Origin of the sequence: Tranquillimonas alkanivorans (genome assembly GCF_900115595.1) — a bacterium.
Lineage (GTDB): Bacteria > Pseudomonadota > Alphaproteobacteria > Rhodobacterales > Rhodobacteraceae > Tranquillimonas > Tranquillimonas alkanivorans.
Genome location: NZ_FOXA01000011.1, coordinates 56,013 through 111,736, shown reverse-complemented (window position 1 = coordinate 111,736; position 55,724 = coordinate 56,013). Strand labels below are relative to the sequence as shown.

Annotated in this window: 54 protein-coding genes (2 of these 54 cut by a window edge); 30 read left to right on the top strand and 24 right to left on the bottom strand. The window is 69.1% G+C overall.

Annotated features, from left to right (window positions below):
• From hydA to BM162_RS13920, 5 genes are all read left to right on the top strand, one after another.
• Positions 1–1,014, top strand: partial view of a dihydropyrimidinase gene (gene hydA / locus BM162_RS13940; RefSeq protein ID WP_093423110.1) — the 3' portion only. It extends 441 nt beyond the left edge of the window; 1,014 of the gene's 1,455 nt are visible here — the last part of the coding sequence; its start codon lies off the left edge, out of view; its stop codon occupies positions 1,012–1,014.
• Positions 1,014–1,832 (top strand): ABC transporter ATP-binding protein, encoded by an 819-nt coding sequence (locus tag BM162_RS13935; protein WP_093423108.1) that lies wholly within the window; start codon positions 1,014–1,016, stop codon positions 1,830–1,832. Before hydA ends, BM162_RS13935 begins: the two co-directional genes overlap by 1 nt.
• Positions 1,833–1,865: 33 nt before the next feature.
• On the top strand, positions 1,866–2,804 hold the full coding sequence (locus tag BM162_RS13930) for an ABC transporter permease (RefSeq protein ID WP_093423105.1): 939 nt from the start codon (positions 1,866–1,868) through the stop codon (positions 2,802–2,804).
• Positions 2,805–3,009: 205 nt separating this feature from the next.
• A complete protein-coding gene (locus BM162_RS13925) occupies positions 3,010–3,852 on the top strand; it encodes an ABC transporter permease (RefSeq protein WP_439332837.1) in 843 nt (280 codons plus the stop codon).
• A 20-nt stretch (positions 3,853–3,872) separates the two neighbouring features.
• Positions 3,873–4,862: an ABC transporter substrate-binding protein gene (locus tag BM162_RS13920; protein WP_093423102.1), complete on the top strand. Its 990-nt coding sequence runs from the start codon at positions 3,873–3,875 to the stop codon at positions 4,860–4,862.
• 156 nt (positions 4,863–5,018) lie between these two features.
• Here BM162_RS13920 and BM162_RS13915 read toward each other — a convergent pair whose 3' ends face one another.
• The 9 genes from BM162_RS13915 to BM162_RS13875 all read right to left on the bottom strand — a co-directional run bounded on the left by BM162_RS13915 (position 5,019) and on the right by BM162_RS13875 (position 14,944).
• Positions 5,019–5,507, bottom strand: coding sequence for a GFA family protein (locus tag BM162_RS13915; RefSeq protein WP_093423100.1), 489 nt, complete (start codon positions 5,505–5,507; stop codon positions 5,019–5,021).
• A 47-nt stretch (positions 5,508–5,554) separates the two neighbouring features.
• Positions 5,555–5,896, bottom strand: a complete 342-nt coding sequence (locus BM162_RS13910; RefSeq protein WP_093423097.1) for a hypothetical protein — start codon at positions 5,894–5,896, stop codon at positions 5,555–5,557.
• A 75-nt stretch (positions 5,897–5,971) separates the two neighbouring features.
• Entirely contained in the window at positions 5,972–7,369 is a 1,398-nt protein-coding gene (locus BM162_RS13905) for a PRC-barrel domain-containing protein (RefSeq protein WP_093423095.1), read from the bottom strand.
• A gap of 229 nt (positions 7,370–7,598) precedes the next feature.
• Positions 7,599–9,557: an acetate--CoA ligase gene (gene acs, locus BM162_RS13900; protein ID WP_093423092.1), complete on the bottom strand. Its 1,959-nt coding sequence runs from the start codon at positions 9,555–9,557 to the stop codon at positions 7,599–7,601.
• Positions 9,558–9,633: 76 nt separating this feature from the next.
• Positions 9,634–10,398: an ABC transporter ATP-binding protein gene (locus BM162_RS13895; protein ID WP_093423090.1), complete on the bottom strand. Its 765-nt coding sequence runs from the start codon at positions 10,396–10,398 to the stop codon at positions 9,634–9,636.
• 70 nt (positions 10,399–10,468) lie between these two features.
• On the bottom strand, positions 10,469–11,224 hold the full coding sequence (locus BM162_RS13890) for an ABC transporter ATP-binding protein (RefSeq protein ID WP_093423087.1): 756 nt from the start codon (positions 11,222–11,224) through the stop codon (positions 10,469–10,471).
• A gap of 12 nt (positions 11,225–11,236) precedes the next feature.
• Positions 11,237–12,448 carry a branched-chain amino acid ABC transporter permease gene (locus BM162_RS13885; RefSeq protein WP_093423084.1) on the bottom strand — a complete coding sequence of 404 codons (1,212 nt, stop codon included), beginning with the start codon at positions 12,446–12,448 and terminating at the stop codon, positions 11,237–11,239.
• Positions 12,449–12,451: 3 nt separating this feature from the next.
• Entirely contained in the window at positions 12,452–13,483 is a 1,032-nt protein-coding gene (locus BM162_RS13880) for a branched-chain amino acid ABC transporter permease (protein WP_093423081.1), read from the bottom strand.
• A gap of 111 nt (positions 13,484–13,594) precedes the next feature.
• Positions 13,595–14,944: a substrate-binding protein gene (locus tag BM162_RS13875; protein ID WP_093423079.1), complete on the bottom strand. Its 1,350-nt coding sequence runs from the start codon at positions 14,942–14,944 to the stop codon at positions 13,595–13,597.
• 224 nt (positions 14,945–15,168) lie between these two features.
• Here BM162_RS13875 and BM162_RS13870 point away from each other — a divergent pair, with 224 nt between their 5' ends.
• From BM162_RS13870 to BM162_RS13850, 5 genes are all read left to right on the top strand, one after another.
• Entirely contained in the window at positions 15,169–16,473 is a 1,305-nt protein-coding gene (locus tag BM162_RS13870) for a helix-turn-helix transcriptional regulator (RefSeq protein WP_093423076.1), read from the top strand.
• A 174-nt stretch (positions 16,474–16,647) separates the two neighbouring features.
• Complete coding sequence (locus BM162_RS13865) at positions 16,648–17,016, top strand: response regulator transcription factor (RefSeq protein ID WP_093423074.1); 369 nt, start codon at positions 16,648–16,650, stop codon at positions 17,014–17,016.
• Positions 17,013–17,282, top strand: coding sequence for a hypothetical protein (locus BM162_RS13860; protein ID WP_093423071.1), 270 nt, complete (start codon positions 17,013–17,015; stop codon positions 17,280–17,282). Before BM162_RS13865 ends, BM162_RS13860 begins: the two co-directional genes overlap by 4 nt.
• Before the next feature lie 4 nt (positions 17,283–17,286).
• Positions 17,287–19,983, top strand: coding sequence for an ATP-binding protein (locus BM162_RS13855; RefSeq protein ID WP_093423069.1), 2,697 nt, complete (start codon positions 17,287–17,289; stop codon positions 19,981–19,983).
• Positions 19,984–20,044: 61 nt separating this feature from the next.
• Entirely contained in the window at positions 20,045–20,965 is a 921-nt protein-coding gene (locus BM162_RS13850) for a FliM/FliN family flagellar motor switch protein (RefSeq protein ID WP_093423066.1), read from the top strand.
• Between the two features lie 4 nt (positions 20,966–20,969).
• Here the strand turns inward: BM162_RS13850 and BM162_RS13845 are convergent, their stop codons facing one another.
• Both BM162_RS13845 and BM162_RS13840 read right to left on the bottom strand, forming a co-directional pair.
• A complete protein-coding gene (locus tag BM162_RS13845; RefSeq protein WP_093423063.1) occupies positions 20,970–22,256 on the bottom strand; it encodes a homoserine dehydrogenase in 1,287 nt (428 codons plus the stop codon).
• Positions 22,257–22,331: 75 nt separating this feature from the next.
• Complete coding sequence (locus BM162_RS13840; RefSeq protein ID WP_093423060.1) at positions 22,332–22,634, bottom strand: hypothetical protein; 303 nt, start codon at positions 22,632–22,634, stop codon at positions 22,332–22,334.
• Positions 22,635–22,739: 105 nt separating this feature from the next.
• Here BM162_RS13840 and BM162_RS13835 point away from each other — a divergent pair, with 105 nt between their 5' ends.
• From BM162_RS13835 to BM162_RS13815, 5 genes are all read left to right on the top strand, one after another.
• Entirely contained in the window at positions 22,740–23,210 is a 471-nt protein-coding gene (locus BM162_RS13835) for a hypothetical protein (protein ID WP_177215163.1), read from the top strand.
• Between the two features lie 101 nt (positions 23,211–23,311).
• Complete coding sequence (locus tag BM162_RS13830) at positions 23,312–24,751, top strand: Glu/Leu/Phe/Val family dehydrogenase (RefSeq protein ID WP_093423054.1); 1,440 nt, start codon at positions 23,312–23,314, stop codon at positions 24,749–24,751.
• A gap of 461 nt (positions 24,752–25,212) precedes the next feature.
• Entirely contained in the window at positions 25,213–27,174 is a 1,962-nt protein-coding gene (gene dnaG, locus BM162_RS13825) for a DNA primase (protein WP_093423052.1), read from the top strand.
• Between the two features lie 111 nt (positions 27,175–27,285).
• Positions 27,286–29,298 (top strand): RNA polymerase sigma factor RpoD, encoded by a 2,013-nt coding sequence (gene rpoD / locus BM162_RS13820; protein WP_093423049.1) that lies wholly within the window; start codon positions 27,286–27,288, stop codon positions 29,296–29,298.
• A gap of 53 nt (positions 29,299–29,351) precedes the next feature.
• Positions 29,352–29,723 (top strand): hypothetical protein, encoded by a 372-nt coding sequence (locus BM162_RS13815; RefSeq protein WP_093423046.1) that lies wholly within the window; start codon positions 29,352–29,354, stop codon positions 29,721–29,723.
• Here the strand turns inward: BM162_RS13815 and BM162_RS13810 are convergent.
• Positions 29,720–30,736: an AI-2E family transporter gene (locus BM162_RS13810; RefSeq protein WP_093423044.1), complete on the bottom strand. Its 1,017-nt coding sequence runs from the start codon at positions 30,734–30,736 to the stop codon at positions 29,720–29,722. The two genes, BM162_RS13815 and BM162_RS13810, sit on opposite strands and share 4 nt — an antisense overlap.
• A 77-nt stretch (positions 30,737–30,813) precedes the next feature.
• Here BM162_RS13810 and BM162_RS13805 point away from each other — a divergent pair, with 77 nt between their 5' ends.
• The gene (locus tag BM162_RS13805; protein WP_093423042.1) at positions 30,814–31,230 is read left to right on the top strand and encodes a secondary thiamine-phosphate synthase enzyme YjbQ; all 417 of its coding nucleotides are present in this window, start codon (positions 30,814–30,816) and stop codon (positions 31,228–31,230) included.
• Positions 31,231–31,608: 378 nt separating this feature from the next.
• Here the strand turns inward: BM162_RS13805 and BM162_RS13800 are convergent, their stop codons facing one another.
• Together BM162_RS13800 and BM162_RS13795 are read right to left on the bottom strand one after the other, a co-directional pair.
• On the bottom strand, positions 31,609–31,812 hold the full coding sequence (locus tag BM162_RS13800; protein WP_093423039.1) for a dodecin family protein: 204 nt from the start codon (positions 31,810–31,812) through the stop codon (positions 31,609–31,611).
• A gap of 75 nt (positions 31,813–31,887) precedes the next feature.
• Positions 31,888–32,559, bottom strand: a complete 672-nt coding sequence (locus BM162_RS13795; protein WP_093423037.1) for an SDR family oxidoreductase — start codon at positions 32,557–32,559, stop codon at positions 31,888–31,890.
• A gap of 171 nt (positions 32,560–32,730) precedes the next feature.
• Here BM162_RS13795 and nrdR point away from each other — a divergent pair, with 171 nt between their 5' ends.
• Together nrdR and ribD are read left to right on the top strand one after the other, a co-directional pair.
• Complete coding sequence (gene nrdR, locus BM162_RS13790) at positions 32,731–33,198, top strand: transcriptional regulator NrdR (protein WP_093423034.1); 468 nt, start codon at positions 32,731–32,733, stop codon at positions 33,196–33,198.
• A complete protein-coding gene (gene ribD, locus BM162_RS13785) occupies positions 33,195–34,301 on the top strand; it encodes a bifunctional diaminohydroxyphosphoribosylaminopyrimidine deaminase/5-amino-6-(5-phosphoribosylamino)uracil reductase RibD (RefSeq protein WP_245759272.1) in 1,107 nt (368 codons plus the stop codon). Before nrdR ends, ribD begins: the two co-directional genes overlap by 4 nt.
• A gap of 266 nt (positions 34,302–34,567) precedes the next feature.
• On the opposite strand, the gene BM162_RS13780 is transcribed toward ribD, so the two are convergent.
• From BM162_RS13780 to BM162_RS13770, 3 genes are all read right to left on the bottom strand, one after another.
• Positions 34,568–36,646, bottom strand: coding sequence for a capsule polysaccharide biogenesis protein (locus BM162_RS13780; RefSeq protein ID WP_093423032.1), 2,079 nt, complete (start codon positions 36,644–36,646; stop codon positions 34,568–34,570).
• A gap of 7 nt (positions 36,647–36,653) precedes the next feature.
• Complete coding sequence (locus BM162_RS13775; RefSeq protein ID WP_500691298.1) at positions 36,654–37,781, bottom strand: polysaccharide biosynthesis/export family protein; 1,128 nt, start codon at positions 37,779–37,781, stop codon at positions 36,654–36,656.
• Positions 37,782–37,866: 85 nt separating this feature from the next.
• A complete protein-coding gene (locus BM162_RS13770) occupies positions 37,867–39,162 on the bottom strand; it encodes a capsule polysaccharide biogenesis protein (protein WP_093423027.1) in 1,296 nt (431 codons plus the stop codon).
• A 154-nt stretch (positions 39,163–39,316) separates the two neighbouring features.
• On the opposite strand from BM162_RS13770, the gene BM162_RS13765 reads away from it, so the two are divergent.
• The 4 genes from BM162_RS13765 to BM162_RS13750 all read left to right on the top strand — a co-directional run bounded on the left by BM162_RS13765 (position 39,317) and on the right by BM162_RS13750 (position 43,730).
• Positions 39,317–39,919, top strand: coding sequence for a riboflavin synthase (locus BM162_RS13765; protein WP_093423024.1), 603 nt, complete (start codon positions 39,317–39,319; stop codon positions 39,917–39,919).
• 193 nt (positions 39,920–40,112) lie between these two features.
• Positions 40,113–41,555, top strand: coding sequence for a phospholipase D-like domain-containing protein (locus tag BM162_RS13760; protein WP_093423022.1), 1,443 nt, complete (start codon positions 40,113–40,115; stop codon positions 41,553–41,555).
• Between the two features lie 71 nt (positions 41,556–41,626).
• Complete coding sequence (egtB, locus tag BM162_RS13755) at positions 41,627–42,892, top strand: ergothioneine biosynthesis protein EgtB (protein ID WP_093423019.1); 1,266 nt, start codon at positions 41,627–41,629, stop codon at positions 42,890–42,892.
• 112 nt (positions 42,893–43,004) lie between these two features.
• Entirely contained in the window at positions 43,005–43,730 is a 726-nt protein-coding gene (locus BM162_RS13750) for a proteasome-type protease (RefSeq protein WP_093423016.1), read from the top strand.
• A 1-nt stretch (position 43,731) separates the two neighbouring features.
• Here the strand turns inward: BM162_RS13750 and BM162_RS13745 are convergent, their stop codons facing one another.
• Positions 43,732–44,679: an alpha/beta fold hydrolase gene (locus tag BM162_RS13745; protein WP_093423014.1), complete on the bottom strand. Its 948-nt coding sequence runs from the start codon at positions 44,677–44,679 to the stop codon at positions 43,732–43,734.
• 1 nt (position 44,680) lies between these two features.
• The gene (locus tag BM162_RS13740) at positions 44,681–44,968 is read right to left on the bottom strand and encodes an SCP2 sterol-binding domain-containing protein (RefSeq protein WP_093423011.1); all 288 of its coding nucleotides are present in this window, start codon (positions 44,966–44,968) and stop codon (positions 44,681–44,683) included.
• Between the two features lie 82 nt (positions 44,969–45,050).
• Here BM162_RS13740 and BM162_RS13735 point away from each other — a divergent pair, with 82 nt between their 5' ends.
• The 6 genes from BM162_RS13735 to BM162_RS13710 all read left to right on the top strand — a co-directional run bounded on the left by BM162_RS13735 (position 45,051) and on the right by BM162_RS13710 (position 50,995).
• A complete protein-coding gene (locus tag BM162_RS13735; RefSeq protein ID WP_245759271.1) occupies positions 45,051–45,593 on the top strand; it encodes a tetratricopeptide repeat protein in 543 nt (180 codons plus the stop codon).
• Between the two features lie 3 nt (positions 45,594–45,596).
• Positions 45,597–46,514 (top strand): alpha/beta hydrolase, encoded by a 918-nt coding sequence (locus BM162_RS13730; RefSeq protein ID WP_093423009.1) that lies wholly within the window; start codon positions 45,597–45,599, stop codon positions 46,512–46,514.
• 62 nt (positions 46,515–46,576) lie between these two features.
• On the top strand, positions 46,577–49,462 hold the full coding sequence (locus tag BM162_RS13725; RefSeq protein WP_093423006.1) for a helicase-related protein: 2,886 nt from the start codon (positions 46,577–46,579) through the stop codon (positions 49,460–49,462).
• A 1-nt stretch (position 49,463) separates the two neighbouring features.
• Positions 49,464–49,838 carry an RNA-binding S4 domain-containing protein gene (locus BM162_RS13720; protein ID WP_093423003.1) on the top strand — a complete coding sequence of 125 codons (375 nt, stop codon included), beginning with the start codon at positions 49,464–49,466 and terminating at the stop codon, positions 49,836–49,838.
• A 49-nt stretch (positions 49,839–49,887) separates the two neighbouring features.
• Positions 49,888–50,226, top strand: coding sequence for a ferredoxin FdxA (gene fdxA / locus BM162_RS13715; RefSeq protein ID WP_093423001.1), 339 nt, complete (start codon positions 49,888–49,890; stop codon positions 50,224–50,226).
• A gap of 259 nt (positions 50,227–50,485) precedes the next feature.
• Positions 50,486–50,995 carry a CarD family transcriptional regulator gene (locus BM162_RS13710; RefSeq protein ID WP_093422998.1) on the top strand — a complete coding sequence of 170 codons (510 nt, stop codon included), beginning with the start codon at positions 50,486–50,488 and terminating at the stop codon, positions 50,993–50,995.
• 72 nt (positions 50,996–51,067) lie between these two features.
• On the opposite strand, the gene cobS is transcribed toward BM162_RS13710, so the two are convergent.
• Positions 51,068–51,820, bottom strand: coding sequence for an adenosylcobinamide-GDP ribazoletransferase (gene cobS / locus BM162_RS13705; RefSeq protein ID WP_093422995.1), 753 nt, complete (start codon positions 51,818–51,820; stop codon positions 51,068–51,070).
• Positions 51,821–51,898: 78 nt separating this feature from the next.
• Here cobS and cobT point away from each other — a divergent pair, with 78 nt between their 5' ends.
• Positions 51,899–52,912 carry a nicotinate-nucleotide--dimethylbenzimidazole phosphoribosyltransferase gene (cobT, locus tag BM162_RS13700; protein ID WP_093422993.1) on the top strand — a complete coding sequence of 338 codons (1,014 nt, stop codon included), beginning with the start codon at positions 51,899–51,901 and terminating at the stop codon, positions 52,910–52,912.
• A gap of 57 nt (positions 52,913–52,969) precedes the next feature.
• Here cobT and BM162_RS13695 read toward each other — a convergent pair whose 3' ends face one another.
• From BM162_RS13695 to hisA, 3 genes are read right to left on the bottom strand one after another with little or no spacing between them, the layout of a single operon-like run.
• Positions 52,970–53,278, bottom strand: coding sequence for a phosphoribosyl-ATP diphosphatase (locus BM162_RS13695; protein WP_093422990.1), 309 nt, complete (start codon positions 53,276–53,278; stop codon positions 52,970–52,972).
• The gene (hisF, locus tag BM162_RS13690) at positions 53,275–54,036 is read right to left on the bottom strand and encodes an imidazole glycerol phosphate synthase subunit HisF (RefSeq protein WP_093422987.1); all 762 of its coding nucleotides are present in this window, start codon (positions 54,034–54,036) and stop codon (positions 53,275–53,277) included. Before hisF ends, BM162_RS13695 begins: the two co-directional genes overlap by 4 nt.
• A gap of 41 nt (positions 54,037–54,077) precedes the next feature.
• Positions 54,078–54,797 carry a 1-(5-phosphoribosyl)-5-[(5-phosphoribosylamino)methylideneamino]imidazole-4-carboxamide isomerase gene (hisA, locus tag BM162_RS13685; RefSeq protein ID WP_093422984.1) on the bottom strand — a complete coding sequence of 240 codons (720 nt, stop codon included), beginning with the start codon at positions 54,795–54,797 and terminating at the stop codon, positions 54,078–54,080.
• Positions 54,798–54,937: 140 nt separating this feature from the next.
• On the opposite strand from hisA, the gene BM162_RS13680 reads away from it, so the two are divergent.
• The gene (locus tag BM162_RS13680) at positions 54,938–55,327 is read left to right on the top strand and encodes a DUF2147 domain-containing protein (protein ID WP_093422982.1); all 390 of its coding nucleotides are present in this window, start codon (positions 54,938–54,940) and stop codon (positions 55,325–55,327) included.
• A 64-nt stretch (positions 55,328–55,391) separates the two neighbouring features.
• Here the strand turns inward: BM162_RS13680 and hisH are convergent, their stop codons facing one another.
• A protein-coding gene (hisH, locus tag BM162_RS13675; protein WP_093422979.1) for an imidazole glycerol phosphate synthase subunit HisH crosses the window boundary here: on the bottom strand, positions 55,392–55,724 show its 3' portion. It continues 309 nt past the right edge of the window; the window shows 333 of its 642 coding nt (coding positions 310–642); its start codon lies beyond the right edge, outside the window; its stop codon occupies positions 55,392–55,394.

Here is a 55,724-nt window from a genome sequence, read left to right as displayed (position 1 = left end):
CACTTCATGGCCTACAAGGGCGCCATGATGGTCAATGACGACGAGCTTTTCGCGTCGTTCCAGCGCTGCGCCGAGCTGGGAGCGCTGCCGCTGGTCCACGCCGAGAACGGCGACGTGGTTGCCGACCTTCAGCAGAAGTTCCTGGCCGAGGGCAACGACGGCCCCGAGGCGCACGCTTATTCCCGCCCTCCGGCTGTCGAGGGGGAGGCGACGAACCGCGCGATAATGATCGCCGATATGGCGGGCGTGCCGCTCTATGTCGTGCATACCTCGTGCGAAGAAAGCCACGAGGCCATCCGCCGCGCGCGTCAGCAGGGCAAGCGCGTCTATGGCGAGCCGCTGATCCAGCACCTGACGCTGGACGAAAGCGAGTATGCGCATCCCGACTGGGATCATGCGGCGCGCCGCGTGATGTCGCCGCCGTTCCGCAACAAGCAGCACCAGGACTCGCTCTGGGCCGGACTCGCCTCGGGGTCGCTGTCGGTGGTGGCGACCGATCACTGCGCCTTCACGACCGATCAGAAGCGCTATGGCGTGGGCGACTTCACCAAGATCCCCAACGGCACCGGCGGGCTCGAGGACCGGATGCCGATGCTGTGGACCTATGGCGTCGAGACCGGGCGGATCACGCCGAACGAGTTCGTGGCCGTCACCTCCACCAACATCGCCAAGATCCTGAACATCTATCCGAAGAAGGGCGCGATCATGAAAGGCGCCGACGCCGATCTGGTGGTCTGGGACCCGGCGAAGGAGAAGACGATCAGCGCATCCAGCCAGCAAAGCGCCATCGACTACAACGTGTTCGAGGGCAAGCACGTGAAAGGCTTGCCGCGCTATACCCTGACTCGCGGCCGCGTCGCGGTGCATGACGGCGATTTCAAGGGGCAGGAGGGCCACGGCGAGTTCGTCAGCCGCGAGCCGTTCCAGGCGGTGAACAAGGCGCTGTCCACGTGGAAGGAGCTGACCGCGCCGCGCAAGGTCGAGCGGACCGGCATCCCCGCGAGCGGTGTGTGATGGCGCTCGCCCAGGAGAAGCCCCAGGTGAGCCTCGCGCCGCAACCCTCGGTCGTCACGGCGAATGGTCTGGACCTGACGTTCCAGACCGCCGACGGCCCGGTTCACGCCCTCAAGGGCGTGGACCTCGACATCGGAAAGGGTGAATTCGTCAGCTTCATCGGCCCCTCGGGCTGCGGCAAGACCACGTTCCTGCGGGTGGTCGCCGCGCTGGAGGAGCCGACCTCGGGCGAGATCACCGTGAACGGAATGAGCCCGGAAGAGGCGCGCAAGGCCCGCGCCTATGGCTATGTCTTCCAAGCGGCGGGGCTGTATCCCTGGCGCACCATCGGCAAGAACGTGAAGCTGCCGCTCGAGATCATGGGGTATTCCCGCGACGAGCAGGAGCGCAGGATGAGAAGCGTCCTGGAACTCGTCGACCTGAAGGGGTTCGAGAAGAAGTATCCCTGGCAGCTTTCGGGCGGCATGCAGCAGCGCGCGTCGATCGCGCGGGCCTTGGCCTTCGACGCCGACATCCTGCTGATGGACGAACCCTTCGGCGCGCTGGACGAGATCGTGCGCGACCACCTGAACGAGCAGCTCTTGCAGCTTTGGGCGCGGACGGAAAAGACCTGCCTCTTCGTCACGCACTCGATCCCGGAAGCGGTCTACCTTTCGACCAAGATCGTGGTGATGAGCCCGCGGCCGGGGCGGATCACCGACGTGATCGACAGCCCGCTGCCGAGGGAGCGGCCGCTGGACATCCGCGACAGCCAGGCCTTCATCGACGTCGCCCACCGCGTGCGCGAGGGGCTTCGGGCGGGGATGGACGATGTCTGAGGCTGGCGAAGGGCACACCCCGAGGAGGTCGGCATGAACATCCCCCTCGCAGCCCCGGGCGCGGGAGCCGGGCGGTCGGGCCGCGTGGGCCTGTGGCTGCGCGGCGTGGCGGACAAGGCGCTGCCGGTGCTCGCCGTCGTCGCCGCGATTTTCGTGATCTGGTACGCCGCCGCCGTCTGGATGAATTCACAGTGGACGCTCGACCAGGCGGCGCGGGCCGGGCAGGAGGTGACGTTCTCCGAGATCGTCGCCGACACGCTGACCCAGGACCGGCCCAAGCTGCCCGCCCCGCACCAGGTGGCGGTGGAGCTTTACGACACGGTCATCGACAAGGAGATCACGTCGCGCCGCAGCCTCGTCTTCCATGCCTGGATCACGCTATCGGCGACGCTTCTGGGCTTCGGCTTCGGTACCGTTCTGGGCATCCTGCTGGCGGTGGGTATCGTGCACAACCGGGCCATGGACATGAGCGTGATGCCCTGGGCGATCGCCTCGCAGACCATCCCGATCCTCGCCATCGCGCCGATGATCATCGTGGTTCTGAACTCGGTCGGCGTGCAGGGGCTGGTGCCCAAGGCCATCATCTCGGCGTACCTGTCGTTCTTCCCGGTTGTCGTCGGCATGGTGTCGGGCCTGCGCTCGCCGCAGGGGATGCAGATGGACCTGCTGCGGACCTACAACGCCTCGACCGCCGAGGTGTTCTGGAAGCTGCGCCTGCCCGCGTCGATGCCGTATCTCTTCGCCTCGTTGAAGGTGGGGATCGCGGCGTCGCTCGTCGGGGCGATCGTGGGCGAGCTGCCCACCGGCGCGGTGCGGGGTCTTGGCGCGCGGCTGCTGTCGGGCAGCTATTACGGGCAGACGGTCCAGATCTGGTCGGCGCTGATCATGGCCGCCGTCTGCGCGGCGCTGCTCGTCGGCATCGTGGGGGCGGTGCAGAAGATCGTGCTCAAGCGCATGGGGATGAGCGCGTGAGCGCGGCGCGTGTGTCTCGGGGGAAGGAGGGGGCTGTCTGCCCCCTCTGCGCCTCCGGCGCATTCACCCCCGAGGATATTTCCGGACCAAAGATGGGGATCGACCAGTGACGGATCAGGCAGTGCCGTTCGCGAAAGGGTGGCTCGGGCCCGGAAGCGTGAAGTTCTTCGGGGCGCTGGCGGTGGTGCTGGTCGTGGCGCTGGTGCTGTCGCCGGGGCTGTTGCCGCTGCTGGCGGTCTGGGGCTTCTCCTGGTGGCTGAACGCGCGGATCGCGGCGCTGCCGAAGTCGCGGGCGACGAAGCTGGCGGTGCCGGTGATCTTCGGACTGACCATCCTCGTGCTGTGGCAGCTGGTGGTGCGCATCTACGACGTGCCCGGGGTCATCCTGCCCGCGCCGACCGACATCTGGGCGCGGCTGACGGCCGAGGTGCCGACGCTGTGGGAGGATTTCGTCCAGACCTTCGTGAAGGGCGCGCTGTCGGGCTATGTCATGGGCTGCGCGGCGGCCTTCGTCACGGCCGTGCTGATCGACCGCTCGCCGTTCCTGCAGAAGGGTCTGCTGCCGGTGGGCAACTTCATCGCGGCGCTGCCGATCATCGGCACCGCGCCGATCCTGGTGATGTGGTTCGGCTTCGACTGGGAGTCGAAGGCGGCGGTGGTCGTCGTGATGGTGTTCTTCCCGATGCTGGTGAACACCGTCGCGGGGCTGTCGGCCACCGAGTCGATGCAGCGCGACCTGATGAAAACCTATGCGGCGAGCTATTGGCAGACGCTTTTCCGTCTGCGCCTGCCCGCCGCGATGCCTTTTGTCTTCAATGGTTTGAAGATTTGTACCACCTTGGCACTGATCGGTGCGATCGTGGCGGAGTTCTTCGGCTCGCCGATCAAGGGGATGGGGTTCCGGATCTCGACCGAGGTCGGACGGCTCGGGCTCGACATGGTCTGGGCCGAGATCACCGTCGCCGCGCTGGCAGGCTCGGCCTTCTATGGCGCGGTTGCGGTGGCCGAGCGGGCGGTGACCTTCTGGCACCCCTCGCAGAGAAAATGACAACAAGGAGGTAAACGACAATGAAAAGAATGATCGGAGGCGCGCTGGCGCTGATGATGGGCGCGGGCGTCGCGCACGCGCAGGAGGACGAGCTGACGCTGCAGCTCAAGTGGGTCACGCAGGGCCAGTTCGCAGGCTACTACGTCGCCAAGGAGAAGGGCTTCTACGAAGACGCGGGGCTCGACGTCACGATCAAGCCGGGCGGGCCGGACATCGCGCCGACGCAGGTGATCGCGGGCGGCGGCGCCGATGTGGTGGTCGAGTGGATGCCCGCAGCGCTGGCCGCGCGGGAGCGGGGCCTGCCGCTGGTCAACATCGCGCAGCCCTTCAAGAAGTCGGGCATGATGCTGACCTGCCTGAAGGAGACCGGCGTCGAGGGCCCCGAGGACTTCCCCGGCCGCACGCTGGGCGTCTGGTTCTTCGGCAACGAGTACCCGTTCCTGTCGTGGATGAGCCACCTGGAGATCCCGACGGAAGGTGGCGAAGAGGGTGTCGAGGTCCTCAAGCAGGGCTTCAACGTCGATCCGCTGTTGCAGAAGCAGGCCGACTGCATCTCGACCATGACCTACAACGAGTACTGGCAGGTGATCGACGCCGGCATCCCCGAGGACCAGTTGATCACCTTCAAGTACGAGGACCAGGGCGTGGCGACGCTCGAGGACGGTCTTTACGTGCTTGAAGAGCGCCTGGAGGATCCGGAATTCAAGGATGCGCTGGCGCGGTTCGTGGCGGCCTCGATGCGGGGCTGGGAGTACGCGGCCGAGAACCCGGACGAGGCGGCGGACATCGTGCTGGAGTACGACGAGACCGGTGCGCAGACCGAGAAACACCAGCAGCGCATGGTGCGCGAGATCTCGAAGTTGACCGAGGGCTCGAACGGCACGCTGGACCCGGCGGACTTCCAGCGCACGGTCGACACGCTGCTGGCGGGCGGCTCGGACCCGGTGATCACCGAGGACCCGGGCGACGCGGCCTGGACGCACGAGATCACGGACATGGCGTTCGAGTGAGCTCGCGAGCGAGGGCGGCTCCGGCCGGGGCCGCCTTCTTCTCTGACTGATGGGGAGCGGGCCGGGCGGCCCGCTCTTCTCGTTTCAGACGTTCGCATCTTTCGCCCGGCGTCCAGCCGGAGGCGCCGGGCGAGGCTTGGAGAGTGGGGGAGGCCCTTACGGGCGCGCGACCACCTTCGGCGCGTCGAAGACCATGGCTTCTTCGGGCGTGCCGTCATTGGTGGTGGCGTGGCGCGGGTAGGTGGGGATGCCGGCGGGCAGCACGGTGCCGTGCAGCGCGGTTTCGAGGAAGATGTGCTTGGAATTGCCGCCGTGCCACTCCAGCCATTGCGGGTCGTCGAAGGTGCCGCCGAAGATGCCCAGCAGGCCCGGGAAGCGTTCGAACGTGTAGACGAGCTTCGTCCCGCAGGTGTCACAGAAATGGACATGGATCATCTTGCCGCTGCCCTCGGAGCGGTGATGGTAAAGCTTGGGCGTGCCGCCTGTGAAGGCGAAATCCGGCTCCTCGAAGATCGGCTCCATGAAGTACGGCGCGCCGGTCGCGCGTTGGCAGAAGCGGCAGTGGCAGAAGGTGACGCGCACCGGCTCGGCCGTCACCTGGTAACGCAGGGCGCCGCAAAGGCAGCCTCCGGACTGGGGGTGCATGGGCAGGTCCTCCTCTCGAGGGAGAGTAGCATGGGCCGGGCTGCGCGTCATGCGCGGCCCCGTGCCTGCTCATCGGGCGAGAGCCCGGACCACCAATTGGCGTAGCTGGAGGTCCAGGGCGCGCGGCCGCCTTCGTCGGGGGCGCCGTCGTCCCACCAGACGGGGCCGCGCTCGCCGAGGCGGCGCTTGGCGGTATCGACGGCGGCGCGGGCGTCGGACAATGCGGCGTCGTCGGGCGCGTCGCGGACGGCGAGGCGGGCCTGCATCAGCGCCTTGACGGCGGCACGACGCTCGGGCTCGGGCAGCCGCGGGTCGGTGCGGCGCCACAGGCGGCCCTTCGCGACGAAGTAGCGGCCGTCGGGCGTTTCGGGATGCGTCTTGCGGGGCATGGCACCAGTCTGCAAACGAAAAGCGGGGCGCCGCAAGGGCGCCCCGCCAGTGGGGAAGTCATGCCGGTGCGGCGATTATTGCACCGCGGGCATGTCTTCGAGCTCTTCCTCGGTCGCGGTGACGTAGACGCGCATCATGTCACCGGTCTCGGAGCGCTGGACCGACATCTGGTCGAGGTCCATGGCCACGGACTTCTCGCCCAGACCCAGGAAGCCGCCGACATCGACAATGGCCTGTTCGATGTTGCCGCTGTCGCCGACGACCAGCTCGGACACTTCGCCCACGCGCTCGTCGTCTTCACCGTAGACGCCGACGCCGGTCAGGTCGGTCGGCGACAGGTCGATCGGGTCGATGACCACGAAGCCCACGCGCGGCTCGATATCGGCCACGGCGACGGCCACCTCGGGTTGCTCGGCGGTCGCCTGCGCGGTCTCTTGCTCTTCGACCAGATTCACCTCGGCTTCCGACTGCTCGACGGCGACCTGCGCGCCCTCGGCGGGCTCGACGTTCACCTCGGCTTCGGCCTGCTCGATCGCGACGTCGGCTTCGCCGGCGGTCTGCATGTCGACCTGCGGTTCGCCCTGATCGATGGCGACCTGCGCCTGCTCGGCGGTGGTCACGTCGACCTGCGCCTCGGCTTCGCTGACCTGCACCTCGGCCTCGGCTTCCTCGATCACGATGCGCGGCTCGGGACGCACGAAGCGCACGACCGGCTCGGGCTGCTGCACCTGTACGTCAGGCTGCTGCGTGGCCACGTTCACGTCCGGCTCGGGCATGCGAATGGTGACGACCGGCTCGGGGATGTCGACGGTGACGGTCGGTTGCGCCTGCTCGACGGTGACGGTCGGCGCCTGCTGCTCGACCATCACGTTCGGCTTGGACTGCGTCACGGTGATGGTGGGCTCGGGCTGCTCGACGGTCACCTCGGGGGCGTTCTGCTGGACCGAGACCTGCGGGTCCGGCACGTCGACGTCGACCTGCGGGTCGGCCTGTTCGACGATGAACTGGCCGCTGGCGGTCTGCACGGTCTGGGTGCTGGCCTCCTGGCCGCTGGCGAGTGCACCGCGGCGCTCGACCTCGAGGAAGGCCATCTCGATCGTGGCCTCGTCGGCGATGCGCTGCATCGAGGTGGTGTCGGCTTCCTCCATCATGGCGATGTCGTCGGTCGCCACGTCGGCGATGAACTGGTCGTTCTCGAAGCTGACTTCGGTCATCGGGACCGGGATCTCGCGGCCCTCGGGGTCGAGGATAACGACGTAGAACTCGTCGTCCATCAGCCCGAAGTACTCGATCTGACCGAGTTCGTCGCCCTCGGCGGACAGCAGCGGCGAGCCGGAGGCTTCGCTCATCTGCATCTCGGTGGCGTCGTTGAACGTGCTCTCCCAGTCGAATGCTTCCTGGGCGAGGCCCGGCGTGGTGAGAAGTGCCAGCGCAGCGGCGCTGCCCAGCAGCTTGGCCTTGATGTCGAACATCACGTAATCTCCTGTGTCGCGGGCCGGGTGGCCCGTTGCTATGCCTGCTTGACGAAAGACAGCCCTTTCAGTTCCCCAAAATTGTTCGTGAACTGAGGGAACCCGGACCTTCGGCCGCCGCCGGAGCCAGCAAGTGCGGGCTGTTAGCGCGCAGCAGCGGGTGCAAAAAAATAATCGGGCCGGTGCGCGTGCACCGGCCCGTGAAGACGTGACGTATGTCGGCCGACGTTCAGCCGCGGTTCATCCGGTTCTCGATCAGGTCGTCCACCACCTGCGGCTCGGCCAGGGTCGAGGTGTCGCCCAGGCTGTCGGGGTCGTTCTCGGCGATCTTGCGCAGGATGCGGCGCATGATCTTGCCCGACCGCGTCTTGGGCAGGCCGGGGGCCCACTGGATGAGGTCGGGCTTGGCGATCGGCCCGATCTCGTGACGGACCCAGTCCGACAGCTCCTTGCGCAACGCATCCGACGGTTCGACCCCGCCCATCAGGGTCACGTAGGCATAGATGCCCTGGCCCTTGATCTCGTGCGGGTAGCCCACGACCGCGGCCTCGGCGACCTTCGCGTGGGCGACGAGCGCACTTTCCACCTCGGCCGTGCCCATGCGGTGGCCCGAGACGTTGATCACGTCGTCCACGCGGCCGGTGATCCAGTAATAGCCGTCCTTGTCCCGCCGGCAGCCGTCGCCCGAGAAGTAGTAGCCCTTGTACTGCTGGAAGTAGGTATCCATGAACCGCTGGTGGTCGCCCCAGACGGTGCGCATCTGCCCTGGCCAGCTGTCGGCCAGGCACAGGACGCCCTCGGCCTCGGTCTCCTCGATCTCCTTGCCGCTTTCGGCCTCGAGCACCACTGGCTGAACACCGAAGAAGGGCAGGGTGGCGCTGCCGGGCTTGGTGGCCGTGGCGCCGGGCAGGGGGGTCAGCAGGTGGCCGCCCGTCTCGGTCTGCCACCAGGTGTCGACGATGGGGCATCTCTCCTTGCCGACGACTTCGTTGTACCAGTTCCAGGCCTCGGGGTTGATCGGCTCGCCCACCGTGCCCAGCACCTTGAGCGACGACAGGTCGTACTTCTCGACCGGCTCATTGCCCTTGCCCATCAGCGCGCGGATGGCGGTGGGGGCCGTGTAGAACTGGTTGACCTTGTGCTTCTCGCATACCTGCCAGAAGCGGCCGGCGTCGGGATAGGTCGGCACGCCCTCGAACATCAGCGTCGTGGCGCCGTTGGCGAGCGGGCCGTAGACGATGTAGCTGTGGCCGGTCACCCAGCCCACGTCGGCGGTGCACCAGAAGATGTCCCCGTCGTGGTAGTCGAACGTGTACTGGTGCGTCATCGCCGCATAGACGAGGTAGCCGCCCGAGGTGTGCACCACGCCCTTGGGCTTCCCGGTCGAGCCGGAGGTGTAGAGGATGAACAGCGGGTCCTCGGCGCCGATCTCCTCGGGCTCGCACTGGTCCGAGACGTCCTGCTCCATCTCGTGCAGCCAGTGGTCGCGCCCGTCGACCCAAGCGATCTGCTGACCCGTCCGCTTGACGACCAGCACCTGCGGGTCCTCGGCGGCGTGGTTGATCGCTTGGTTCACGTTGTCCTTGAGGTTCGTCACCCGCCCGCCGCGCGGCGCGCCGTCCGACGTGATCACGACCTTCGCGCGGCAATCGTCGATGCGGTTGGCCAGCGCGTCGGGCGAGAAGCCGGCGAAGACGATCGAGTGCACCGCGCCGATGCGTGCGCAGGCCAGCATGGCATAGGCCGCCTGCGGGATCATCGGCAGATAGATCACCACCCGGTCGCCCTTTTCCACGCCCATGGACTTCAGGACGTTGGCGAACTTGCAGACATGCGCGTGCAGCTGCTGATAGGTGATGTGCTGCGCGTCTTCACCGTCCTCATCCGGCTCCCAGATGATCGCGGTCTGGGTCCCGCGGTCCTTCAGGTGCCGATCGATGCAGTTGGCGGCGACGTTCAGGGTGCCGTCCTCGAACCACTTGATCGAGACGTCGCCGTAGTCGAAGTTGACGTCCTTCACCTTGGTGAACGGCTTGATCCAGTCGATGCGCTTGCCGTGTTCGGCCCAGAAGCCTTCGGTGTCGTTGACCGAGGCGGCGTACATCTCGTCGTAGGTCGCCTTGTCGATATGGGCGGTCCCGGCGAAGGCGTCCGACGGCGGGTAGGTCTTTTCGGATTCGTCCAGCATTTCGTCTCCTCCCGGATATCATGTTTGTCGGCCGGTCCCGGCTGGGACGGGCGGATGATCGGGTGCGGCGGGCCGCTCAGATGGCGAGGTACTCGGCGCGCAGCTTCTCGTCGTCGAGCACCTCCTGCGCCGATCCGTCGTAGACGACCGATCCTATGTCGAGGATGACCGCCCTGTCGGCGAGCTTCAAGGCGGCGACGGCGTTCTGTTCGACGATCACGGTCGTGATGCCCTGGTCGCGGATCACGTTCAGCGTCTTGGCGATCTCCTGCACGATGACGGGGGCGAGGCCCTCGTAGGGTTCGTCCAGCAGCAGCACCTTGATGTCGCGGGCGAGCGCGCGCGCGATGGCCAGCATCTGCTGCTCGCCGCCCGAAAGCGTCACGCCCTCCTGCCGGCGGCGCTCGCCCAGGCGCGGGAACAGGTCGTAGAGCCGGTCGAGCGACCACCCCACGGGCGGCGCGATTTGCGCCAGTTGCAGGTTCTCCTCGACCGTGAGGCCGGGGATGATGCGCCGGTCCTCGGGCACCAGCGCGATGCCGTTGGCGGCGGCCTCGTGGCTGGCCATATTGTGCAGCGGCTGGTGGTCGAGCCAGATCTCGCCGCGCTTGAGCTCGGGATTGCCGAGGCGCGCGATGGTGCGCAGCGTCGAGGTCTTGCCGGCGCCGTTACGGCCCAGGAGCGCGAGGATCTCGCCCTCGTGGATGTTGAAGCTCACGTCCTGGACGATGTAGCTCTCGCCGTAATAGGCTTCTAGGTTCCAGACGCTCAGGAAGGCGGGCGCCGTCGCCGCGTGGTTGGCGTTCGGGTTCCAGTCCTTGCTGGTTCGGGGGGCGTTCATTGCTGTCCTCCGTGGCAGAGGCAATTCTTCGCCGAAGAATTGCCGGTCGCGATTTTTCGACGAAAAATCGCTAGTGCGCTTCTCCGAGATAGGCTTCCCGAACCTTCGGATGCCCCTTGATGTTGGCTGGCGTGTCCTCGACCAGCGGCGTGCCCTGGGCGAGCACGGTGATCCGCTCGGCCAGCGAGAACACGACGTGCATGTCGTGTTCGATGATCGCCATGGTGATGTTGCGCTTTGCCTTGATCTCTTTCAGCAGGTCGATCGTGTTGTTGGTGTCCGCCCGCGCCATGCCGGCCGTGGGCTCGTCCAGCAGCAGCAGCTTGGGCTCCTGGCTCAGGCACATCGCCATCTCGAGCCGCCGCTTGTCGCCGCGGCTCAGCGACGAGGCCTGCACGTGCCGCTTGTCGAGCATGTTGACGTCCTCGAGCATCCTCTCGGCCGCCTCGGTGATGTCGCGCTCGTTCGACACGCTTTCATAGGCGTGCATCCGGAACGCGCCGTCGCGCTTGGCGAAGATCGGGATCATCACGTTTTCGAACACCGTGAGGTCGCCGAAGATCTCGGGCGTCTGGAACACCCGTGAGATGCCCATCTGGTTGATCTCGTGCGGCTTGCGTCCCAGTACCGACTGGCCGTCGAACATGACGCTGCCGGTGTCGGGGATCAGCTTGCCGATCAGGCAGTTGAGCAGCGTGGACTTGCCCGCCCCGTTGGGCCCGATGATGGCGTGAACGGTATTCTCCTTCACGCTGAGGTTGACGTTGCCGAGGGCCTGCAGACCGCCGAAGCGCTTGCCCACGTTCTTGACTTCAAGGACACCCATTCGAGTCTCTCCTCATTCCGCGGGTTGCTTGGCGGCGCCTTCGGCCTCGGCGCCCTCGGCCTTCTTGTTGCGGCGGCGGAAGGCGAAGCGCCCGACCCGCTGTCCGCCCTCGACCAGCCCGCCGGGCAGGAAGATGACGACGAGCATGAACAGGATGCCCAGCGTCAGGTGCCAGCCCTTGCCGATGAAGGGATGCACGAGCGCGACCATCGCGTTCTCCAGCCCGTCTGGCAGAAAGGCGAACCAGCCGTGCAGGATCTGGTCGTTGATCTTCGAGAAGATGTTCTCGAAATACTTGATGAAGCCCGCGCCCAGCACCGGGCCGATCAGTGTGCCCGCGCCGCCGAGGATCGTCATGAGCACGACCTCGCCCGAGGCGGTCCACTGCATCCGCTCGGCCCCGGCCAGCGGGTCCATCGACACCATCAGGCCACCGGCTAGCCCGGCATACATCCCCGAGATCACGAAGGCGGCGAGCGTGTAGGGGCGCGAGTTCAGGCCCGTGTAGCTCATTCGCTGCTGGTTGGACTTCACCGCCCGCAGCATCATCCCGAATGGCGAGCGGAAGATGCGGATCGCCAGGTAGAAGGCGGCGATCATGATGATCGCGCAGACGTAGTAGCCCACGTTGAAGGTGAAGAGCCACGAGCCCAGCACCAGGTCGAAGCTGTCGCGCATTTCGAGCCCGAAGAGCGAGGGCACCGGCAGGTTGCCGCCCTCCGCGCCGCCGGTCAGGATGCGCGGGTCGTCAAGGCTCAGCTGAAGCCCGGTCTCGCCACCGGTGATCGGGGTCAGCACGGAATAGGCCAGCGCGAAGGACATCTGCGCGAAGGCCAGCGTCAGGATCGAGAAGTAGATCCCCGACCGCCGCAGCGAGATGTAGCCGATCAGCACCGAGAAGAGCCCCGCCACGATCACCGCGGCGACAATCGCCGGGATCACGTTCATGCTGAGCAGTTTCATCATCCACACCCCGGCGTACGAGCCCGCGCCAAGGAACGCGGCGTGCCCGAACGACAGGTAGCCGGTGAGTCCGAACAGGATGTTGAAGCCGATGGCGAAGATGCCGAAGATCACGAAGCGCTGCATCAGGTCGGGATAGCCCGCGTTGAACTGCGCCAGCTCGGATTCGACCGGGAAGGGGTTCAGAAGGAAGGGCGCGAACAAAGTCAGCCCGATGACGATCAGGAGCAACGTCCCGTCTTTCTTGTTCAGTCCGAGCATGGATCAGTCCTCCATCACGCCCTTGCGGCCCATCAGGCCACGGGGACGGGTGAGCAGAATGACGATGGCGACCAGGTAGATGATGATCTGGTTGATGCCGGGGATGAGGTCGATGACGGCCGACATCGAGGCGAAGCTTTCCAGGATGCCCAGCAGGAAGCCCGCGGCGACCGCGCCGGGCAGGCTGCCCATGCCGCCCACGACGACCACGACGAAGCTCAGGACCAGGAAGTCCATGCCCATGTGGTAGTTGGGCGCGTTGATCGGCCCGTACATCACGCCCGCCAGGCCCGCCACGGCCGCGGCGATGCCGAACATCATGGTGAAGCGCTTGTCGATGTCGATGCCCAGCAGGCCTACCGTCTCGCGGTCGGCCATGCCGGCGCGCACGACCATGCCGAACGTGGTGAATTGCAGGAAGGCGAAGACGCCCGCGATGATGATCGCGGCGAACAGAAAATACACCAGCCGCCAGTAGGGATAGATGATCTGGTTGGCTTCGAAGCCCAGCCATACGCCGAAGTCCAGGCTGCCGCGGAACGCTTCGGGCGCGGGGGTCTGGATCGGGTTGGCGCCGTAGAAGTACTTGATGATCTCCTGCAGCACGATTGCGAGGCCGAAGGTCACAAGGATCTGGTCGGCGTGGGGACGCTTGTAGAAGTGCTTGATCAGCCCGCGCTCCATTACGACGCCGATCAGGATCATGACGGGAATGGCGAACAGGATCGCCAGCGGCACCGACCAGTCGATGATCGCCGCGCCGGTGGATTCGCCGAAGATGTCCATGACGTAGGGCACGTCGACCTTGAGCGGGTTGCCCAGGAAGTCCGTGCGCTCGGGGTCGACGACCTCGTGGCTGAGGGTGAGCAGCCGCTGGACCGTCACCGCGCAGAAGGCGCCCAGCATGAAAAGCGCGCCGTGGGCGAAGTTGACCACGCCCAGCGTGCCGAAGATCAGGGTCAGGCCGAGGGCGATCAGCGCATAGGCCGAGCCCTTGTCCAGCCCGTTCAGGATTTGAAGGATGATCTGGTCCATGTGCCGAGATCCTCGTTGCGGGGCGGCGCACCGCCCGGGAGGCAGAGAGGGGGCGAGGGGCCGGAGTACCCGAGGGTCTCCGGCCCCGGCAGGCGCGTCAGCCTGCGCCGATCAGGCGCCCGGGTTGCAGGTGCCGAGCGCGCCGCCCGCGAATTGCGGGTGGTCCACCGGGTAGGTGACCTGCTCGACCGGCGTGATCTCGACGATCTCGAGAAGGTCGAACTCCGATTGCGGGTTCTCCTTGCCGCGCACCACGAGCACGTCCTTGAAGCACTGGTGGTCCTCGGCGCGGTAAAGCGTCGGGCCGTTGCCCAGACCGTCGAACTCGAAGCCCTCCAGCGCCTCGACCACGGCGCACGGGTTGAAGCTGCCCGCGCGCGACACGGCGTCTGCGTAAAGCAGCGTCTGCACGTAGCAGGTGTGGGCCGCCTGGCTGGGCGGGAAGCCGTACTTGGTGCCGAAGGACTGCACGAAGGCCTTGCTGCCCTCGTCGGGCAGCGACCAGTGCCAGTTGGTCGAGCCGTAGATGCCCTTCACGTTTTCGCCCGCGCCGCGCGCCATCAGGCGCGAGTAGAGCGGCACGACGATCTCGAAGTCCTTGCCGTTGGCCTGGGCCTCGCGCAGGCCGAACTGCACGGCGTTGGTCAGCGAGTTGACCATGTTGCCGCCGTAGTGGTTCAGCACCAGGACGTCCGCGCCCGAGTTCAGCACCGGCGCAATGTAGGACGAGAAGTCGGTCTGCGTGAGCGGGGTCTTTACGGCGTTCACCGTCTCCCAGCCCATCGCCTCGGTCGAGGCGCGGATCGCTTCTTCGGTGGTGTAGCCCCAGTTGTAGTCGGCGGTCAGGTGATACGCCTTGCGGTCGGTGCCATAGGCGTTGGCCAGCACCGGCGCGAGCGCCGCGCCCGACATGTACGAGTTGAAGAAGTGGCGGAAGCCGTTGGCCCGCTTGTCCTTGCCGGTGGTGTCGTTCGAGTGGGTGAGACCGGCCATGAAGATCACGCCCGCCTCCTGGCAGAGCGCCTGCACCGCCACGGCCACGCCCGAGGACGAGCCGCCGGTAATCATCACCGCGCCGTCCTTCTCGATCATCGACTTGGCGCTGGCGCGGGCGGCGTCCGACTTCGTCTGCGTGTCGCCGGTGACGTACTCGACCTTCTTGCCCAGGATGCCCGCCCCGTCCAGCGCCTGCGACGAGAACGTCTGCAACATGCCGCCGTCGCCTTCGCCGTTCAGATGCTCGACCGCCAGCTGGTAGGCACGCAGCTCGTCCGCACCTTCGTCGGCGTAGGGGCCCGTCTGCGGCACGTTGAAGCCGAGCGTGACGGTGCTGCCCGTCGGCTCGTTCGTGAATCCCTGCGACCAGGCGGCGCCCGAAAAGATCGTCGGCAGCGCAAGACCGGCGCCGGTGGCGGCACCGGTGCGCAGAACGCCACGCCGTGTGAAGTTCGAACTGGACATGTATATCCTCCCATTTTCACTGATTGCGCCGGTCCGCCTCCATTCGGACCGGCGCAGAGTCCCTTTACAGGACTGACGGAAGGATGTGTCCGTCGCGAAAACGAAGCAACAAGGCGCTGCGTGGGCAGGATTTTTCTGTAAAGCCTTACACAGATCGGTCAGACTGCCTGTAAACAAATTATCACGCAGGTGCAGAAAGTGACTGGAAGGAACGGGTTTTTCCGATGCCGCGGCCGGGACTGACGGGCAGCCGCATCCGGGCGCGGCGGCTGGATCTGGGGATCAAGCAGGCGGAACTGGCACGCAGGCTGAGCATTTCGTCCTCTTACCTCAACCTTATCGAGCACAACCGGCGGCGAATCGGCGGCAAACTGCTGGTCGAGCTTGCGCGCGCGCTCGAAACCGACCCCGCCACGCTGGCAGAGGGCGCCGAGGCCGCGCTGATCGAGGGGCTGCGGCTTGCCGCCGCCGCGCCCGAAGGGGCAGAGGCCGAGCTGTCCCGGATCGAGCAATTCGCCGGCACCTTTCCCGGCTGGGCCGGGCTGATCGTGGCGCAGGGCCGGCGCATCGCAGCGCTCGAACGGGTGGTCGAGACGCTGAACGACCGGCTGACCCACGACCCGTTCCTGTCGGCGTCGCTGCACGACGTGCTTTCGACCGTCACCGCCATCCGTTCGACCAGCGGCATCCTGCGCGACGACGACGGCATCGACCCAGAATGGCGCAAGCGGTTCCACCGCAACCTCTACGAGGACAGCCGCCGGCTTGCCGAAAGCGCGCAGGCGCTGGTCAGCTACCTCGATGCCGGCGGCAGCGCCGATCGCGACGTGGCCGCGCCGCAGGAAGAACTCGAGACCTGGCTGGCCGCGCGCGGCTGGCACTTGCCCGAATGTGAACGCGCGCTGCCGGCCTCGTTCGACCGGGTGGTGGAGGCGGCGGAAGAGCTGTCCTCCGCCTCGGGCCGTGCGCTCGCCCGCGCGCACCTGGAGCGCGCCCACCGCGAGGCGCAGGCGATGCCTCTGGCCGAGGTGCGCCGCCTCGTGGCCGAGCAGGGCGTTGATCCGGCGGCGCTGGCCGGCCGCTTCGGCACCGACCTCGTGTCGGCGTTCCGGCGGCTGGCGACGCTGCCTGAAGACGACCTGCCGTCAAGTGTCGGGCTGGTGACCTGCGACGGTTCGGGCACGCTGACGTTCCGCAAGCCGCTCGAGGGTTTCCCGCTGCCACGCTTCGGCGCGGCCTGCCCGCTCTGGCCACTCTACCAGGCGCTGTCGCGGCCGATGCAGCCCATTCGCGCCGAGCTTGAACAGGTCGGCCGGGTGCCGCAGCGCTTCACCGCCTTCGCCATAGGGCAGCCCAGCCACCCCGAGGGCTTCGGCGGCCCTCAGGTGACCGAGGCCGCTATGCTGATCCTGCCGCTCGACGGCCCCGCGACCGGCCCTGTGCAGCCTGTCGGCACGAGCTGCCGGATCTGCATGCGCGAGCCGTGCCCGGCGCGGCGCGAACCGTCGATCGTCGGCACATCCGCCTGAAGCTGCGCGAAAAACCTTCTGAAAGGTTTTTCGGAAGGTTTTTCTGAAAAGCCTTCGCCCGTGGCCGGTGTTTTGACAGGGCGGGCCGGTCGCGCCATAGTTTCGCGACTGCGCGCCGTGCCGGGTCCGGGGAGGGAGCCGTGGCGCGCACTTCTCTGGGGAGGGGAGCCCCGAATGGGCAAGCAGGTCCTTATCATCGAGGACGAACCGAACATCATCGAGGCGATCCGCTTCATCCTGTCGCGCGACGGATGGAACGTCGCCACGCATTCCGACGGCGCCACCGCGCTCGAGGCGGTGGCGCGGCGCAAGCCGGACATCGTCATCCTCGACGTGATGCTGCCCAACCGCTCGGGCTACGACGTGCTTCAGGACCTGCGCGCCGACCCGGCGACCGAGGGTCTGCCCGTGCTGATGCTGACCGCGCGCGGCCAGAGGAAGGACCGCGAGATGGCCGAGCGGCTGGGCGCCAGCCGCTTCATGACCAAGCCCTTCTCGAACGCCGACGTGCTGAACTCGGTGCGCGAGATGGTGGCGCCGTGAGACCGCCGCGCGAGCCGGTATTCCTCGAGCGGCAGACCTATCGCCGCCGCCGGCTGATGGACGCCGCGCGGCTTCTGCCGCTTCTGGGGGCCGTGCTGTTTGCCTTCCCGCTGGTGTGGGGCGAAGACGGCGGCTCGACCGCCGTGCGGGGGCTTTATGTCTTCGGCGTCTGGTTCTTCCTGATCCTGAGCGCCGGACTGATGGCGCGGCGGCTGGCCGACAGCGACGCGCCGCCCCCGCCCGAGGGCGGCGACGCGCCGGAGTGAGGCGATGCTGTCGTTCAACGTCCTCGTCGCGGTGTGCCTGGCCTACGTGGCGTTCCTGTTCATCGTGGCCTTCGTCGCCGAGAAGCGGGCCGAGGGCGGGCGGCTCGGCTGGCTGAGAAGCCCCTGGGTCTACACGCTGTCTCTGTCGATCTACTGCACGGCGTGGACGTTCTATGGTGCCGTGGGCTACGCCGCGCGCTCGGGGCTGGAGTTCGTCACGATCTACCTTGGCCCGACGCTGGTCATGGTCGGCTGGTGGGCGCTTCTGCGCAAGCTGGTGCGCATCGGGCGGACGCAGCGCATCACGTCGATCGCGGACCTGATCTCGTCCCGCTATGGCAAGTCCAACCTGCTGGGCGTCATGGTCACGCTGCTCGCGGTCGTGGGCACCACGCCGTACATCGCCCTGCAACTGCAATCCGTGACACTGAGCTTCGCGGTCTTCGCGCAGGACTCCCACGTGGTCACGCCGGAAAGCTGGGCCGTCACCGACCTGAACGCCACGGCACTTTGGGTGGCGGCGGGGCTCGCGCTGTTCACCATCGTCTTCGGCACGCGGAACCTCGATGTGAACGAACGCCACCACGGCGTGGTCACCGCCATCGCGCTTGAGGCGATCGTCAAGCTCGTGGCGCTGCTGCTCGTGGGGGCCTTCGTCGTCTGGGGCGTGGCCGGCGGCGCGCGCGAGATCTTCGCCATGACCGAGGCCTCGCCCATCGCCGCATGGGACATCGACGGCGGGCGCTGGGTGTCGCTGACCTTCCTCTCGGCCGCGGCGTTTCTCTGCCTGCCGCGCATGTTCCAGGTGCTGGTGGTCGAGAATGCGGACGAGCGTCACCTCGCCACGGCAAGCTGGGCCTTCCCCCTTTACCTGTTCCTGATGAGCCTGTTCGTCGTGCCCATCGCTGTCGTGGGCCTGGCCGTGCTGCCCGCCGACGCCAACCCCGACCTCTTCGTGCTGACCGTGCCGCTGGAATTCGACCGGGCGGGGCTGGCGATGCTTTCGTTCCTGGGCGGCTTCTCGTCGGCCACCTCTATGGTGATCGTCGCGACCATCGCGCTGTCGACGATGGTTTCGAACCACATCGTCATGCCCATCTGGCTGAGCGCCGGGCAGGGCGGGGCCACCGTTTCCGGCGACGTGCGCAACGTGGTGCTGCGCGCGCGCCGCATCTCGATCGCCGGGCTGCTGCTGCTGGGCTACCTGTACTTCCGCCTGTCGGGCGGCGGCGCGGCGCTGGCGGCGATCGGCCTGATCTCGTTCGTGGGGCTGGCGCAGGTGCTGCCGGCGCTCGTGGGCGGCATCTTCTGGCGCGGGGCGACGCGGCTGGGCGCGGCGGCGGGGCTGGGCATTGGCTTCGCCGTGTGGACCTATGCGCTGCTTCTGCCGAGCTTCGGAGAAAGCGGCGCGATGTCGGCTGCGATGCTGGCCGAGGGGCCGTGGGGCCTCGGCTGGCTCAGGCCGCAGGCGCTGTTCGGGATCGACGGGATGGACCCGGTCACCCATGCGCTGTTCTGGTCGATGGCGCTGAACACGCTGGCCTTCCTGGCCGGCTCGCTCGCCAGCTTCCCCGGCCCGGTGGAGCGGCTTCAGGGCGCGGATTTCGTCAACATCTTCCGCTTCGGCGCGGGCACCCGCGGCTGGTCGGCCCACATGGCCGAGGCCGAGGACCTGCTGATCATGGCGCAGCGTATCCTCGGCCCCGCCGAGGCGCAGGCGCTGTTCCAGGCGCAGGCCGCCGAGCAGGGGAAGGAGGGCTATCTGCCCGACACGACGCCCGAGTTCCTGGAGAAGCTCGAGCGCGAACTGTCGGGCTCCGTCGGGGCGGCGACGGCGCATGCCATGATGGGCCAGATCACCGGCGGTGCGGCGGTGTCGGTCGAGGAACTGATGCGCGTGGCCGACGAGACCGCGCAGATCATGGAATACTCCAGCCAGCTCGAGGCGAAGTCGGCCGAGCTGGGCCGCACCGCCCGGCAGCTGCGCGAGGCGAACGAGAAGCTGACCCAGCTGTCCATCCAGAAGGACGCCTTCCTCAGCCAGATCAGCCACGAACTTCGCACGCCAATGACCTCGATCCGGTCGTTTTCCGAGATCCTGCGCGACGGCGAGGAAATCGACGCCGGGGCGCGCACCCGCTACGCCGCGATCATCCACGACGAGGCGCTGCGCCTGACGCGGCTGCTCGACGACCTGCTCGATCTCAGCGTGCTCGAGAACGGGCAGGTGACGCTGAACGAGCGCCCCGCCAGCCTGCACGAGGTGATCGACCGCGCCGTGTCTGCCACGCAGTCACGGCTGGGCCGGCTGCGGATCGAACGCCAGGCGGCGGACGAGCGGGTGGTGCTGTTCACCGACACCGACCGGCTGGCGCAGGTCTTCATCAACCTGATCGCCAACGCCGAGAAGTACTGCGACGCCCCGCGCCCCGTCCTGCGTATCACCGTGCGGCAGGAGCCGGGCGCGGTGAGCGTGGACTTCGTCGACAACGGCTCGGGCATCCCGCGCGAAAGCCAGGGCGTCATCTTCGAGAAGTTCTCGCGCCTGTCGGACACCCGCGCGGCGGGCGGTGCGGGGCTGGGGCTGGCCATCTGCCGCGAGGTGATGGCGCGGCTGGGCGGGCGCATCGCCTACCTGCCGGGACAGGGCGGCGCGGCCTTTCGCGTGACGCTGCCGCGCGCGCGGGCCGAGGCCGCCTGACGTTCAGTCTTTGGTAACGGTGGCCTGCGACAAGGGCCCAGAGCCAGCCTGAAGGATGTGCATGAGCGGGGACGCCAGACCCTCGGCGCTGCGCCGCAAGCTGCGCGGCCCGCCACGGACCGAGACACCGGCGGATGACGGGCTGCGGGCCTGGCGGCTGGCGCTCGCCCGGGCGCTGTCCGAGACGGCGTCGCTGCCCGCCCGCGTTCGCGGCATCGCGCGGGACGAGGTCGCGCCAGACGCGTTCGAAGCGCTGCCCGGCGAGGGCGACCTGATCCTGCTGCTCGAAGCCGGGTCGGGCCGCTTCGGACTGGCGCTGGTCGACGCGGCGCTGCTGACCTCGGTGATCGAGGCGCAGACGATGGGCCGGGTCATGCCGCGCCCGGTGCCCGAGCGCGCGCCCACCGGGACCGACGCGGCGATGGTGGCCGATGCGCTGGACCGGATGCTGGTGCTGGCCGAGCGGGACGTGCCGGGCGCCGAGTGCACGGGCTTCCGGTACGCCACGCGGCTGCAGGGCGGCCCGGCGATCGTGCTGGCGCTCGCGGACGACACGCACTCGCTGATGGATGTCACCTTCGACCTTGGCAACGGCGCGCGGGAGGGGCGGTTGCGGCTGCTGTTCCCGCCCGTCCCGGCCCCCGAGGTCGAGACGCCGGACAAGCCGCACGCCGCCCCCTGGGCGGAGCGGCTGGAAAAGGCGGTGATGGGGGGCGAGGTGACGGTCGACGGCCGCCTGGGTCGTCTGCGCCTGACCGCCGAAGAGGTCATGGCCCTGCGCCCGGGCGCGACGCTGCCGTTCGACCGCAAGGACCTCTACCGCGTGCGGCTGATCACGCGCGACGGCACGACGGCCGCGCTGGCGCAACTGGGCCGCTCGGGCGGCTATCGCGCGCTCCGCCTGCTCCCCCGGGAAGAGGCGAAGGCCGCCCCGGACTGGGACGCGGCCCCGGAGCCGCCCCCGCTTCCGTCCGAGGAGTGAAGGCTCAGACCGACTCGATGCGCAGCGCCACCGGTTCGCCGACGATGACGCCGGTCTCGGCCATGCCCTGCAGGGCCGCGTCGAGCGCCGGGCGCGCCGTGCGGTGGGTGACGATCAGCACTGGCGCGGTCTTGTCCTCGTGCCCGTACTGGCGCATCCGGTCGATCGAGATGCCCTCGGCCCCCAGTGCCGTGGCGATCTTGGCCAGTGCGCCCGGTTTGTCTTCGAGCGTCATGCGCAGGTAATAGGGCGCGGGCGTCGAGGTGGTGGCCTTTTCCACCGGCGACAGGCTCGCCGCGGGCTTGCCGAAGGTCGAAAGCCGCGTGCCGCGCGCGATGTCCACGATGTCGGACATCACCGCGCTCGCGGTCGGTCCCTCGCCCGCGCCTGCGCCGCGCAGGACGATCTGGCCAACGCTGTCGCCCTCGAGTACGACCATGTTCATCGCGTCCTCAAGCTGGCCCAGCGGCGAATCCGCCGGCACCAGGCAGGGCGACATGCGCTGCATCAGCCCGCGCCCGGTCATCTGCGCCACGCCCAGCAGCTTGATCCGGTAGCCCATGTCGGCCGCCTGCCGAATGTCGTCGATGCTGATCCGCTCGATTCCCTCGAGCTTCATCGCGCCGAAATCGACCTGCGTGCCGAAGGCGATCGAGGCCAGCAGCGCCAGCTTGTGCCCGGCATCGATCCCGCCCACGTCGAGCGTCGGGTCGGCCTCGAGATACCCCAGCGCGCGCGCCTCCTCGAACACCTCGTCATAGGGCAGCTCGGCGTCTTCCATCCGGGTCAGGATGTAGTTGCAGGTGCCGTTCATCACGCCCATCACGCGCGTGATCTCGTTGCCCGCCAGCCCCTCGGTCAGCGCCTTGACCACCGGGATGCCGCCGGCGACGGCGGCCTCGAAGCGCAGCGCGGCGCCGCGCGCCTCGGCCTGCTCGGCCAGCGCCTGCCCGTGGATCGCCAGCATCGCCTTGTTCGCGGTCACCACGTCCTTGCCCAGGCCGAGCGCGGCCTCGACCGCCGCCTTCGCGGGGCCGTCCGAGCCGCCCATCAGCTCGACGAACACGTCGACGTCGTCGCGGCGGGCCAGGGCGACCGGGTCGTCCTCCCACTCGTAGCCCTGAAGCCGCACGCCCCGGTCCTTGTCGCGGGTGCGCGCCGAGACGGCCGAGATCGTGATCTCGCGCCCCGTGCGGCCGGCCAGCAGCGCGGCGTGGCGCTGGACGATGCGGACGACGCCGGTGCCGACGGTGCCGAGGCCCGCGATGCCAAGGCGGAGAGTGGTGGTCATGTGGCGCTCCCGTGATCAGGCGTGAAGGTCGGCGCGACCTCTAGCCCGTTTACCCGCGGGCGGCAACGGCGGCGCTCAGGCGTCGAGGTCGGCCGCGCGCAGTGCCTCGGCCCGTTCGCGCAGGCGCGCGGCGCGCTCGGCCAGGTCTCCGCTGGTGGCGCGGTCGATGCCGCCCAGGGCGGCCGCCCGGCGCTGCAGCGCCTCGGCCTCCGCGACCGTGATGCGCGGATCGCGTTCGGCCGCCGCAAGCAGCGTCTCAAGCGGGACGAGCTCGGGGTAGGGCGCGGCGAGCGCGCGTTCGGCGGCGGGCGTGTCCAGCCCGGGAACCTGGGCACAGGCGGCGAGGGAAAGGCAGGCCAGCAGGGGCAGGGCGCGCATGGAACCTCCGTTAGTGCGGGCGCACCATAGGGCGGCCGCGCCCGCTCGCCAAGCGGCGGGCGGCACGCTATAGCAGGCGCGCAACCGCAACCGAAAGAGCCGCCCGTGTCCGACGTCCTGGCCCGCCTCCGCCCCTCCGCCCCGCGCCGCGTCTTCGGGACCGGCGTGCTTGCCCTGCTGGGGGTACTCCTGGCCTGGCTGGCCCTGACGACCGACCCGGCGATGGGCTGGCGGATCGCGCTTCTGGCCATTTCTGCCGCGGCGCTGTGGCTGGCGGTGCGGCTGTGGCAGGCCACGGCCGGGGCGGTGGAGCTGACGGCGGAGGGGTTGCGCGACACCGACGGCACTCCCATCGCGCCGCTCGCCGCGATCGAGGGGCTCGACCGCGGCGCCTTCGCGTTCAAGCCGTCGAACGGCTTCCTGGTCCGGCTCGACACGCCGGGCCCGCGCGCCTGGGCGCCGGGGCTGTGGTGGCGGCTGGGCCGGCGCGTGGGCATCGGCGGCGTCACCTCGGCCTCCGAGGCCAAGTTCATGGCCGAGCTTCTGTCCGGCATGGTGGCCGACCGCCGCGAGTGACCGCATCGGCGGCAGGTTGATGCTTTTTCATGCGCCGGGGCGTTACCCTTGCGACGCACGCCCGGTCCCGGGCGATTCGCGGACCAAGCAGGGAGAGCCGTATGACCGACGCCAGAGCCGTGAGAGAGCCGACGTTCCGCGAGTCCGTCGACCTGATGTTCAACCGAGCCGTGGCGCTGACGGACCTCAGCCCGGGTCTGGAAGAGAAGATCCGCGTCTGCAACGCAACCTATGTCGTGCGCTTCGGCGTCCGGCTGCGCGGCGGCATCCAGACCTTCACCGGCTATCGCAGCGTGCACTCGGAACACATGGAACCGGTCAAGGGCGGCATCCGGTATTCGCCGCTGGTCAACCAGGACGAGGTCGAGGCGCTGGCCGCGCTGATGACCTATAAGTGCGCGCTGGTCGAGGCGCCCTTCGGCGGCTCGAAGGGCGGGCTGTGCATCGATCCGCGCGAGTACGAGGAAGACGAACTCGAGCGGATCACCCGCCGCTTCACCTATGAGCTGGCCAAGCGCGACCTGATCCATCCCAGCCAGAACGTGCCGGCCCCCGACATGGGCACCGGCGCGCGCGAGATGGCGTGGATCGCCGACCAGTACGCGCGGATGAACACCACCGACATCAACGCCAACGCCTGTGTCACCGGCAAGCCGCCCCATGCCGGCGGCATCGCAGGCCGGGTCGAGGCGACGGGTCGCGGCGTGCAGTACGCCCTGCGCGAATTCTTCCGCCATCCCGAGGACGTGGCCAAGGCGGGGCTTTCGGGCAAGCTCGACGGCAAGCGCGTGATCGTGCAGGGCCTGGGCAACGTGGGCTACCACGCCGCGAAGTTCCTGTCGGACGAGGACGGCGCCCGCGTCACCGGTATCATCGAGCGCGACGGGGCCCTGGTCAGCGACACCGGCATCGACGTCGACAAGGTGTATAACTGGATCCAGCGCCACGGCGGCGTCTACGGCTATCCCGACGCGACCTATGTCGAGGAAGGCGGCCCGGTGCTCGAGCACGAGTGCGATATCCTGATCCCCGCCGCGCTCGAAGGTGTGATCAACCTCACCAACGCCGAGCGCATCCGCGCTCCGCTGATTATCGAGGCGGCGAACGGTCCGATCACCGCCGGCGCCGACGAGATCCTGCGCCAGAGGGGCACGATCATCATCCCCGACCTCTATGCCAACGCGGGCGGCGTGACGGTCAGCTACTTCGAATGGGTCAAGAACCTCAGCCACATTCGCTTCGGCCGCATGCAGCGCCGGCAGGAGGAGGCCCGCCACGAGCTGATCGTGCGCGAGCTCGAGCGGCTGTCGGCCGATCACAACATCGGCTGGGAGCTGTCGCCGGACTTCAAGGAGAAGTACCTGCGCGGGGCGGACGAGCTGGAGCTCGTGCGCTCGGGCCTTGATGACACCATGCGCACCGCCTACCAGTCGATGCGCGAGGTCTGGCATGCCCGCGACGACGTGGTCGACCTGCGCACGGCCGGGTTCCTGGTGGCCATCGGCCGCGTTGCCGCCAGCTACCGCGCCAAGGGGCTCTGAGGGTCGCAAACCTTCGTCGAAGATTTGCGTGCCCGAATTTTCACCGAAAATTCGGGCACGGAGGCGCAGGCCGGTGCGGAACGACCCTGAGCCACTTGTTGAACAGCAACAACAGCAGCATCCCGCCGCGCGCGGGGTGCGAATACGTTGTTCGCGTAAACAGTTCAACCTTCGTGATGCGCGGAAGGTTCTTCCACTTCGGCGCATCGGACCGGTGGCCAAGGCCGCGGGGCTGGACGGCAAGCTCGACGCGGGTGCTTCACCCCGGGCGCGGGCAGCGACGCGGTGTCCTTCTTGAAAGGCTGCCGCGACCTGTGCTTCTGAAACCGGAGCGCGCAGCCTGATCCGAAGCGCCAAGATCGTTTTCACGATCTTGGCAAATTCCTTGCGAGGAATTTGCGCGCGCCTGTGACCTCGCGCCCCGCTGGACTCCGGCGGGGCGCTTTCCGATACTGCGCGCCATGAGTCTCCCCCCCGGATTTCTGGACGAACTGCGCAACCGCATCAGCCTGTCACAGGTGGTGGGGCGCAAGGTCATGTGGGACCAGCGCAAGTCGAACCAGGGCAAGGGCGACATGTGGGCGCCGTGCCCCTTCCACCACGAGAAGACCGCCAGCTTCCACGTCGACGACCGCAAGGGCTTTTACTACTGCTTCGGCTGCCACGCGAAGGGCGACGCCATCGGCTTCGTGAAGGACACCGAGAACGTGGGCTTCATGGAGGCGATCGAGATCCTGGCGCGCGAGGCCGGGATGCCGATGCCCGCCCCCGACCCGCAGGCGCAGAAGAAGGCCGACCGCCGCACGCAGCTGGCCGACGTGATGGAGCAGGCGGTGCAATGGTATCGCCTTCAGCTCAAGACCGGCGCGGCGGCGAATGCGCGCGCCTACCTGGCCAAGCGCGGCCTGAGCGAAGAAGCGCAGAAGCGCTGGGAAATCGGATTCGCTCCGCCGCGCGGGCTGTTCCAGCACCTCACCGGCAAGGGCGTCCCGGCGGATCTGGTGATCGACGCGGGTCTCGCGGCGCGGTCCGACCGGGGCGGTGAGCCCTATGACCGCTTCCGCGACCGCATCCTGTTTCCCATCCGCGACCCGCGCGGCCGCGCCATCGCGCTGGGCGGGCGGGCGATGTCGCCCGAGGCGCGTGCGAAGTATCTCAACTCGCCCGAGACCGAGCTCTTCGACAAGGGCCGCAGCCTCTATAACCACGCCAACGCCCGTTCGGCCGCCGGCCGGGGCCAGACGCTGATCGTGGCCGAGGGCTACATGGACGTGATCGCGCTGGCCGAGGCCGGGTTCGAGGCGACTGTCGCGCCGCTGGGCACCGCGATTACGCCGGATCAACTTCAGCTCATGTGGCGCATCCATCCCGAGCCGGTCATCGCGCTCGACGGTGACACCGCCGGCCTGCGCGCGGCCATGCGGGTGATCGACATCGCGCTGCCGCTGCTCGAGGCCGGCAAGTCCCTGCGCTTCTGCCTGATGCCCGAGGGGCAGGACCCCGACGACCTGATCCGGGCGGGCGGCGCGTCGGCCATGCAGGCCGCGCTGGACGAGGCGCAGCCGCTGGTGTCGCTCCTGTGGCGGCGCGAAACCGAAGGCCGGACCTTCGACAGCCCCGAGCGGAAGGCGGCGCTGGAAAAGACGTTGGGCGACGCGACGCGGAAGATCCAGGACCAGACGCTGCGGCGGCACTACGACGACGCGTTGAAACAGATGCGGTGGGAGCTGTTTCGCCCCCGCCGCCCGCAGCGTGACCGCAAGCCGTGGACGCCCAGGGGCCAGCAGGCGCCGGTGGCCGCGCATGCCGCGACCCGCTCGTCGCTTCTGGCGCGCGGGACCGGCGCGATCGAGGAGGAACTGCGCGAGGCGGTGATCCTGGCGACGCTGCTGGTCCACCCGACTCTGCTTTCGCGGTTCGAGGGCGAGGTCGAGCGGCTGGACCTTGCGACCGAGGATCATCGGGCGATCCGGGCCGCGCTTTTGCGCCACGCGGCCGAGCCGCCCGAGCGTTTGCGGCCCTGCGTCGAGGACATGGTCGGCCCGGCAGCCCTTGAAAAGCTCTTCGCGCCGCGCCATGTGGCAATCGCTCCTGCCATCCGCAACGCCGGGGACAGCGACATCGCCGGAATCTGCCTGGCCGAGGAACTTGCGAAGCTGACCGCCGCGCGCGGCGCGCGGCGCGAGCTGGACGAGGCGCTCGAGGATTGGGGCGACGTTGCCGACGAGGGGCTGACATGGCGTCTGGGCCAGGCGGCCGAGGCGCGCAACCGCGCTCAGCGAAGCGAGACAGAGGACCGGACCGAGTACGACATCGGCGCCAACGGGGCGCGCATCCGGCGCGAGGAGCGGGACGCGCTTGACGCGCTGCTCGAGCGCATCACGTACGCCAAGGGCGGATCCGAAGGGCGCGAGGGACCGTGACTCGTGGTGAGTAAACGGTAAAGGAAAACGGGGTTAAACGGGTGTGCGAATCGTTGATTCGCGCTGTAGATTCGAAAGCTGCGAATCGCCCGCGCATGGAAGGAGTGCCGTATGGCCGCCAAGGACACCGACGACCGCAAGCCGGACGACCAGGACGGGGAAGTCATGCTCGACATGAGCCAGGCGGCGGTCAAGAAGATGATCGCCGAGGCCAAGGAGCGCGGCTACATCACGTATGATCAGCTCAACCAGGTCCTGCCGCCCGAGCAGGTCAGTTCCGAGCAGATCGAGGACGTGATGTCGATGCTCTCCGAGATGGGCATCAACGTCATCGAGGACGAGGAAGCCGACGAGGACGACGGCAAGGGCGGCGAGGTGGTCGAAACCTCGACCTCGCGCGAGGTCGCGGTCGCGCAGACCGAAGGCGGCGAGAAGCTCGACCGCACCGACGATCCGGTGCGCATGTACCTGCGCGAAATGGGGTCGGTCGAACTGCTCAGCCGCGAGGGCGAGATCGCCATCGCCAAGCGGATCGAGGCCGGGCGCAATTGCATGATCGCGGGCCTGTGCGAAAGCCCGCTGACCTTCCAGGCGATCACCATCTGGCGCGACGAGCTTCTTAACGAAGACATTCTGCTGCGCGACGTCATCGACCTCGATGCCACCTTCGGCCGCTCCATGGCCGGGGAGGAAGACGAGGACGAGGGCGACGAGCCGGTGGTCGAGGGGCTCGATGTCGCCCAGCCCGACCAGGCGGCCCAGCCCAAGAAGAAGAGCAACGAGCCCGAGTACGACGCCGACGGCAACCCGATCGCGAAGTCCGACGACGACGACGAGGAGGAAGAGCAGGCCAACATGTCGCTCGCCGCGATGGAGGCCGCGCTCAAGCCCCGCGTGCTCGAGACGCTCGACATCATCGCGCGCGACTACACCCGCCTGTCCGAGATGCAGGACCTGCGGATGTCGGCCACCCTGAACGAGGACGGGTCGTTCACCAAGCAGGCCGAAGCCGAGTACCAGAAGCTGCGCTCGGAAATCGTGCTGCTGGTCAACGAGCTGCACCTGCACAACAACCGCATCGAGGCGCTGATCGACCAGCTTTACGGCATCAACCGCCGAATCATGTCGATCGACAGCTCCATGGTGAAGCTTGCCGACCAGGCGCGCATCAACCGCCGGGAATTCATCGACGCCTATCGCGGGCGCGAACTGGACCCGACCTGGCTTGACCAGATGGCGCAGAAGTCCGGGCGCGGCTGGCAGGCGTTCATCGAACGCTCCACTCCGAAGATCGAGGAACTGCGCGCCGAGATGGCCCAGGTCGGCCAGTATGTCGGCGTCGACATCAGCGAATTCCGCCGCATCGTGCAGCAGGTCCAGAAGGGCGAGAAGGAAGCCCGCGCGGCCAAGAAGGAAATGGTCGAGGCCAACCTCCGCCTCGTGATCTCCATCGCCAAGAAGTACACGAACCGCGGTCTGCAATTCCTGGACCTCATCCAGGAAGGCAACATCGGCCTGATGAAGGCCGTCGACAAGTTCGAGTATCGCCGCGGCTACAAGTTCTCGACCTACGCGACATGGTGGATCCGGCAAGCCATAACGCGCAGCATCGCCGACCAGGCCCGCACCATCCGCATCCCGGTCCACATGATCGAGACGATCAACAAGCTGGTCCGGACCGGCCGCCAGATGCTGCACGAGATCGGCCGCGAGCCGACGCCGGAAGAGCTGGCCGAGAAGCTGCAGATGCCGCTCGAGAAGGTTCGCAAGGTGATGAAGATCGCCAAGGAGCCGATCTCGCTCGAGACGCCCATCGGCGACGAGGAAGACAGCCAGCTCGGGGATTTCATCGAGGACAAGAACGCCGTCCTGCCGCTCGACTCGGCCATTCAGGAGAACCTGAAAGAGACCACGACGCGGGTTCTGGCATCGCTCACCCCGCGCGAGGAACGGGTCCTGCGCATGCGCTTCGGCATCGGCATGAACACCGACCACACGCTGGAAGAGGTCGGCCAGCAATTCTCGGTCACCCGCGAACGTATTCGCCAGATCGAGGCCAAGGCGCTGCGCAAGCTCAAGCACCCCAGCCGCTCGCGCAAGCTGCGGTCGTTCCTGGACCAGTGATTTTCAAGCGGCGGCCCTCGGGCCGCCGTTTTCGAATGGCAAGGAGGTTGCCGATGAAACGCCTCGTCCCCTTCGTTCTCGCCGCGCTTATGGCCACGCCCGCCTCGGCCTTCATCGCCACCAACGGCATGGTGGTCGAGCGGACGGGGCCGACCGAGTTCTTCGTACCCTATCGCGGGCAGTCGGCGCCGCAGGCGTTCTGGTGCGCCGCCGGGCAGTACGCCTGGCAGGAGCTTGGGATGAACACGGGCCGCATCTGGCGGCTGTCCCCGCCTCGCCGCCGCTCGGGCGAGGGTATCCTGTTTTCGCTGCGGCTCGAGGGGGCGGCCCGCGATACCGGGCTTCTGCTGATCGGCGGCGACCGGGGCAGCCTTTCGGTCACGCTGGCGCGCAAGCTGTGCGAGCGTCCGGAGGACCGGCGTTAACCGGTCTGGCGCGGTTTCACGTAGAACTCGCGCACGAGGACGTAGATCGTCACCGTCAGCGGGGCGCTGAGGATCACGCCGATCACGCCGAAGAGCGTGCCGATGGCGACCAGCGCCAGCAGGAACACGGCGGGCGGTACATCCGCGACGCTGCGCTCGACCATGGGCAGGATGAAGTTCGACTCCACCTGCTCGATCCCGAGGTAAAGCAGCGCCGTCCACAGCGCCATCGCCGGGCTCATCGTCAGGGCGAGGATCATCGCCGGCACCGCGCCGAGGATGGGGCCGACGATGGGCACGAACTCCAGCAATCCCGCGATCAGCCCCAACGCCAGCGGCGTCGGCAGCCCGATGGCCCAGGTGCCCACGCCCACGCACACGCCGACCACGGTCATCGCCACGAGCTGCCCGCGCAGCCACGCGCTCAGCCCCTCGCCGGCGCAGGTCAGGCCGCGGCGGATGTCCTCCTGCCGCTTGCGGGGAAAGAGGGCGACCAGCCCGTCGCGGTACATCCCGGGCGCGGCGGCCAGGAAGATGCCGGCGACGACGACCAGCACGAAGGCCGTGGCCGCCCCGGCGAGGGCGAGCGACCAGCTGGTGATGCGCCCGGCCAGCGTCTCGACGATGCCGGCGCCGGAGACCATGCTTTCAATGGGAATGCGGTCGCTGATGCCCTGCTCGATCTCCTGCGCCGCGGCCGGCAGGTCGGTGGCAAGCTGACTCGCCTGGTCCAGCAGGTTGGGTGCGACGAACCACACGATCAGCGACACGCCCGCGATCAGCAGCACCGCCGCCACGCCCACCGCGGCGCGGTGAGGCAGCCCCGTGCGGCGCTTGAGCGGCCCCGCCACGTTGAGCAGCACGGTCGCGGCGATGACACCGGCGAAGGTCAGAAGCAGCGTGTCGCGCACCGTCCAGACCAAAAGCGCCGCGGCCGCGACGGCGGCCACGACGAGCACGCGGTTCAGAAACCCCCTGAGCGGGTCGAGGTGCGGCTGTTCGTCCTGCGACATGGAACGGGAACCTGCGCCTCTTCGGCGGGGTTCCCGGGCACTTGCATGCCGCTGCGTCCGGCCGCAGGATCGGGCCCATGCAGACACGGTTCGAGATCGCGACGGCGGGGCAGGGACTCCACGAGTTCACGGACGAGGTGCGCGACTGGCTGGCGGGGGTCGGTGACGGTCTCCTGACGCTCTTCGTCCGCCATACCTCGTGCTCGCTGCTGATACAGGAGAACGCCGACCCGGACGTGCAGCGCGATCTGCACGCCTTCTTCACCCGGCTGGTGCCGCCTTCGGACGACCCGTCGATGTCGTACCTGCGGCACACGATGGAGGGCCCCGACGACATGCCGGCGCACATCAAGGCCGCGATGATGCCGGTCAGCCTGTCGATCCCGGTGAAGGCCGGCCGCCCCGTGCTCGGCACCTGGCAGGGCCTATACCTGTTCGAGCACCGCGACCGCCCCCACCGCCGCACCGTCGCGGCACAATTCATGGCCGGGTGAGGGGACGTGCGCCCGAGGTCGGCACCGTCCTCTCGTAACGGCTGTCTTCGCTGAGCCCGGCAAAGTCGCTCCCGCTGACCGCATCCCCAGCCCGGGCCATCGGCCCGGGCAGCGCCCGACCGCCCCCAGGGCGGGCACTGCCCTCGTGTCGGTGCGAAACGGGTGAGGGTCTGCGCGGTGAAAATGTGCACAGCCGCTCCGCAACTTGTCACTCCCGCTGACAAACAAGCCAAGCCCGGCCCCGTGGCCCGGGCAGCGCCCGACCGCCCCCCAAGGCGGGCGCTGCCCTCGCGTCGGTACGAAGCGGATGCGGGTGTCCGTGGTGGAGGCCGGGCCAAACGCGCGCCGTCTGCCCCGGCTCGCTCCGAGTGCCCGCGCTCAGTCGTCGAGCACGAAGGTGATCTGCATGTTCACCTGGTAATACTCGATCTCGCCGTTGGACACCTTCACCCGGTTCTCCTTGACCCAGGCGCCGGTGATGTTGCGGATGGTCTTGCTGGCCCGGTCGATGCCCTGCTTGACGGCGTCGTCGAAGCTGGTGGGCGAGGTGGCGGAAATTTCGGTGACGCGTGCGATGCTCATAATGACTCTCCTCCAAATGATGACGCAGGGTAACCCGAGTCGGAGGAGAGCCAAAGCCGCACGCGCCGCCCGGCGTCAGTATTGCGGCATCAGGAAAATCTCGCGCACCGACGCGCGCGGATCGGCCTGGATGGCGTGCAGCACCGCATCAGCCACGTCCTCGGGGTGCAGCTTGTCGGGCTTCTCCTCGTCGAAGAAGTCGGTGTTGACCATGCCCGGCGCGATCAGGGTACAGCGCCCGCCCCACTCGCGCATCGCCTCGGCCATGTTGCCGGCATAGCCGTGCACGAACCACTTGGTCGCGCCGTAGATCGAGCCCGAGATATGCGTGCGCCCCGCGGCCGAGCCGGTCAGCACCAGCGTCCCCTTCGTCTTCTTCAACTCGGGCAGGACCACGCGCGTCGTCCACAGCACGCCCATCACGTTCAGATCGACCATCGCGCGCCAGTCGTCCGGGTCGCCCTCTGGTCCGCTCGACGTGCTCAGCCCGCGCCCGGCATTGGCGAAGGCGGCGTCGATGCCGCCGAAGCGCTCGACCGTCTGCGCCACCGCCTCGCCCAGCCGGCCGAGGTCGGTCGCGTCGCCGCTCAGGGCCAGCGCCCGGTCGCCCAGCTCGCCCGCCAGCGCCTCGAGCCGGTCGGTTCGGCGCGCGATCAGCGCCACGTTCCAGCCCGCCGCGTGTGCGGCCCGCGCGGTTGCCTCGCCGATGCCAGACGATGCGCCTGTGATGAACAGCGTTTTCGCCATCGTTCGTCCCCGTTTCCTTGGAATACGGCCCCCAACGCATGAAGACGTGCCGCGGGTTCATGTTGCCCGCGGGTCGCTGCATCTAGGGGCTGTGAATAACATCTACCCAAGCCCTTGACGGTTCCCTATACTCATCGCGGAGTTCCGGGGCTGATCACCGAGGGGAAGGCCATGCGCTGCCCGTTTTGCGGCAACATCGACACGCAGGTGAAGGATTCGCGTCCCGCCGAGGACCACGTAGCCATCCGGAGGCGACGGTTCTGCCCGGCCTGCGGCGGCCGCTTCACCACCTACGAAAGGGTACAGCTGCGCGACCTCGTGGTGATCAAGACCAACGGCCGGCGCGAGGATTTCGACCGCGACAAGCTTGAACGCTCGATCCGGATCGCGCTTCAGAAACGCCCCGTCGAGCCCGAGCGCGTGGACCAGATGATCAGCGGCATCGTGCGGCGGCTCGAAAGCATGGGCGAGACGGACATCCCGTCGAAGACGATCGGCGAGATCGTGATGGAAAGTCTCGCCCGGATCGACACCGTGGCCTATGTGCGCTTCGCGAGCGTCTACAAGAATTTCCAGGAAGCCGACGACTTCGACCGCTTCGTCAGCGAGCTGCGGCCGCCCGTCAAAGCGGACGAGTGACCGGGGACGACACCCGCTTCATGGCGCTGGCCCTGTCGCTGGGGCGGCGCGGGGCCGGGCGGTGCTGGCCGAACCCGGCGGTGGGCTGCGTCGTGGTGCGAAACGGCCGCGTGGCCGGGCGCGGCTGGACGCAGCCGGGCGGACGGCCCCATGCCGAGACGGTGGCGCTGGCGCAGGCGGGCGAGGCGGCGCGCGGCGCGACGGCCTATGTCACGCTGGAACCCTGTGCCCATCACGGCAAGACCCCGCCCTGCGCCGAGGCGCTGGTGGCCGCCGGCGTCGCCCGCGTCGTCACTGCCTTCGTCGATCCGGACCCGCGCGTGGCCGGGGGCGGACACGCCATCCTGCGGCAGGCGGGGGTCGAGGTGACGACCGGTGTGCTGGAGGCGCAGGCGCGGCGGCACCATGCCGGGTTCCTCAGCCGCGTGGTGCAGGGGCGCCCGGCGCTGACGCTGAAGCTCGCCACCAGCTTCGACGGCCGCATTGCCACCGCCACCGGCGAGAGCCGTTGGATCACGGGGCCGGAGGCGCGGCGGCTGGTTCATGCCGAGCGCCTGCGCCACGACGCGGTTCTGGTGGGCGGCGGCACGGCGCGGGCGGACGATCCGCAACTCACGGTGCGCGACATGGGCGCGGCCTGGCAGCCCGTGCGGGTGATCGCGGCGCGCCACCTGACCCTTCCGCGCCAGGGCCGGCTTTGGGACAGCGTGCCCGATGCGCCGCTATGGCTGCTGCACGGCGCGCGGGAGGGCGACGTGAAGCCCGAGGCGGTCGAGGCCTGGCAGGCGCAGGGCGCACGCACGCTACCGGTCGAGGTCGCGCCCTCGGGACAGCTCGACTCGGCGGCGTTGCTGTCGGCGCTGGGGCAGGCGGGCCTGACGCGGGTCTTCTGCGAAGGCGGCGGAGCGCTGGCGGCGTCGCTGTTGCAGGCGGGGCTGGTGGACCGTCTGGTGGGCTTCACCGCCGGTCTTGCGCTGGGGGCCGAGGGGCAGCCGTCGATCGGCGCGATGGGCCTCGACCGACTGGCCGAGGCGCCACGCTTCCGGCTGTCCTCGGTGCGGCAGGTGGGTGCGGACGTGATGCACGAGTGGGAGCGGGCGTAGGAGGCTTTTTCAGCGGGGGCAAGAGGCTCTTCCGTCCGGGCCGGCGGCCCGGACAGCGCCCGGCCGCCCCCATGGGCGGGCGCTTCGCCCCGCCCGCGGTCGGGCACTGTCCTCCGGCGAGTGCTCTGCCGTTCGGCCTGCATACCACCTGTCACCCCCGCGCAAGCAGGAGTCTCTTGCCGATATCGCAGCGATCAACGTGAGAGCTAACGGTGGGAGGTCCCCGCTTTCGCGGGGATGACAAGGGGGCGGCGCTCAGCCGTCGTTCATCGCCACCAGTCCGCCCGGCTTGCCAGCGCGCCCTGGGCCTTCGACAGCAGGCGGTTGGCTGGCCCCAGCCGCGGCGGCGCGCCCTCGGCCAAGCGGTCGACGATGACCTCTACCGGGCAGGGCAGGCCCGTCGTCGGGTCGTGATACCGGGGATAGCCGATGAGGGTGGCGTGGGCGAGGCCAGTGAGGGTGGGGCGGGCGGCGCGGCGGGCGGGGACGCGGCCGAGGTCGCGGGTCAGGCCCCAACCGGCGTAGAAGGGTGTGCCGAGGCAGGTCACGGCGCGGTCGCGGATCAGCGCCTCGAACCCGGTGAGGGAGGTGAGGGTCCAGACCTCGTCCGATGCCTCGATCAGGTCGATGATGTCGGCGCCGACCGGGACCTCGTCGGCGTGGGCCCGAGCCTCGGCGTCGGACAGGGCGCCGGGGCGCAGGCCCGCCTCCACGTCCGGATGCGGCTTGTAGACGATGAAAGCCTCGGGGTTCTCCTCGCGCGTGCGGCGGAGGAGGTCGCGGTTACTGCGCACTGCGTCGCAGCCCAGGCGGATCGAAGCGTCGTCCTCGACCTGGCCGGGGACAAGGATGCGTGTTCCGGAATGTTTCGCGCGCGAAACAATCTTGGGTTGTGAATATGTTGGCGCGCCGGGGGCCGGCAGGTTGTACTTCGACAGGCCCCGTTTCCTCAGCATCGCGATCAGTGCCTCGGCGCGGCGCAGTTCGGCGGCGGGCAGGCGGCCCGAGGCGGCGATCAGGTGTTCGAGGTCGCTGGGCCGCGCCGGGTCGTAGTAAATGCCGCTGGCGTCGGTGACGAGCGACAGGGGCGGGACCAGCTCCGCGCCCAACCCCCGGGAGCGCAGGAAACCGTCCTCGACCCGCACGATCCGCGCGGCGCGGTGGGCGTCGGTCTCTTTCCCGGCCCAGACCATCAGCGGGCGGCCGGTGCGGTCGGCGCGGGCGCTGGCGGCCGCGGGGGCGTCGCGGAAGCTCAGGCGCGTGTGACGGCCGAACACCTTTTGCAGGTGACCGCGCTTCCACAGCCGCATGCCGCTGGAGACATAGCCATGCCTGTCCTCGCGCCACGCCCGCGCCTCGGCCTCGAGCGCCGAGATCGCATCCTCGAACTCGCACAGCCGGTCGCGGAACGGATCGTACCATGTCGGGTAGAGGATCATCGCGGCGGCGAACAGTTGCGCACGCGTCAGGCGGCGTTCGCGGCGGGGGGCGGGGCGCTCGTCCTGCGTCAGGCCCCAACCGCCATAGAAGGGCTGGCCGAAGACGCGGGGCTTGTGCCCGGCCAAGATCGCCTCGAACCCCAGTTGTGAAGAGATCGTGTAGACACCGACCGCACCTTCCATCAGCGCCCAGGGGCTGACGGCGTCGGGGTAGAGGGTCGTCCTGCCATCTTCGTGCCGCGCGTCGTAATGGCCGGGGCGGTGGCCCGCGCGTGTCTCGGGATGGGTCTTGATCAGGATGCGCGCGCCCGGGTTCTCGATCTGCGCGACGGCCAGCATCTCGTCGAAGAGCGCCTGCGAGCCGCCGCCGTACCGCACAGAGGCGTCGCCGCGGGTCTGGTCGATGACCAGCACGTAGCCGGGGGCGGGCACGGGCGAGGCGGGGTCGAAGGCGTTGTACTTCGACAGGTGCCAGTGCGCGAGCCGCGCGATCCCGTCGCGCGCGCGGTCGAGCAGCGCGGTGTCGTCCAGCGGATGCGTCGCCAGCAGGTGCTCGAGGTTCGAAGGCGTGGAGGCGTCGAAGTGGACGCCCTGCGTGTCGAGGCAGAGGCCCAGCGGCGGCGATCCGGCACGTCCGGGCAGGACCGAGCGGAGGAAGGCGTCCTCGACCCGCAGGAGCGGGGCGCCGGTGCGCGCGGCCACGGACTCGCCCCGCGCGGCATGGGGGCTGCGGCCCCAGACGCCGACATGATCGCCCGCGCCCGGCCGGCCCAGCCGCACGTCCCAGCCGGCAAGCTGCAGGATGCGCCGCACGCGGCGTTGCGTCAGGAACCCGGCAGTATAGACGAAAAGCCGCCGGGCAGGGTCCTGTCTGGCGGCGAATTCGGCGGCGGGGGCGGGGCGCACCGCGCCCTCAGCTTCCGACGTCGTTGAGCGTCTCGACCGTGCCGACGGTGCCGGTAAGCGCGGTGAGCACCTTGCTCCACTGCACGTAGGGCGCCTCGGTCACGTAGACGGTGTCGCGGTCGCGGATGACGAAGTCGCGCGCCTCGAACATGCCCGTGGGCTCGGTCAGGTCGAGCACGTAGACCACGCGCTGCGGTCCCGCCACGTCGACGCCCAGCACCTGCTCGGCGATGGCCTCGGGCTCGTTGCGGAAGACGAAGACGCCGGTGGGGTCGGCCAGGCTGGTGCGCAGGCCGCCCACGCGGGCGATGGCCTCGATGGCCGAGATCGAGCGTTCTTCGAAATCCACCCGCGCCTGCGTGCCGGTGGCGCCGAGCGCGGTGAACGAGCGGTCGTCCTGCTCGACCAGGATCTTGTCGCCGTCGCGCAGGGCGACGTCCACGGTCGGGTCGCGGAAGATGTCCTCGAACCAGACCTCGCCGCGATGGGGGCCGCGTACCACCGTGACCTGCGCCACCTCGGGCGCGATGGCCAGCCCGCCCGAGCGCGCCAGCATCTGCGCCAGCGTGCGCGTGGGCCGCTGGATCGGGTAGACGCCGGGTGCGGTGACGTCGCCCACCACCGACACGGTCGCGCCGTCGCCGGCCATGCGGCGCACCTGCACCTGCGGGTCCGGCGTCTGCTCGTCCAGCCGGTCGGTGATCAGCCGGCGCACGGCCTCGGGCGTGTTGCCCGCCGCGCGGATGCGGCCGGCATAGGGCACGAAGATGAAGCCGTCGCCGCCGACCTGTACCTCTTCGAGCACCGTGGCGTTCATGCCCTGGTCGGCCAGCAGCCCGTCCTCGACGTTTTCATAGATGGTCAGGCCCAGCGTGTCGCCGGGGCGGATGGTGTCCGAGCCCAGCCGACCGGCGTCCAGGAAGGCTTGCGGGAACCCCAGCGCCGGCACCAAGGCCGTCGCCCGCGTCACCCGGTCGTCGACGGCCACCACGAACGCGTCTCCCTCGCGCTGGACCGATCCGGCGAAGATTTCGGACTTGCTGGGGCCCGACCGGGGCAGGCCGCAGCCCGCTGTCGCGGCGACGAGCGCCATGAGAGCTGCGCCTTTCGCCAAGCGCGATGCCTTGTTGTTCACTGCCCGGTCTCCTCGACCTGTTCGTCTGCCCGCGAATTTTTTCCGGCACGCTACGGGACTTGGGGCAGTCTGGCTAGGCGGGCGGCTACGTGACGACCCGCAACTGTTGCCGAGGGGTCGCTGTGCCGCGCGACAGCGCGTCATAGGGATCGTCGGGGGCGAGCATCATGTCGACGACCTGGCGCAGAAGCTGGCGGCGGCCACGCGCGGAATAGAAGCCGCCGGGGACCTGGCTCGTCTCGAGCAGGAAGTGCCGGTACTCGCGGTAGGCGCGGGCGTCGGGCCGTGCGGGGCGGGCGAAGAACTCGGCCAGCGGCTGGGGCGAGACGAACTCGGGCTTGGCATAGACCGCTGCGCCGAAGACCCGCAGCGGCAGGCCGCGCCACAGCGCCTGCTGCGCGGCGGTCGAGTTCACCGTCACCGCGCTGCGCGCCTGGTCGAGCAGGTGGGCTAGCTTGCCGCCGCGCACGTAGTGCACCCGGTGCGCCACGCCATGCGCGCGCGCCAGCCGCCGGATCGCGTGGCGCTGGTCGGTTCGCCCGTCCTCGAGCGGGTGCGCCTTGAACACCAGGTGGTGATGGCGCGGCGCACCGCGGGCGAAGCCGTCGATCACCGCCTCCAGGAACTCGGCCTGGTCGGCGAAGGGCGAATGCGCAGTGAAGTTGCCGTCATGCGCCAGTTGCAGCAGCGCCAGGTGATACGGGAAGCCGCCGGTCCGGATGCGCCGGGTGGCGCGCACCCGCTGCGCCCAGGTCAGCGGCATGCCCAGCAGGCGGCGCAGGTAGAGCGCGAATTCCTGCCGCACGTCCAATGCCCGGTGCGGGCGGAAGCCGGCGTAGCGGCCGTTCCCCAGCAGCACGAATGCGTGGTAGAGTGCGCCGTAGAAGATGTGGTGACGCATGTCGCCCCAATGCGCCGGCGCCTCGGGCACGTCGGGCTGCGCCCGCTCGAGCGCCGCGCGCATCTCGGGCAGGTCCAGCCCCATCAGCTTCGAATTTCCGTTCGCCCCGCCGCGTTCGTAGGTCACCCAGTAGGGGCGCAGGTACCCCTCCTCGAAGACGTGGATGCGCAGGCCCAGCTCGTGCGCCGCCTCGACCGCCTGGGCGTGGACGGGCCGGGTGTCGCCGTAAAGCACGAGGTCGCTGATGCCGTGATGGCGCACCAGCGCCCGAAACGCCTGCGGCCAGTCTTCGGGAGGCTCGGCATACGGGATGAAGCTGTGGCGTTCGGACCAGAACGCCTGGTCCCCGCGGTTGAAGCCCACGCGCCAAACGCGCCCGCCCGCCGCGCGCAGCATCGCGGCCAGCCGGTCGAAGAACGGCCCGTGCGGCCCCTGCAGGAACAGGAACCGCGGTGCTGCCGCGTCGTGCTCGTGCCTCATCCGTCCCCTCGCCCCGTTCCGGGTGCTTCCCTGACCTGCCTATCCACCATGGCGCGCTTTCCGGCAAGCTCATGACGCCGCCGGGGTGATGTCGCGCCGCTTGCGTGACCGCCGGGCCGGGGCTAGTGAGGGGCGCAAGCAGGAGGCACGCGCCATGTTCACGGGCATCATCACCGACATCGGAGAGGTTCTTGCGGTCGAGCGGCGCGGCGACCTGCGCGCGCGCATCGCCACCGCCTACGACATCGACGGCATCGACATCGGCGCGTCCATCGCCTGCGACGGCGTGTGCCTGACGGTCATCGCCACCGGCACCGAGCCGCGCGGCTGGTTCGACGTCGAGATCTCGGCCGAAACGGTGTCGGCCACGAACATCGGGCAGGACGGCTGGCCGGTGGGCCGGCGGCTCAACCTCGAACGCGCCCTGCGCGTGGGCGACGAGCTCGGCGGCCACATCGTCTCGGGTCACGTGGACGGCGTGGCCGAGGTGACCGAGGTCCGGGACGAGGGCGACAGCACGCGGGTGACGCTGAAGGCGCCCGAGGCGCTGGCCAAGTTCATCGCGCCCAAGGGCTCGGTCGCGCTCAACGGCACCTCGCTCACGGTCAACGAGGTCGACGGCACGAGTTTCGGCATCAACTTCATACCGCACACCAAGCAGGCGACGACCTGGAGCGGGGTGAAGACCGGCGACGTGGTGAACCTCGAAATCGACACCATGGCCCGCTACGTCGCTCGCCTGCGCGACTGGGGCTGACGACGCCCGTTCCATCTTCGGTCCTCAAATATCCCGGGGGAGCCGCCGCAGGCGGCGGGGGCAGAGCCCCCGTCACGCGGAGAGGCGTGCGCGCGCAAGCGCGCTCCGCTGACCTGGCCGGTGCCGCGACGTCGGCGGAACCGCTTGCGCCGCGCGGGGATTTCCCCGCCGTAGCGCAAGCCGAAGGAGCCGCATGACACCGCCGGATGGACATCACGCCGCCCTCGGCGCGCACCGTGTGGCGCGGCCGGGCGTGAATTGCCTGGCGGTCGAACGCGCGGCGCGGGCCGACGTGTTGATGGACAACGCCGCCTACTTTTCGGCGGTGCGCCGGGCGCTGGAAGGGGCGCGGCGGTCGGTGCTGATCGTGGGCTGGACCTTCGATCCGCGCATGCAGCTCGAGCCGCTGAACCCGGACGATCCCGGAGAGATCGGGCCGCTCCTGAAACGGTTGAGCGCCGAGCGGCCGGACCTCGAGATCCGGGTGCTGGCCTGGGACGCGGCGGCGGTGGTGTCGCTGGGCAAGCGGCTGATGCCGCAGCGGGGGCACCTTTACTTCGCGTGCACCCGCGTGCGCTTCGCGCTCGACAACCGGGTGCCTTACGGCGCGACGCTGCACCAGAAGCTGGTGGTCGTCGACGACGCCGTGGCCTTCGTCTCGGGCGCGGATTTCAGCGGCAACCGCTGGGACCGGGCCGAGCACCTGGACGAGGATGCGGGTCGGCGGATGCCAGGCGGCGGCCTAGGGCCGCCGCGCCACACGATGAGCCTGTCGCTGACCGGCCCGGTCGCGCGCGCCGTGGGCGACGTGGCCCGGCAGCGGTGGTCTGCCGTCACGGACGAAGAGGTGCCCGCCGTCGAGGGCGCCGCGGAGCCGGTGGCGCAGGGCGCCCGCACGCTGCACGACGTGCCCGTGGCGCTGGCGCGCACCGTGCCGGCCGACACGCCCGATGGCGAGGTGCGCGAGAACGAGGCGCTGTTCCTCGACGCCATCGCCGCCGCGCGCGGGCTCATCTACGCCGAGTCGCAATACCTGACCTCGACCGTCATACGCGACGCGCTGGCCCGGCGGCTGGCCGAGCCGGACGGCCCCGAGGTGGTGCTGGTCACGGCGAAACATGCGCCGTCAGCCTATGATCGTGCGGTGATGGACGCGCAGCGGCGCGGATTCCTCGCCGCGTTGCGGCAGGCGGATGCGCACGGGCGGTTCCACGCCTTCTATCCGCTCACGCGCGGGGGGACGCCGATCTCGGTGCATTCGAAGCTGATGATCGTGGACGACCGCTTCCTGCGCATCGGGTCGAGCAACCTGGCCAACCGCTCGCTCGGCTACGATGTCGAGTGCGACGCGGCGGTGGAGCTGGACCCCGGCGATCCGCAGGAGGCGGCGGTGTTCGAGGCGCGGATGCGCGTGCTGGCGCATTTCCTTGGCTGCGCGCCGGGCGAGGCCGCGCGCGCCGTGCGCGGGCGGGGCGGCATGGGCGCGGCCATCGCCGCGCTCGACCCCGAAGGCAGGCGGCTCGCACCGCTCTGGCCGGTGGCGCGGGATGACCGCGGCACCTCGCTTTCCAAGCTGCACCTGGGCGATCCCCGCTCGGCGTCCGAGGCATGGCGCCCGTGGCGGAGACGCGCCTGAGGCACGGGCGCAGCGGGAACCATCCCCGGACCCTCCCGTTGGTTTTCACTTTCGCCAACGGGGATCGTTCCATGAAGTCCACCAGCCAGACCCGCGCCGCCGACCCGCAGACCAAGCAGGCCGAGGCGCTGGATCTCTATCGCCGCACCCGCGACAGGACCCGTGACCTCTGCGCCGACCTGCGTACCGAGGACATGGTCGTGCAGTCGATGGAGGATGCCAGTCCCACGAAGTGGCACCTGGCGCACACGACGTGGTTCTTCGAGCAGTTCATCCTGCGCGAGCACATGCCGGGCTACGAGTCCCCCGATGACCGCTTCGCGTTCCTGTTCAACTCGTACTACGTGCAGGCCGGGCCGCGGCACACGCGCTCGAACCGCGGCCTGATCACCCGGCCCGGCGTCGCCGAGGTGATGTCGTTCCGCGAGCACGTGGACGCCTCGATGGAGCGGCTGCTGGAGCAGGGCGATCCCGCCGTGGCGGAGTTGGCGGTGCTGGGCTGTCATCACGAGATGCAGCACCAGGAGCTGCTGGTCACCGACCTGTTGCACGCGCTGTCGTTCAACCCGCTTCTGCCCGCGATCCGGGCGCCCGAGCCGATGCCGGTGGCCGCGGAGCATCAGATGGGCTGGACCGACCACGAGGGCGGCATCCGCGAAATCGGGCACGCGGGCGAAGGCTTCTCCTACGACTGCGAGGAGCCGCGCCACGAGGTGCTGTTGCGCCCGTTCCGGCTGGCGACACGGCCCGTGACCAACCGCGACTGGATCGCCTTCATCGAGGACGGAGGCTACGAGAGCGCGCCGCTCTGGCTGTCGGACGGCTGGGCCACGGTCGAGCGCGAGGGCTGGGACGCGCCGCTCTACTGGTGGCGCGACGGCGAGGAGTGGTGGACTTTCACGCCGCGCGGGCCGCAGCCCGTGAACCTCGACGCGCCGGTGGCGCATGTCAGTTATTATGAGGCCGACGCCTTCGCCCGCTGGGCCGGCAAACGCCTGCCGACCGAGGCCGAGTGGGAGGTCGCGGCGCGGGACCTGCCGATCGAGGGCAACTTCATGGACGACGGCCAGCTGCGTCCGCTGCCGGGGCAGGGCCGTCACCAGATGTACGGCGACGTGTGGGAATGGACGCAAAGCCCGTTCACGCCGTATCCCGGCTTCCGCCCGCCCGAGGGCGCCATCGGGGAATACAACGGCAAGTTCATGTGCAGCCAGTTCGTCCTGCGCGGCGGCGCCTGCACAACGCCGCTCGAGCAGATGCGGCCGAGCTATCGCAATTTCTTCTATCCCCATCAGCGCTGGCAGACGACCGGCCTGCGGCTGGCCGAGGACGGCTGAGGCGCGCGGCGGACACGCTTCGTCAACGAACGTGCGGTAACGGTCGCGGCGCGATTGCGCGGGCGGCCGGGCCGCCCTAGCTTTGCGCGGTTGCGCTCTGGGGCCGGGAATCATGACGTACTGCGTGGGACTTCTTCTGGACGAGGGCATCGTCCTTCTGTCGGACACCCGCACCAATGCGGGCTTCGACAACATCTCGTCATACCGCAAGATGTTCACCTTCACCGATCCGGGCGAGCGGGTTATCGCGATCATGACCGCCGGCAGCCTGTCGACCACGCAGACCACCATCGCGCGGCTGACCGAGGGGGTCGAGGACCCGGAGAACGGGCCGGTGCCGTCGATCCTTCAGGCCGCGTCGATGTCCGAAGTGGCGCGCATCGTCGGCGATACGCTGGGCGCGGTGGCCAGCGAAATCGGATCAAAGATGGGCGCGATGGCACAGAACGCCTCGGCCACGCTGATCGTGGGCGGGCAGCGCAAGGGCGGCGAGATGCGGTTGTTCCTCGTCTATCCCGAGGGGAATTTCATCGAGGCGACGCGCGACACCCCGTTCCTGCAGATCGGCGAACACAAGTACGGCAAGCCCATCCTGGACCGCGTGGTGCGGCCTGAGACGTCGCTGGCCGACGGGCAGAAGGCGGCGCTTCTGTCGATGGATTCGACCCTGCGCTCGAACCTGAGCGTGGGCATGCCGCTCGACCTCGTGGTGATCGAGAAGGACGCGCTGGAGCTGTCGGTGTCGCGGCGGATCGAGCCCGACGACACGACCTTCCAAAAGATGTCGGTGGACTGGTCCGAGGCGCTGCGCGAGGCATTCGGGCAGATCAAGCTCTAGCTCAGGCCGGCTCGACCTCCTGCGCATGCAGGAACTGCGCGGCGGCGGCGTTGAAGAAGCGCTGCCGAGTCGCCGGGACCTCCATCATGATCTCGTGGCGCGCGGCGCTCGCGACCTCCAGCCGGCCGCCCGGCCAGCGCTTCATGCGCGCGTGGATGCGGTCCACGTCGACGATGGTCTCGTCCGTGCCGACGAAGGTCGTGGTGGGCAGGTCGGGCGAGGGGCGGGCGTCAAGCGCGCGGGTTTCCTTCAGCGCCTCGTAAAGCCAGCGCATGCTGGGCCCCCCGAGCGACAGGTCGGGATACGTCTGCACCTGCGCCACCATGTAGTCGAAGCTGTCGCGATCCGAGGTCAGCGAGTTCTCGTCGAAGGGTGACGCGCCGACGACCGTGTTGGCCGAGGTGCCCGGCGCGTAGCGATGGTCCAACCCCACGGCCCGCAGCCCCCAGGACAGCGACCAGGCCAGCGGGCGGATGGCCGGGGCGAGCCGGATGCCCCACATCGGCGCGCTGAACATGGCCGAGCGGACGGGCAGCCCCTCCATCAGTGCGCGCAGGCCGATGCAGCCGCCCATGGAGTGGGCGACCAGGTGAAACGGCTCGGGCAGGCCTAGCCCCCGCGCCGCGCGCAGCATGGCCGAGGCGTCCTGTTGGTAGTCGGAAAAGTGCATGACGTGACCCGATAGCGGGTCGTCGAGCATGCGGTCGGCCAGTCCTTGGCCGCGCCAGTCGATGGCGATGGTGGAAAAGCCGCGCGCCCCGAATTCGCGGGCGACGCGGCCGTATTTCTCGACGTACTCGGTGCGGCCGGGAAACAGCAGCACCGTGCCGCGCCCGCCGGTGGGCCAGTGGGCCACGCGGACGCGGGTGCCATCCTGGGTCGTCAGCCAGTGCGCCGCCCCGCCCTCGGGGCCGTCGGCCACGTCGGCATGCAACGGCGCGGGCTCCATCTTACGACAGCGCCGAGGCGAGCTTCATCGCGGTGCCCATGTCGCCGTCGATCTTGAGCCGGCCGGACATGAAGGCGCTCGTCGGGTTCAGGTCGCCCTCGAGGATCGAGCGGAAGGTGTCGGCGTCGGCGGTCATGGTGACGTCGGTGTCGTCGTCCGATTCGCGCGCGCCGGCGCCGTCGAGCACGATGTTGCCCTCGTCCTCGATCACGAACTTGGCCGAGCCGTCGAAGCCGTTGCCGACTTTTTCGTTCAGGGCCACAACGGCCTGGTCGATCACTTCGCTCATCGTCTTCCTCTCCTTGTGAACGCCGGGCGGGTCGCTTTCCGGCGCGCTTGCGCTAAAGTCGTCCCGAGTTATGGGTGTTCCGATGCGACTTCTCAAACACGCCGTTACGTCCCTTCTGATCGCGCTGCCGCTTTCGGCTGCCGCGCAGGAGCAGGACCTGAGCGATCTCTACGCCGCGCTGCGCGAGGCCGGACCCGAAGAGGCGCAGCAGATCGAGCGCAAGATCTGGGAGGAATGGTCCCGCAGCGGCTCGCCCTCGATGGACCTGCTGCTGCAGCGGGGGCAGGAGGCGCTGGAAGCCGGGGACGCCGGTCGCGCGATCGAGCATTTCTCGGCCCTGATCGATCATGCGCCCGGTTTCGCCGAAGGCTACAACGCCCGCGCCACCGCCTATTACGCCGCCGACCGCTACGGCCAGTCGCTCGACGATCTGCGCATGGCGCTGGCGCTGAACCCGAATCACTTCGGGGCGATGACAGGGCTCGCGCTGATCCTGACCGAGATCGGGCGCGACCAGGACGCGCTCGAGGTCTGGCGCCGGGTGCGCGAGATGAACCCCCAGCAGGACGGGCTCGACTCGCGGATCGAGATGCTGGAGCGCGAGGTCGAAGGCCGGACGCTTTAGCCCATGACCACCCAGCGCCAGCGCATCGCCACCCGGATGTCGCGCTGGGTGCAGAAGCCCTTGCTGTCGGGCATAAGATCACACGCCATGGCGCGGCGGCTGTTCGAGATGAACGCCGCCCTTCTGCACATGAAGCCGTCGGGCCTGCGCATCCGGCCCGAGGTGCTGCATCACGGCGCGGACACGGTGCCCTGCGCCTGGATCGATCGGGGCGGGCGGACCGAGCGCGGCGTCGTTCTGTACCTGCATGGTGGCGGCTTCGTGCTGGGATCGGTCAAGGGTTACGCGCACCTGATCGGATGCCTGGCCGAGGCGGCGGAAATGGCGGGTTTGGGTGTCGACTATCGCCTTGCCCCCGAGCATCCGTTTCCCGCGGCGCTGGACGACGCGATGACGGCGTATCTTGCGCTGCTCGACCGGTGCGCGCCGTCGCGCATCGCCATCGTCGGCGATAGCGCGGGCGGGACGCTGGCTCTGGCGCTGTTGCACCGGATCGGGGCAGAGGGGCTGCCGTATCCGGGCGCGGTCGCGGCGGTTTCTCCGGCCACCGACATGACCGGCGCCTCGCCGTCGCTTCATGAGAACAGGCGCTCCGACGTTCTGGTGCCGCTCGACTGGGCCGAGCGGGGTGTGCGCGCCTATGCCCGCGACACCGACCCGCGCGACCCGCGCCTGTCGCCGCTTTTCGGGCGCTTTGCCGGCGCGCCGCCGGTGATGATCCAGGTGGTGACCGAGGAAGTGCTGCGCGACGACGGGCGGCGCATGGCCGAGGCGCTGCGCGCGCAGGGTGTCGAGGTCAGGCTTGATGAATGGTCGGGCGTCCCCCATGTCTGGCACCTCCTTTGCGGGTGGACGGAGGAGGCCGACCGGGGGATCGCGGACATCGCGGACTTCATCAGGGAACACGTCCCGGCGGCCTGAAGGGGCCCTTGTTGCCGCCGCCCGAGTTTTGTTTAGTGGTCCCAGCACAACTGCGAGCAGCGATGACAGAAAGCCGGATCACCGCGGTCCTCGGCCCCACCAACACCGGAAAGACCCATTACGCGATCGAGCGGATGCTGGCGCACCGCACGGGCGTGATCGGTCTGCCACTGCGTCTGCTGGCGCGCGAGGTCTATGACCGGATCGTGGCGATCCGCGGCCCCTCGGTCGTGGCGCTGGTGACGGGCGAGGAACGGATCGTGCCCGAACGGACCCAGTACTGGGTCTGCACGGTCGAGGCGATGCCGGACGGAATGGGCGCGGATTTCCTGGCCGTCGACGAGATCCAGCTTTGCGCCGACCCCGAGCGGGGGCACGTCTTCACCGACCGGCTGCTGCGCGCGCGCGGGCTGCACGAGACGCTGTTCCTGGGCTCGGACACCATGCGCAACGCCATCGCGGCGCTGGTGCCGGGCGTGCAGTTCATGCGGCGCGAGCGGTTTAGCGAGCTCACCTACGCGGGCGCGAAGAAGATCAGCCGGATGCAGCCGCGCTCGGCCATCGTCGGATTCTCGGTCGAGAACGTCTATGCCATCGCCGAACTGCTCCGCCGCCAGAAGGGCGGGGCGGCCGTGGTGATGGGGGCGCTCAGCCCGCGCACGCGCAACGCGCAGGTCGAGATGTACCAGAATGGCGACGTCGACTTCCTGGTGGCGACCGACGCCATCGGGATGGGCCTGAACCTCGACATCAAGCATGTCGCGTTCTCCTCGACCCGCAAGTTCGACGGCCGCCGGATGCGCGACCTCGCCCCGAACGAGCTGGCGCAGATCGCGGGGCGGGCCGGGCGGCACATGACGCCGGGCAGCTTCGGCGTGACCGGCGAGGCGCCGCCGCTGTCGGACGAGACGGTGGAGGCGATCACCAACCACCGCTTCACGCCCATCCGAAAGCTTCAGTGGCGCAACGACCGGCTGAACTTCGCCACCGTCGACAACCTCGTCGCCTCGCTCGAGGAGGGGACGCAGGACGAATGGCTGATGAAGGCGCGCGAGGCCGACGACCTGGGCGCGCTGAAGTCGCTGGCCGAGGTGCCCGAGGTGCGCGAACGGGCTGTTTCCCCGCGCGACGTTCGGCTTCTGTGGGACGTCTGCCGCATTCCCGACTTCCGCGGCATCAGTTCGTCCGAGCACGCAAACCTGCTGGAGCGCATTTTCGGCTTCCTGCACGAATGGGGGCGGGTGCCCGACGACTGGCTGGCCCGGCAGGTGAAGCGCATCGACCGAACCGACGGGGATATCGATGCGTTGTCCAAGAGGCTGGCGTATATTCGCACATGGACCTACGTCGCTCAGCGAAAGGGCTGGGTGGACGACGAAACTCATTGGCGCGGGGCGACTCGCGCGGTAGAAGACCGACTGTCCGACGCGCTCCATGGGGCGCTGACGCAGCGGTTCGTGGACCGGCGGACAAGCGTGCTGCTCCGCCGGCTCAAGCAGAAGGAGGGCCTGGTGGCCGAGGTGAACGATAAAGGCGAAGTGACCGTCGAGGGTCAGTTCGTGGGACGGCTGGAAGGCTTCCGCTTCCGTCAGGACCAAAGCGCGTCTGCGGACGAGGCAAAGACGGTCAGGCAGGCGTCGGTGCAGGCCCTGCGTCCCGAATTCCACCTGCGCTCGGACCGTTTCTACAACGCGCCGGACACCGAGATCGACTATACCGAGCAGGGCGGCCTGATGTGGGGCGACCAGGCGGTGGGCAAGCTTGTCGCCGGACCCGAGCCGCTCAAGCCCGGCGTCGAGGTCTTCGTCGACGACGAGGCGGGCCCCGAGGTCGCGCAGAAGGTGCAGCGCCGCCTGCAACACTTCATCGACCGCAAGATCGCGAGCCTCTTCGAGCCGCTCCTGGCCATGCAGCGTGACGAGCAGCTGACCGGCCTCGCCCGCGGCTTCGCATTCCGGCTTATCGAAAATCTCGGCATCCTGCCGCGCTCGGGCGTGGCGCAGGAGGTGAAGGAGCTGGACCAGGACGCGCGTGGCGCGCTGCGCAAGCATGGTGTCCGCTTCGGCCAGTTTACCATCTTCTTGCCCCTCTTGCTCAAGCCCGCGCCGACGCGGCTGCGGCTGGTGCTGTGGTCGCTGTCGAAGGGCTTCGACGTCTTCCCCGAAAGCCCGCCGCCGGGCCTGGTGACGATCCCGGTGGTCGAGGGCACGCCAGAGGGCAGCTATACCATGTCGGGCTACGCCAAGGCCGGCCACCGCGCCATTCGCATCGACATGCTCGAGCGTCTGGCCGACCTGCTGCGCCCCTGCGACAGCCGTGGCGGGTTCGAGGCGACGCCGGACATGCTGTCGATCACCGGCCTCACGCTGGAGCAGTTCGCCGACCTGATGCAGGGCCTCGGCTATCGCGCCGAGAAGGGCGAGCGGGTGAAGCCCAAGCCGCAGGCTGTCGACGTGGCCAAGCCGCAGGCCGTCGACGTGCCCGACCCGCAGCCGACCGAGGTGCCAGGCGACCAGCCGGGCGAGGGTACGCCACAGCCGCCGCAGGAAACTCCGGTCGAACAGCCCGACGAGCCGCCCGCGCGGCCGGACGAAACGCCGCCCTCGCAGCCCGAGGAGGTGCCGGGAGAGGAGGACGCCGCGCTCGCCGTGGCCGAGGCCGACGCCGTGCAGGTCGAGGAGCCCGAGAAGGAGGTGTTCTTCACCTTCACCTGGGCCGGCAACCGCGGTCAGCGCCGCGAGGGGCAGGGCCAGGGCCAGCGCCGTCCGCGCGGGCAGGGCAAGCCCGGCGGCCGTCCGCAGGGCAAGCGCGGTCCGAAGGACGCCAAGCGCGGGCCCAAGGGCGACAAGCCGCAGAACTTCCAGTCGCGTCCGCCGCGCAAGGAAAAGGCCATCGACCCCGACAATCCCTTCGCGGCCGCGCTGATGGGGCTGAAGGACAAGGGCTGACGTGACCGAGCCGCGCCCGACGATCCGGCTGGACAAGTGGCTGTGGTTCGCGCGCTTCTTCAAGACACGTGGGCTGGCCACCAAGCAGGTGGCCGCCGGCCACGTTCGGGTCAACTCGGCGCGCGTCGACAAGCCGTCCTCCGCCGTGGGCGCGGGGGACGTGCTGACCTTCCCGCAGGGGCGGCGGATTCGCGTCGTCCGCATCCTCGCGCTGGGCGAGCGGCGCGGCCCCGCGCCGGAGGCGCAGGCGCTTTACGACGACCTGACGCCGGACGAACCGGACGTCCCGCCCAACCCGCGCTTCGAGGGAAAGGGGCGCCCCACGAAGAAGGATCGCCGGGACACGGTTTCAAAGTTCCCGCCGCCGCTTGAATGATCCCGGGACCTCGTCTAGGTCAGCCGAAAGCCTGAGAAGGGACGCTTCCATGACCTATGTCGTCACCGACAACTGCATCGCCTGCAAGTATACCGACTGCGTCGAGGTCTGCCCGGTTGATTGCTTCTACGAAGGCGAGAACATGCTGGTCATCCACCCCGACGAATGCATCGATTGCGGGGTGTGTGAGCCGGAGTGTCCCGCCGACGCCATCCGCCCGGACACCGAGCCGGACATGGAGAAATGGGTTGAGTTCAATCGAAAATATTCCGAGAACTGGCCCGTGATCATCACCAAGAAGGACCCGCTGCCCGAGGCCGAGGAACGCGACGGCGAAGAGGGCAAGCTGGACAAATACTTCTCGGAAGCGCCGGGCGAGGGCGGCTGACCTCGCCTCGCCGGCTGCGCGAATCCCCGCGCGGTCGACCGATTTGTCTACAATCGGGTGCCGTGGCCCTTTAAAGTGCCGCGCTCTTGCGCTATATGGCTAAGGTCGCAGGGATGCCTGCGGCAGGGTGCGTCGTTCGCTCTCGGGGGGAGCGTGCGGCGCGGAAACAAGGTGCGAACGCGAGCGACGGGAGGCTGTGTGTGTTCCCGCCGCGTTTCTGTCGCCCGTTGATTGGGGGCCTTCCGAGGATACCGTCTGTATGAGCAAAGCGAAGAAAGCCGAATTCAGTCCCAACGACTACGTGGTCTATCCGGCGCACGGGGTCGGGCAGATCGTGTCGATTGAGAGCCAGGAGATCGCCGGGATTCCCCTCGAGCTGTTCGTGATCTCCTTCGAGAAGGACAAGATGACCCTTCGCGTGCCGACGCACAAGGCGGAAGAAGTGGGCATGCGCTCGCTCTCGACGCCGGACGTCGTATCGAAGGCGATGACCACGCTCAAAGGCAAGGCCAAGGTCAAGAAGGCCATGTGGTCGCGCCGGGCACAGGAATACGAGCAGAAGATCAACTCGGGCGACTTGATCGCCATCGCCGAGGTGGTGCGCGACCTGCACCGCACCGACGACCAGCGTGAGCAGAGCTATTCCGAGCGTCAGCTCTACGAAGCCGCGCTCGAGCGTCTGACCCGCGAAGTCGCCGCCGTTTCGGGCGCCGACGAGGTCGCGGCGCAGAAGCAGGTGGACGAGGTTCTGCTGGGCCGCGCCGCCTGAAACGACCTGACCTGACGTATCAGGCCGCCGCCCGCCGGGCCGGCGGCCTTTTCTTTTTCGGGGGCACGTCGCTCAGGCCAGCACGGCCGCCAGCGCCGCCAGCGCCGCGATCTCGCCGACCTGTTGCGTCGCGCCCAGGATGTCGCCCGTCTGCCCGCCGATCTTGGCTCGCGCGATCCGCGCGCAGCCGAATGCGGCCAGCGTGACGGCCACGGCGGGCCAGAGCAGCGCCAGTCCGGTGCCCAGGAAGCCCAGCCCGAAGGCCACGAACAGCGCCAGCCGCTCGACATGCGCCGAGGGCCGCCCCGTCGCCGCCGACAGCCCCTCGCCACGCGCATTGGGCAGGCGCGCCGCCAGCGCCACCATCGGCGCGCGCGACAGCGCCCCAGCCGCCAGCAGCGGCCACAGCACGTGCCCAGCGGCGAACAGCGCCGTCAGAGCGCTCCACCGCAGGCCCAGCGACAGGACCAGCGCCAGCACGCCATAGCTGCCGATGCGGCTGTCGCGCATGATCTCGAGCCGCCGGTCGCGCGTCCACCCGCCCCAGAGCCCGTCCGCCGCATCCGCCAGCCCATCCTCGTGCAGCCCGCCCGTGACCACCACCGCGGTGGCCAGAGCCAGCCCGGCGGCCACGGCGGGTGGCAGGCCCACGAACGCCGAGGCGAGGCCCACCAGCCCCGCCAGCGCCCCCACCACCGCGCCCGCCAGCGGCCAGGCCCATGCGGCCTCGGCCCCTCGGGTGCCGGATGCGCGTACCGGCAGGCGGGTCAGCAGCGCCAGCGCCTCGGCGAGGTCGGTCAGCGGGCGGATGTCGCGGGTGGGCATCGGGTTACCTTCGGCAGCACTTTCGCGTGACGCAGCAAGCGGTAAACAGGTGCGATACGACACGCAACGAGGACGCCCATGCCAGACGCCCGCTTCGCCACGCTCGACGACATCCGCGCCGCGCTCACCGGTTTGCCCAGCCCGGACGCGCAGGCGCTTTCAGGCGCGCAGGCGCGCAACGGGCAGCTGACCAAGCCGCCGGGCGCTCTGGGGCGGCTCGAGGACCTGGCGCAGTGGTACGCTTCCTGGCGCGGTGATCTTCGCCCGCGCATCGAACGGCCGCAGGTGGCGGTGTTCGCGGGCAATCACGGCGTGGCCTCGCTGGGCGTCTCGGCCTTCCCGCCCGAGGTGACGGCGCAGATGGTGGCGAACTTCGAGGCGGGCGGCGCCGCGATCAACCAGCTTGCCCGCACCTTCGGCGCGACGATGACCGTGACGCCGCTCGAGCTCGACCGCCCCACCGCCGACTTCACGCAAGGTCCGGCGATGAGCGAGGACGAGCTCTGCGCCGCATTCTCCGTCGGTTGGGACGCGGTCGATCCGGCGGCCGACGTGCTGGTGCCGGGCGAGATGGGCATCGCCAACACGACCGCCGCCTCGGCCGTGGCGGCGGCGCTTTACGGCGGCGTCGGGTGGGTCGGTGCGGGCACGGGCGTGACCGGCGCCGCGCTGGGGCGCAAGGCCGAGGTCGTGGCCGCCGGGCTGGAGCGTCACCGCGATGCCCTGGGCGACCCGCTCGAGGTGCTTCGCCGTCTGGGCGGGCGCGAGCTGGCCGCGATGGCGGGCGCGGTCCTGCGGGCGCGCCACTTGCGGGTGCCGGTGCTGCTCGACGGGTTCATCTGCACCGCTGCCGCCTCGGTGCTCGAGAGGGCCGCGCCGGGGGCGCTGGATCACTGCGCCGCCGGTCATGTCTCGGCCGAGGCGGCGCATGCGGCGCTGCTCGAGCGGCTGAACAAGCGCCCGCTCCTGTCGCTCGGCCTGCGCCTGGGGGAGGGCACCGGCGGCGCCCTGGCGCTCGGCGTGCTGCGCGGCGCAGTGGAGTGCCACTCGGGTATGGCGACCTTCGCGGAGGCGGGGGTGACGGACGGGTGAGTTCCCGTTGGTTGCAGGTGCAACAGTTACAGATGCAACGGACCGGGGGCGTGGCGGCTAGCGCGACGCCTTCTCGGCGATTCCCGACGTGCCCTCGCGGCGCTCCAACTCGGCCAGCACGTCCGACAGCGGCACGTCGCGGGCGGCGAGCATGACGAGGAGGTGGTAGAGCACGTCGGCGGCCTCGGAGGTGAGACGCGCGCGGTCGCCCTTCACCGCCTCGATGATGGCCTCCACGGCTTCCTCGCCGAACTTCTCGGCGGCCTTCTCGGGACCCTTGGCCAGCAGCTTGGCGGTCCAGGAGCTGTCGGGATCCGCGCCCTTGCGGGACTCGACGGTGGCGGCGAGACGGTCGAGCACGCTCATGTCAGCCTCACGGGGATGCCGGCGGCGGCCATGTGGGCCTTGGCCTCGCCGATGGTGAATTCGCCGAAGTGGAAGATCGAGGCGGCGAGCACCGCGCTCGCGCCCCCTTCGGTCACGCCCTCGACCAGGTGATCGAGCGTGCCGACGCCGCCCGAGGCGATGACCGGCACCGACACCGCGTCCGAGATGGCGCGGGTGAGCGGCAGGTTGAAGCCCGAGCGCGTGCCGTCGCGGTCCATCGAGGTGAGCAGGATTTCCCCGGCGCCCTTGGCCTCGACCGTGCGGGCGAACTCGACCGCGTCGATGCCGGTGGGCTTGCGGCCGCCGTGGGTGAAGATCTCCCACTTGCCGGGCGCGACGGTCTTGGCGTCGATGGCCACCACGATGCACTGCGAGCCGAAGCGCTCGGCCGCGCGGGCGACCACGTCGGGATCGGCCACGGCGGCGGAGTTGAAGCTGACCTTGTCGGCCCCGGCCAGAAGCAGGTTGCGCACGTCGTCCACCGTGCGCACGCCGCCGCCGATGGTCAGCGGCATGAAGCAGGCCTCGGCCGTGCGGGTGGCAAGGTCGTACATCGTGCCGCGGTTTTCGTGCGTGGCGTGGATGTCGAGGAAGCAGAGCTCGTCGGCCCCGGCAGCGTCATAGGCGCGCGCGGCGTCCACCGGATCGCCCGCGTCGCGCAGGTCGACGAAGTTGACGCCCTTGACCACGCGGCCGTCGGCCACGTCGAGGCAGGGGATGATGCGGGTCTTCAGCATGTGTACCGTCCTAGGCCGTTCGGGGCACGGGGGCCAGAGCCCTAGTCCTTCAGTTCCGCCAGCGCCGCGCGCAGGTCGAGCGCGCCGTCATAGAGCGCGCGGCCCGAGATCGCGCCTGAGATCGCGCCGGTGGCCTTGAGCGCCTTGAGGTCCTCGAGCGACGAGACGCCGCCCGAGGCGATCACGGGGATGCGCACGGCGCGGGCCAGCGCCTCGGTCGCGGGGATGTTGGGGCCGCCCATCGCGCCGTCGCGGTCGATGTCGGTGTAGATGATGGCGGCCACGCCCGCGTCCTCGAAGCTGCGGGCGAGGTCGGTGGCTTCGACCTCGGTGGTGTCGGCCCAGCCGCGGGTCGCGACCTTTCCGGCGCGGGCGTCGATGCCCACGGCGACCTTGCCGGGGAAGGCGCGGGCGGCCTCTCGCACCAGGTCCGGGTTCTCGACGGCGACGGTGCCCAGGATCACGCGGGCGAGGCCCTTGTCGAGCCAGGTCTCGATGGTCGCCATGTCGCGGATGCCGCCGCCGAGCTGGGCGGGAACGGTGACGTTCGCCAGGATCGACCCGACGGCGTCGGCGTTCACGGGGCGGCCGGCGAAGGCGCCGTTGAGGTCGACGAGGTGCAGCCATTCGCAGCCCGCGTCCTGGAAGGCGCGGGCCTGTGCGGCGGGGTCGTCGTTGAAGACCGTGGCGGCCTCCATTTCGCCGCGCAGCAGGCGGACGCACTGGCCGTCCTTAAGGTCGATAGCGGGATAGAGGATCATGGCACGGCCTTTCCTGCGAAGCGGTCGCGCGCGTTCTGCCCGCAAAGGCGGGGGACCTCAAGCCCGCCGCGGAACCCAACGTCACGCTTGCCCGGTGCGGCGGCTGCCCCGCAGGATCGGCGCGTCAAGGGAGGACAGGCATGAAGAAGTACCTTGCGGCGGCCTGCGCCGCCATCGCATTGGCCGGACCGGCCGCCGCCGACCCGGCCGAGGGGATGTGGCAGACCGAGCCGGACGACGGCGCCTATGCCCATGTGAAGATGGTGCCCTGCGGCGAGGGGCAGGTCTGCGGCGTGATCGCGCGGACCTTCAACGCGAGCGGCGAGTACCAGTCGCCGAACCTGGGCAAGACGCTGGTGATCGGGATGACGCCGGAGGGGAACGGCCACTACAAGGGGCGCGTCTGGCGGCCGTCGAACGGCAAGATCTATCACGGCAAGATGGACCTGAGCGGCGACCGGCTGGAGCTGCGCGGGTGTATCGCGGGCGGGCTGCTGTGTTCGTCGCAGGACTGGGTGCGACTCCAGTGACGCTGGCGGGAAGGCTCTTCTCAAGAGCCTTCCCAGAAACCTTCTGAAGGATTTTGGCCCCGTGTCAGGGCGTCCAGTGCAGGAAGTTGGCGATCAGGCGCAGGCCTGCGCTCTGGCTTTTTTCCGGGTGGAACTGGGTGCCGACGCGGTTGGCGTTGCCGACGATGGCGGTGACGTCGCCGCCGTAGTCGCAGTGGGCCAGCAGGTCGTCGGGATGCGTCACGCGCATCTGGTAGGAGTGCACGAAATAGGCGTGATCGCCCGTCGCGATCCCGTCGAGGACCGGGTGCGCCTGGTCGATCACCAGGTCGTTCCAGCCCATGTGCGGGACCTTGAGCTTCGGGTCCGAGGGCGTGATGCGCACGACCTCGCCCGCGATCCAGTCGAGGCCCTGCAC

Coding starts and splice junctions, on each gene's coding strand:
- BM162_RS13935 (WP_093423108.1), top strand. CDS start 1,014: ATGGCGCTCGCCCAGGAGAAGCCCCAGGTGAGCCTCGCGCCGCAACCC.
- BM162_RS13930 (WP_093423105.1), top strand. CDS start 1,866: ATGAACATCCCCCTCGCAGCCCCGGGCGCGGGAGCCGGGCGGTCGGGC.
- BM162_RS13920 (WP_093423102.1), top strand. CDS start 3,873: ATGAAAAGAATGATCGGAGGCGCGCTGGCGCTGATGATGGGCGCGGGC.
- BM162_RS13915 (WP_093423100.1), bottom strand. CDS start 5,507: ATGCACCCCCAGTCCGGAGGCTGCCTTTGCGGCGCCCTGCGTTACCAG.
- BM162_RS13910 (WP_093423097.1), bottom strand. CDS start 5,896: ATGCCCCGCAAGACGCATCCCGAAACGCCCGACGGCCGCTACTTCGTC.
- BM162_RS13905 (WP_093423095.1), bottom strand. CDS start 7,369: ATGTTCGACATCAAGGCCAAGCTGCTGGGCAGCGCCGCTGCGCTGGCA.
- acs (WP_093423092.1), bottom strand. CDS start 9,557: ATGCTGGACGAATCCGAAAAGACCTACCCGCCGTCGGACGCCTTCGCC.
- BM162_RS13895 (WP_093423090.1), bottom strand. CDS start 10,398: ATGAACGCCCCCCGAACCAGCAAGGACTGGAACCCGAACGCCAACCAC.
- BM162_RS13890 (WP_093423087.1), bottom strand. CDS start 11,224: ATGGGTGTCCTTGAAGTCAAGAACGTGGGCAAGCGCTTCGGCGGTCTG.
- BM162_RS13885 (WP_093423084.1), bottom strand. CDS start 12,448: ATGCTCGGACTGAACAAGAAAGACGGGACGTTGCTCCTGATCGTCATC.
- BM162_RS13880 (WP_093423081.1), bottom strand. CDS start 13,483: ATGGACCAGATCATCCTTCAAATCCTGAACGGGCTGGACAAGGGCTCG.
- BM162_RS13875 (WP_093423079.1), bottom strand. CDS start 14,944: ATGTCCAGTTCGAACTTCACACGGCGTGGCGTTCTGCGCACCGGTGCC.
- BM162_RS13870 (WP_093423076.1), top strand. CDS start 15,169: ATGCCGCGGCCGGGACTGACGGGCAGCCGCATCCGGGCGCGGCGGCTG.
- BM162_RS13865 (WP_093423074.1), top strand. CDS start 16,648: ATGGGCAAGCAGGTCCTTATCATCGAGGACGAACCGAACATCATCGAG.
- BM162_RS13855 (WP_093423069.1), top strand. CDS start 17,287: ATGCTGTCGTTCAACGTCCTCGTCGCGGTGTGCCTGGCCTACGTGGCG.
- BM162_RS13850 (WP_093423066.1), top strand. CDS start 20,045: ATGAGCGGGGACGCCAGACCCTCGGCGCTGCGCCGCAAGCTGCGCGGC.
- BM162_RS13845 (WP_093423063.1), bottom strand. CDS start 22,256: ATGACCACCACTCTCCGCCTTGGCATCGCGGGCCTCGGCACCGTCGGC.
- BM162_RS13840 (WP_093423060.1), bottom strand. CDS start 22,634: ATGCGCGCCCTGCCCCTGCTGGCCTGCCTTTCCCTCGCCGCCTGTGCC.
- BM162_RS13830 (WP_093423054.1), top strand. CDS start 23,312: ATGACCGACGCCAGAGCCGTGAGAGAGCCGACGTTCCGCGAGTCCGTC.
- dnaG (WP_093423052.1), top strand. CDS start 25,213: ATGAGTCTCCCCCCCGGATTTCTGGACGAACTGCGCAACCGCATCAGC.
- rpoD (WP_093423049.1), top strand. CDS start 27,286: ATGGCCGCCAAGGACACCGACGACCGCAAGCCGGACGACCAGGACGGG.
- BM162_RS13815 (WP_093423046.1), top strand. CDS start 29,352: ATGAAACGCCTCGTCCCCTTCGTTCTCGCCGCGCTTATGGCCACGCCC.
- BM162_RS13810 (WP_093423044.1), bottom strand. CDS start 30,736: ATGTCGCAGGACGAACAGCCGCACCTCGACCCGCTCAGGGGGTTTCTG.
- BM162_RS13805 (WP_093423042.1), top strand. CDS start 30,814: ATGCAGACACGGTTCGAGATCGCGACGGCGGGGCAGGGACTCCACGAG.
- BM162_RS13800 (WP_093423039.1), bottom strand. CDS start 31,812: ATGAGCATCGCACGCGTCACCGAAATTTCCGCCACCTCGCCCACCAGC.
- BM162_RS13795 (WP_093423037.1), bottom strand. CDS start 32,559: ATGGCGAAAACGCTGTTCATCACAGGCGCATCGTCTGGCATCGGCGAG.
- nrdR (WP_093423034.1), top strand. CDS start 32,731: ATGCGCTGCCCGTTTTGCGGCAACATCGACACGCAGGTGAAGGATTCG.
- BM162_RS13770 (WP_093423027.1), bottom strand. CDS start 39,162: ATGAGGCACGAGCACGACGCGGCAGCACCGCGGTTCCTGTTCCTGCAG.
- BM162_RS13765 (WP_093423024.1), top strand. CDS start 39,317: ATGTTCACGGGCATCATCACCGACATCGGAGAGGTTCTTGCGGTCGAG.
- BM162_RS13760 (WP_093423022.1), top strand. CDS start 40,113: ATGACACCGCCGGATGGACATCACGCCGCCCTCGGCGCGCACCGTGTG.
- egtB (WP_093423019.1), top strand. CDS start 41,627: ATGAAGTCCACCAGCCAGACCCGCGCCGCCGACCCGCAGACCAAGCAG.
- BM162_RS13750 (WP_093423016.1), top strand. CDS start 43,005: ATGACGTACTGCGTGGGACTTCTTCTGGACGAGGGCATCGTCCTTCTG.
- BM162_RS13745 (WP_093423014.1), bottom strand. CDS start 44,679: ATGGAGCCCGCGCCGTTGCATGCCGACGTGGCCGACGGCCCCGAGGGC.
- BM162_RS13740 (WP_093423011.1), bottom strand. CDS start 44,968: ATGAGCGAAGTGATCGACCAGGCCGTTGTGGCCCTGAACGAAAAAGTC.
- BM162_RS13735 (WP_245759271.1), top strand. CDS start 45,051: ATGCGACTTCTCAAACACGCCGTTACGTCCCTTCTGATCGCGCTGCCG.
- BM162_RS13730 (WP_093423009.1), top strand. CDS start 45,597: ATGACCACCCAGCGCCAGCGCATCGCCACCCGGATGTCGCGCTGGGTG.
- BM162_RS13725 (WP_093423006.1), top strand. CDS start 46,577: ATGACAGAAAGCCGGATCACCGCGGTCCTCGGCCCCACCAACACCGGA.
- fdxA (WP_093423001.1), top strand. CDS start 49,888: ATGACCTATGTCGTCACCGACAACTGCATCGCCTGCAAGTATACCGAC.
- BM162_RS13710 (WP_093422998.1), top strand. CDS start 50,486: ATGAGCAAAGCGAAGAAAGCCGAATTCAGTCCCAACGACTACGTGGTC.
- cobS (WP_093422995.1), bottom strand. CDS start 51,820: ATGCCCACCCGCGACATCCGCCCGCTGACCGACCTCGCCGAGGCGCTG.
- cobT (WP_093422993.1), top strand. CDS start 51,899: ATGCCAGACGCCCGCTTCGCCACGCTCGACGACATCCGCGCCGCGCTC.
- BM162_RS13695 (WP_093422990.1), bottom strand. CDS start 53,278: ATGAGCGTGCTCGACCGTCTCGCCGCCACCGTCGAGTCCCGCAAGGGC.
- hisF (WP_093422987.1), bottom strand. CDS start 54,036: ATGCTGAAGACCCGCATCATCCCCTGCCTCGACGTGGCCGACGGCCGC.
- hisA (WP_093422984.1), bottom strand. CDS start 54,797: ATGATCCTCTATCCCGCTATCGACCTTAAGGACGGCCAGTGCGTCCGC.
- BM162_RS13680 (WP_093422982.1), top strand. CDS start 54,938: ATGAAGAAGTACCTTGCGGCGGCCTGCGCCGCCATCGCATTGGCCGGA.